General features: G+C 60.8%; 57 protein-coding genes (2 of these 57 only partly in view). 31 read left to right on the top strand and 26 right to left on the bottom strand.

The window, feature by feature from the left end:
* The 3 genes from FDP28_RS03640 to FDP28_RS03630 form a co-directional block, all read right to left on the bottom strand.
* Positions 1-777, bottom strand: partial view of a tyrosine-protein kinase domain-containing protein gene (locus tag FDP28_RS03640; protein ID WP_144659248.1) — the 5' portion only. Its footprint begins 699 nt before the window's first position; 777 of the gene's 1,476 nt are visible here — the first part of the coding sequence; the start codon lies at positions 775-777; the stop codon falls past the left edge of the window.
* A gap of 1,683 nt (positions 778-2,460) precedes the next feature.
* Positions 2,461-3,402 (bottom strand): glycosyltransferase, encoded by a 942-nt coding sequence (locus tag FDP28_RS03635; RefSeq protein WP_144659247.1) that lies wholly within the window; start codon positions 3,400-3,402, stop codon positions 2,461-2,463.
* Between the two features lie 227 nt (positions 3,403-3,629).
* Positions 3,630-4,463 (bottom strand): glycosyltransferase family 2 protein, encoded by an 834-nt coding sequence (locus FDP28_RS03630; protein WP_144659246.1) that lies wholly within the window; start codon positions 4,461-4,463, stop codon positions 3,630-3,632.
* A gap of 676 nt (positions 4,464-5,139) precedes the next feature.
* Here FDP28_RS03630 and FDP28_RS03620 point away from each other — a divergent pair.
* From FDP28_RS03620 to FDP28_RS03585, 8 genes are all read left to right on the top strand, one after another.
* Positions 5,140-6,417, top strand: a complete 1,278-nt coding sequence (locus FDP28_RS03620) for a glycosyltransferase family 4 protein (protein WP_144659244.1) — start codon at positions 5,140-5,142, stop codon at positions 6,415-6,417.
* 44 nt (positions 6,418-6,461) lie between these two features.
* Positions 6,462-7,490 carry a GDP-mannose 4,6-dehydratase gene (gmd, locus tag FDP28_RS03615; protein WP_144659671.1) on the top strand — a complete coding sequence of 343 codons (1,029 nt, stop codon included), beginning with the start codon at positions 6,462-6,464 and terminating at the stop codon, positions 7,488-7,490.
* The gene (locus FDP28_RS03610; RefSeq protein WP_144659243.1) at positions 7,490-8,464 is read left to right on the top strand and encodes a GDP-L-fucose synthase family protein; all 975 of its coding nucleotides are present in this window, start codon (positions 7,490-7,492) and stop codon (positions 8,462-8,464) included. The genes gmd and FDP28_RS03610 overlap by 1 nt, the downstream gene beginning before the upstream one ends.
* A gap of 44 nt (positions 8,465-8,508) precedes the next feature.
* Entirely contained in the window at positions 8,509-9,945 is a 1,437-nt protein-coding gene (locus FDP28_RS03605; RefSeq protein ID WP_144659242.1) for a sugar transferase, read from the top strand.
* A gap of 37 nt (positions 9,946-9,982) precedes the next feature.
* The gene (locus FDP28_RS03600; protein WP_144659241.1) at positions 9,983-11,296 is read left to right on the top strand and encodes a UDP-glucose dehydrogenase family protein; all 1,314 of its coding nucleotides are present in this window, start codon (positions 9,983-9,985) and stop codon (positions 11,294-11,296) included.
* Between the two features lie 148 nt (positions 11,297-11,444).
* On the top strand, positions 11,445-13,145 hold the full coding sequence (locus FDP28_RS03595) for a DUF4012 domain-containing protein (RefSeq protein ID WP_313955639.1): 1,701 nt from the start codon (positions 11,445-11,447) through the stop codon (positions 13,143-13,145).
* A gap of 174 nt (positions 13,146-13,319) precedes the next feature.
* Entirely contained in the window at positions 13,320-13,940 is a 621-nt protein-coding gene (locus FDP28_RS03590; RefSeq protein WP_144659240.1) for an LPXTG cell wall anchor domain-containing protein, read from the top strand.
* 272 nt (positions 13,941-14,212) lie between these two features.
* Positions 14,213-14,659, top strand: coding sequence for a VanZ family protein (locus FDP28_RS03585; RefSeq protein WP_313955638.1), 447 nt, complete (start codon positions 14,213-14,215; stop codon positions 14,657-14,659).
* A 435-nt stretch (positions 14,660-15,094) separates the two neighbouring features.
* On the opposite strand, the gene FDP28_RS03580 is transcribed toward FDP28_RS03585, so the two are convergent.
* From FDP28_RS03580 to FDP28_RS03565, 4 genes are all read right to left on the bottom strand, one after another.
* Entirely contained in the window at positions 15,095-15,364 is a 270-nt protein-coding gene (locus tag FDP28_RS03580) for a hypothetical protein (RefSeq protein WP_260842318.1), read from the bottom strand.
* Between the two features lie 116 nt (positions 15,365-15,480).
* Positions 15,481-16,293, bottom strand: a complete 813-nt coding sequence (locus FDP28_RS03575; protein WP_186313495.1) for an alpha/beta fold hydrolase — start codon at positions 16,291-16,293, stop codon at positions 15,481-15,483.
* A gap of 44 nt (positions 16,294-16,337) precedes the next feature.
* On the bottom strand, positions 16,338-17,273 hold the full coding sequence (locus FDP28_RS03570; protein ID WP_260842317.1) for an alpha/beta hydrolase: 936 nt from the start codon (positions 17,271-17,273) through the stop codon (positions 16,338-16,340).
* Between the two features lie 222 nt (positions 17,274-17,495).
* Positions 17,496-17,948: an SRPBCC domain-containing protein gene (locus FDP28_RS03565; RefSeq protein ID WP_144659236.1), complete on the bottom strand. Its 453-nt coding sequence runs from the start codon at positions 17,946-17,948 to the stop codon at positions 17,496-17,498.
* Positions 17,949-18,020: 72 nt separating this feature from the next.
* On the opposite strand from FDP28_RS03565, the gene FDP28_RS03560 reads away from it, so the two are divergent.
* Both FDP28_RS03560 and FDP28_RS03555 read left to right on the top strand, forming a co-directional pair.
* Positions 18,021-19,220 (top strand): glycoside hydrolase family 26 protein, encoded by a 1,200-nt coding sequence (locus FDP28_RS03560; RefSeq protein ID WP_144659235.1) that lies wholly within the window; start codon positions 18,021-18,023, stop codon positions 19,218-19,220.
* Positions 19,221-19,295: 75 nt separating this feature from the next.
* Positions 19,296-20,033: a GAF and ANTAR domain-containing protein gene (locus FDP28_RS03555; RefSeq protein WP_144659234.1), complete on the top strand. Its 738-nt coding sequence runs from the start codon at positions 19,296-19,298 to the stop codon at positions 20,031-20,033.
* Here FDP28_RS03555 and FDP28_RS03550 read toward each other — a convergent pair.
* From FDP28_RS03550 to FDP28_RS03540, 3 genes are all read right to left on the bottom strand, one after another.
* A complete protein-coding gene (locus FDP28_RS03550; protein ID WP_144659233.1) occupies positions 20,030-20,410 on the bottom strand; it encodes a DUF7793 family protein in 381 nt (126 codons plus the stop codon). The genes FDP28_RS03555 and FDP28_RS03550 overlap by 4 nt on opposite strands.
* A 151-nt stretch (positions 20,411-20,561) precedes the next feature.
* Positions 20,562-20,939: an ArsR/SmtB family transcription factor gene (locus tag FDP28_RS03545; protein WP_144659232.1), complete on the bottom strand. Its 378-nt coding sequence runs from the start codon at positions 20,937-20,939 to the stop codon at positions 20,562-20,564.
* A complete protein-coding gene (locus FDP28_RS03540; RefSeq protein ID WP_144659666.1) occupies positions 20,899-22,182 on the bottom strand; it encodes an MFS transporter in 1,284 nt (427 codons plus the stop codon). The genes FDP28_RS03545 and FDP28_RS03540 overlap by 41 nt, the downstream gene beginning before the upstream one ends.
* A 302-nt stretch (positions 22,183-22,484) precedes the next feature.
* Here FDP28_RS03540 and FDP28_RS03535 point away from each other — a divergent pair, with 302 nt between their 5' ends.
* Positions 22,485-22,952, top strand: coding sequence for a hypothetical protein (locus FDP28_RS03535; protein WP_144659231.1), 468 nt, complete (start codon positions 22,485-22,487; stop codon positions 22,950-22,952).
* A 16-nt stretch (positions 22,953-22,968) separates the two neighbouring features.
* Here FDP28_RS03535 and FDP28_RS03530 read toward each other — a convergent pair whose 3' ends face one another.
* A complete protein-coding gene (locus FDP28_RS03530; RefSeq protein WP_144659230.1) occupies positions 22,969-23,493 on the bottom strand; it encodes a hypothetical protein in 525 nt (174 codons plus the stop codon).
* 323 nt (positions 23,494-23,816) lie between these two features.
* Between FDP28_RS03530 and FDP28_RS03525 the strand changes: the two genes are divergently transcribed.
* From FDP28_RS03525 to FDP28_RS03495, 7 genes are all read left to right on the top strand, one after another.
* Positions 23,817-24,221 carry a VOC family protein gene (locus tag FDP28_RS03525; protein ID WP_144659229.1) on the top strand — a complete coding sequence of 135 codons (405 nt, stop codon included), beginning with the start codon at positions 23,817-23,819 and terminating at the stop codon, positions 24,219-24,221.
* Positions 24,218-24,496 (top strand): winged helix-turn-helix transcriptional regulator, encoded by a 279-nt coding sequence (locus tag FDP28_RS03520; RefSeq protein WP_144659228.1) that lies wholly within the window; start codon positions 24,218-24,220, stop codon positions 24,494-24,496. Before FDP28_RS03525 ends, FDP28_RS03520 begins: the two co-directional genes overlap by 4 nt.
* Before the next feature lie 383 nt (positions 24,497-24,879).
* Positions 24,880-25,695, top strand: coding sequence for a DUF2382 domain-containing protein (locus FDP28_RS03515; protein WP_144659227.1), 816 nt, complete (start codon positions 24,880-24,882; stop codon positions 25,693-25,695).
* A 92-nt stretch (positions 25,696-25,787) separates the two neighbouring features.
* Positions 25,788-26,408 (top strand): hypothetical protein, encoded by a 621-nt coding sequence (locus tag FDP28_RS03510; RefSeq protein WP_144659226.1) that lies wholly within the window; start codon positions 25,788-25,790, stop codon positions 26,406-26,408.
* A gap of 209 nt (positions 26,409-26,617) precedes the next feature.
* Entirely contained in the window at positions 26,618-27,220 is a 603-nt protein-coding gene (locus FDP28_RS03505; protein WP_144659225.1) for an ABC transporter substrate-binding protein, read from the top strand.
* Between the two features lie 225 nt (positions 27,221-27,445).
* Positions 27,446-27,853, top strand: a complete 408-nt coding sequence (locus FDP28_RS03500; protein ID WP_144659224.1) for a MarR family winged helix-turn-helix transcriptional regulator — start codon at positions 27,446-27,448, stop codon at positions 27,851-27,853.
* A 144-nt stretch (positions 27,854-27,997) separates the two neighbouring features.
* Positions 27,998-28,177 carry a hypothetical protein gene (locus FDP28_RS03495; protein WP_144659223.1) on the top strand — a complete coding sequence of 60 codons (180 nt, stop codon included), beginning with the start codon at positions 27,998-28,000 and terminating at the stop codon, positions 28,175-28,177.
* A 61-nt stretch (positions 28,178-28,238) separates the two neighbouring features.
* Here FDP28_RS03495 and FDP28_RS03490 read toward each other — a convergent pair whose 3' ends face one another.
* Positions 28,239-29,702, bottom strand: coding sequence for a protein adenylyltransferase SelO (locus FDP28_RS03490; protein ID WP_144659222.1), 1,464 nt, complete (start codon positions 29,700-29,702; stop codon positions 28,239-28,241).
* A gap of 121 nt (positions 29,703-29,823) precedes the next feature.
* Between FDP28_RS03490 and FDP28_RS03485 the strand changes: the two genes are divergently transcribed.
* Positions 29,824-30,075, top strand: coding sequence for a hypothetical protein (locus FDP28_RS03485; protein WP_144659221.1), 252 nt, complete (start codon positions 29,824-29,826; stop codon positions 30,073-30,075).
* A gap of 84 nt (positions 30,076-30,159) precedes the next feature.
* Here the strand turns inward: FDP28_RS03485 and FDP28_RS03480 are convergent, their stop codons facing one another.
* Together FDP28_RS03480 and FDP28_RS03475 are read right to left on the bottom strand one after the other, a co-directional pair.
* Positions 30,160-30,726, bottom strand: a complete 567-nt coding sequence (locus FDP28_RS03480; protein WP_144659220.1) for a TetR/AcrR family transcriptional regulator — start codon at positions 30,724-30,726, stop codon at positions 30,160-30,162.
* Positions 30,726-31,193 carry a nuclear transport factor 2 family protein gene (locus FDP28_RS03475; protein ID WP_144659219.1) on the bottom strand — a complete coding sequence of 156 codons (468 nt, stop codon included), beginning with the start codon at positions 31,191-31,193 and terminating at the stop codon, positions 30,726-30,728. Before FDP28_RS03475 ends, FDP28_RS03480 begins: the two co-directional genes overlap by 1 nt.
* Positions 31,194-31,475: 282 nt before the next feature.
* On the opposite strand from FDP28_RS03475, the gene FDP28_RS20475 reads away from it, so the two are divergent.
* Positions 31,476-32,408, top strand: coding sequence for a hypothetical protein (locus tag FDP28_RS20475; protein WP_186313493.1), 933 nt, complete (start codon positions 31,476-31,478; stop codon positions 32,406-32,408).
* 90 nt (positions 32,409-32,498) lie between these two features.
* The gene (locus tag FDP28_RS03465) at positions 32,499-33,086 is read left to right on the top strand and encodes a DinB family protein (RefSeq protein ID WP_186313492.1); all 588 of its coding nucleotides are present in this window, start codon (positions 32,499-32,501) and stop codon (positions 33,084-33,086) included.
* 96 nt (positions 33,087-33,182) lie between these two features.
* On the opposite strand, the gene FDP28_RS03460 is transcribed toward FDP28_RS03465, so the two are convergent.
* Positions 33,183-33,605 (bottom strand): hypothetical protein, encoded by a 423-nt coding sequence (locus FDP28_RS03460; protein WP_144659217.1) that lies wholly within the window; start codon positions 33,603-33,605, stop codon positions 33,183-33,185.
* A gap of 207 nt (positions 33,606-33,812) precedes the next feature.
* Here FDP28_RS03460 and FDP28_RS03455 point away from each other — a divergent pair, with 207 nt between their 5' ends.
* The 6 genes from FDP28_RS03455 (at position 33,813) to FDP28_RS03430 (ending at position 39,636) form a co-directional block, all read left to right on the top strand.
* Complete coding sequence (locus tag FDP28_RS03455) at positions 33,813-35,000, top strand: hypothetical protein (RefSeq protein WP_144659216.1); 1,188 nt, start codon at positions 33,813-33,815, stop codon at positions 34,998-35,000.
* 28 nt (positions 35,001-35,028) lie between these two features.
* Positions 35,029-35,241, top strand: coding sequence for a hypothetical protein (locus FDP28_RS03450; protein ID WP_144659215.1), 213 nt, complete (start codon positions 35,029-35,031; stop codon positions 35,239-35,241).
* Between the two features lie 173 nt (positions 35,242-35,414).
* Positions 35,415-35,921: an RNA polymerase sigma factor gene (locus tag FDP28_RS03445; protein ID WP_144659214.1), complete on the top strand. Its 507-nt coding sequence runs from the start codon at positions 35,415-35,417 to the stop codon at positions 35,919-35,921.
* 2 nt (positions 35,922-35,923) lie between these two features.
* Positions 35,924-36,790: a hypothetical protein gene (locus FDP28_RS03440; RefSeq protein ID WP_144659213.1), complete on the top strand. Its 867-nt coding sequence runs from the start codon at positions 35,924-35,926 to the stop codon at positions 36,788-36,790.
* A 110-nt stretch (positions 36,791-36,900) separates the two neighbouring features.
* Complete coding sequence (locus FDP28_RS03435; RefSeq protein WP_144659664.1) at positions 36,901-37,656, top strand: ZIP family metal transporter; 756 nt, start codon at positions 36,901-36,903, stop codon at positions 37,654-37,656.
* A 189-nt stretch (positions 37,657-37,845) separates the two neighbouring features.
* Positions 37,846-39,636, top strand: a complete 1,791-nt coding sequence (locus tag FDP28_RS03430; protein WP_144659212.1) for an NAD(P)/FAD-dependent oxidoreductase — start codon at positions 37,846-37,848, stop codon at positions 39,634-39,636.
* 25 nt (positions 39,637-39,661) lie between these two features.
* Here the strand turns inward: FDP28_RS03430 and sigK are convergent, their stop codons facing one another.
* Positions 39,662-40,381: an ECF RNA polymerase sigma factor SigK gene (sigK, locus tag FDP28_RS03425; RefSeq protein WP_144659211.1), complete on the bottom strand. Its 720-nt coding sequence runs from the start codon at positions 40,379-40,381 to the stop codon at positions 39,662-39,664.
* Between the two features lie 93 nt (positions 40,382-40,474).
* Complete coding sequence (locus FDP28_RS03420) at positions 40,475-41,761, bottom strand: GAF domain-containing protein (protein WP_144659210.1); 1,287 nt, start codon at positions 41,759-41,761, stop codon at positions 40,475-40,477.
* Between the two features lie 497 nt (positions 41,762-42,258).
* Between FDP28_RS03420 and FDP28_RS03415 the strand changes: the two genes are divergently transcribed.
* Entirely contained in the window at positions 42,259-43,749 is a 1,491-nt protein-coding gene (locus FDP28_RS03415) for a PQQ-binding-like beta-propeller repeat protein (RefSeq protein WP_260842316.1), read from the top strand.
* 34 nt (positions 43,750-43,783) lie between these two features.
* Here FDP28_RS03415 and FDP28_RS03410 read toward each other — a convergent pair whose 3' ends face one another.
* From FDP28_RS03410 to paaA, 7 genes are all read right to left on the bottom strand, one after another.
* Positions 43,784-44,737, bottom strand: a complete 954-nt coding sequence (locus FDP28_RS03410) for a lipid kinase (RefSeq protein WP_397320771.1) — start codon at positions 44,735-44,737, stop codon at positions 43,784-43,786.
* 78 nt (positions 44,738-44,815) lie between these two features.
* A complete protein-coding gene (locus FDP28_RS03405; RefSeq protein WP_144659208.1) occupies positions 44,816-45,595 on the bottom strand; it encodes an enoyl-CoA hydratase/isomerase family protein in 780 nt (259 codons plus the stop codon).
* A gap of 9 nt (positions 45,596-45,604) precedes the next feature.
* On the bottom strand, positions 45,605-46,810 hold the full coding sequence (gene paaE / locus FDP28_RS03400) for a 1,2-phenylacetyl-CoA epoxidase subunit PaaE (protein WP_144659207.1): 1,206 nt from the start codon (positions 46,808-46,810) through the stop codon (positions 45,605-45,607).
* Between the two features lie 8 nt (positions 46,811-46,818).
* Positions 46,819-47,376 (bottom strand): 1,2-phenylacetyl-CoA epoxidase subunit PaaD, encoded by a 558-nt coding sequence (gene paaD / locus FDP28_RS03395; RefSeq protein ID WP_260842315.1) that lies wholly within the window; start codon positions 47,374-47,376, stop codon positions 46,819-46,821.
* Positions 47,377-47,381: 5 nt separating this feature from the next.
* Positions 47,382-48,299 carry a 1,2-phenylacetyl-CoA epoxidase subunit PaaC gene (paaC, locus tag FDP28_RS03390; protein WP_144659205.1) on the bottom strand — a complete coding sequence of 306 codons (918 nt, stop codon included), beginning with the start codon at positions 48,297-48,299 and terminating at the stop codon, positions 47,382-47,384.
* Complete coding sequence (gene paaB, locus FDP28_RS03385; RefSeq protein WP_144659204.1) at positions 48,296-48,724, bottom strand: 1,2-phenylacetyl-CoA epoxidase subunit PaaB; 429 nt, start codon at positions 48,722-48,724, stop codon at positions 48,296-48,298. Before paaB ends, paaC begins: the two co-directional genes overlap by 4 nt.
* Entirely contained in the window at positions 48,724-49,719 is a 996-nt protein-coding gene (gene paaA / locus FDP28_RS03380) for a 1,2-phenylacetyl-CoA epoxidase subunit PaaA (RefSeq protein ID WP_144659203.1), read from the bottom strand. Before paaA ends, paaB begins: the two co-directional genes overlap by 1 nt.
* Before the next feature lie 201 nt (positions 49,720-49,920).
* Here paaA and FDP28_RS03375 point away from each other — a divergent pair, with 201 nt between their 5' ends.
* Complete coding sequence (locus tag FDP28_RS03375; RefSeq protein WP_144659202.1) at positions 49,921-50,517, top strand: arsenate reductase/protein-tyrosine-phosphatase family protein; 597 nt, start codon at positions 49,921-49,923, stop codon at positions 50,515-50,517.
* On the opposite strand, the gene FDP28_RS03370 is transcribed toward FDP28_RS03375, so the two are convergent.
* Entirely contained in the window at positions 50,518-51,525 is a 1,008-nt protein-coding gene (locus FDP28_RS03370) for a LysM peptidoglycan-binding domain-containing protein (RefSeq protein ID WP_144659201.1), read from the bottom strand.
* 740 nt (positions 51,526-52,265) lie between these two features.
* Between FDP28_RS03370 and FDP28_RS03365 the strand changes: the two genes are divergently transcribed.
* Both FDP28_RS03365 and FDP28_RS03360 read left to right on the top strand, forming a co-directional pair.
* Positions 52,266-55,370, top strand: a complete 3,105-nt coding sequence (locus FDP28_RS03365) for a hybrid sensor histidine kinase/response regulator (protein WP_260842314.1) — start codon at positions 52,266-52,268, stop codon at positions 55,368-55,370.
* Positions 55,367-56,278 carry a GGDEF domain-containing response regulator gene (locus FDP28_RS03360; protein WP_144659200.1) on the top strand — a complete coding sequence of 304 codons (912 nt, stop codon included), beginning with the start codon at positions 55,367-55,369 and terminating at the stop codon, positions 56,276-56,278. Before FDP28_RS03365 ends, FDP28_RS03360 begins: the two co-directional genes overlap by 4 nt.
* Before the next feature lie 17 nt (positions 56,279-56,295).
* Here FDP28_RS03360 and FDP28_RS03355 read toward each other — a convergent pair whose 3' ends face one another.
* Positions 56,296-56,782, bottom strand: the end of a protein-coding gene (locus FDP28_RS03355) for a glycosyl hydrolase family 28 protein (protein WP_144659199.1). 608 nt of this gene lie beyond the right edge of the window; only the last 487 of its 1,095 coding nucleotides appear in the window; the start codon falls outside the window, past its right edge; its stop codon occupies positions 56,296-56,298.

Below are 56,782 nucleotides of genomic sequence, written 5' to 3'. Positions count from 1 at the left end.
ACCAGAAACGTTTGCGAATTGCAAGTTCGTTCGAAGCTGACGGAAGGACTCGGCGCGAGGGCTCTGGTGCGGGGCTTGAGTCAGCAGTGGCTTCTTAGTGGCATCAGGTTCAAATGATATTCCGCCGAGAATTGGCGAATCGGTAACCATACGTAGATCCGCCTCCCCACGTACCCGATTATCAAGTGCTGAACGTAACAGGGCCGCGGCGAGTCCAACCATGAAACCGACAAGGAGTCCTAGGACAAGGTTGAGCTTGGAATTCGGCGCGGAGGGTTGGTCAGGAGCCTGCGCCGGCGTAATTATCGACAAGCTAACGGGAGATGCGCCACCACTCTTGGGCTTTTCCAGGTTTTCTACGGCTGACACGAGGCTTGTCGCCACACCCTGGGCAATAGCAGCTGCACGCGAGGGCGAAGTGTCATTCACACTGATATTTATAAGTACGGTACTAGTTTCAGTCGTGACTTTTACTCTGCCAGCGAGTTGATCTGCGGTTTCACCGAGGCCGAGGGAGTCTATGACAGGCTGAAGAACAACAGGTGTAACTGCAGTCTTTACGTACGACTGAACGCGCGACTGGCTGAAAGTATTACCCTGTTGGAGTTCCAGAACGGAACCTGAATTTTGAATTGCTACGAAAAGTTGCGTTTCAGAGGTATACGTTGGTTTGACTAGCACAGACGCCGCACCGCTAACCAACAGACCGCAAAGAGTTGTAGTGACAATCAGAATCCAGTTGCGCCGCGCTATGCGCAGATAGTCGCTAATGTCCAAGACGCGGGTCCCCTCTAACGTCATCCCAGGCGGGCCAAAAGCGCACCGATAGGACGGCAATATTCTTGCGGTCTTAGCAATTATAGCCGGTTTAGGAGTGCGGGATCACACGTGTCCGACGGCAGGGCGCCGAGGTCACCCACCGACGTAGGAATAAGGTTTGGGTGGGAACGGAGAGTACACCAATCCCAGCGGAGACGGCCCTGCCACATGTACCGGTGCGCTCCACCGTCGAGACGACAGTAGCGGTTTGCCGTTTCGGGCTGCCGAGCATGCGCTCTAAACATCGAATAGTTCCGCAAATTTTACGGCTAGTGATTCCGAGAAACCAGCCTACACCTCGTTGGCAGGACGAGGGGGTCTGGCCAACTGATAAATAGAGACCCACCATGTTGTAGTCGCAACGCACGTTGATAACAGGAAGCCCCAACCTGCGCCCACAGCACCCCCAAAGTACGCTCCACCAAGAACAAGAGGAAATCGCACGAAGAGCAACATCACGGTAATCCTAGCCGCTCTTCCGGAAGCCCAAACTGTGCGGTGAGCTGCGATAGGAACTACAGCACAACAGACCGCAAGACCGTCGCAGGCAACCAGAAGCAACAATGGCGCTGACTGATTCCATGCCTGACCGAAAATCTGATGGCCCCAGACCATGCCTGTGAACACGAGTGCAGCTGTCAAAAGCGAATATCCGAGGAGTATCACGCCAGCGGCTTTGACAGCTTGCTTAAAATTTATCGTTCTCGGCTCAGAAGACGTTCGTGCCAGATACCTGATGGCCAAAGGCTGAACAGTAGTGATCAGTAGGTTTGCCGGGCCTACCATAGTCGTGGCACCGCGGATAGAGCCCACCAAGCTCGCGCCGCCAACCGCTGTAAGTAAGAAGGTCAGGATGTGTACCGACCCCGATCCAAGCAGACTCTGCCCCCCAAAGACGATGCTAGTTCTAGATTCGGCACCCCGTCCGCGCCAGGATGGCCACATATGCATCCGCTGGATCCAGCACGTCACATACCCCACTGCCGCCGAGCCTACAGCCCACGTCAAGACCAGAAAGTCCGACGAGGTTAAGCCCATCAAAGTCGTCAGGCCAGCTACGCCAACTATTAGGAACAGCACCGCATCTTGGTACAAAGCGTCCTTGCCATCAGCAATTGTCAGGCTCAGCGTCTTGGAATAATTGAGCAACATCATGCCATTCAGACAAATCGCCACAACAACAACGGCGAAGGAGCCAAGTAGCAAGCCGCAAGCTAGCGCCGGAACGGAAAAGACAAGACCGATCAGAGACGAGCGAGCAGCTTGGCGCTTCATTACTCTGCGAGACGGATGTTCGGCCAGAAGAGGGCTAATACCAGCTTCCCTTGCGCACAGTTGGACAATTATGTATACAGAGTACGCAAGAGCGAATTCACCGAGCGCTTCAGTGCCCCCCTGGCGAGCCACAATTACGGAAAGCCCCATACTGATGATGCTTGCCGAACCGTTCGAGAAGAGCGCCTTTAAGAAGCGTTTCATATTCTTCTCATCTCTCTAAAATCCCCACAGCAAGGCGTTGATTGAATCCGCCGGCTGCATACTGGACACGCTCTTAGTGCTCGGCGCCTCGCGAAATCGACTGACGGTGGAAGGCGCCGGATCGAGTGGCTTTACCTTGGACGTAGGTCTTTACGCCCCAAGCTACTCTATGTGAATGCCAGGCTTGCCCGCCAAATCCCCACGGCCCATAGCTCGCAGCCAAAGATCCGCCGCAGCCTCCCATGAAAAATTCGCCTGCGCGTATAGCCTGGCATGATCCTGCGCATCTTGATAGAAAGAAGGCTCGATGCATTCGCGGATGGCCGAGGCCAAGCTCGCGCCAGCTGGATCGTCAATTAAACGACCGGCGCTCTCTGGCATGCCCACTGCGGCTGCAACATTTGTACTCACGACACAGGGAAGCCCGTACGACGCCGCCTCTGCGAAACCAATTCCGAAGTTTTCATCTTCACTCGGCAATAAGAAGATGTCAGATTCCAAGAAGGTCCGCTCCTTCACCGCCCCAGACAACTGACCGACAAACTTGACCTTATCTTCGATATCAAATGACTTTGCGTGGTCCTTAAGCTTTTCGACTAGCTCATCTGTTCCCGCCCCAGCAACTGTGAGAACAGCATCAACCCCGCTTCGCCGAAGTTCGTACAAAGCATCAATAGACAAGTCGATTCGCTTTTTGCCCGCAATCCTCGACATTGACAGCATCCTAAGAGTGGGGTGCGGCAGGTCACCCTTTTTGTGCTTTGGCGGGATGGGAACCCCTACCCCCGCAACACGCACCTGGGATTTAGGAAACTTTTTCCGAAGTTCATGGCTTTCAATTTCGGATCCAGTTACGAATCCTGTAAGTGCAAGGCGGGTAACACGCCCAAACAGCGAATCAAAAGCACGCTTCTTTGCAACGCTGAACTTCTGCTGTCTAGCAGTCAGTGCGCCATGTGGCATCAGGTGTACCTCAGAGCCAAGCAGCCTGCCAGCAACTGCGAAGAAGGGAACCCAAAGTAGATAATAGCCGTGAATGATTAGGGCATCAGCTTTTCGTATCGCATTTAGAAGATCAGAAAGATTGGCTAATCTTGACTCCACGCTTCTACGGAAAGATACTCTTCTGGGACCAGGTACGGGGACCGGCACAAGGGCTTGTCCGTCCCCTATGATAACGGTTGTCTCTAACTTGCCAGTAAACCAGAACAAATCTGCATGACAATTGGCTTTGGCATTAAGCGCTCGATTGAGCTCGAATGAGTTCCGAGCCGGCCCACCATCCTCGACTGACAAAGTATTAGTGAGTTGGACAATTGCAAATTCTTTGCTCAAATCGAAAACTCCGTAGCAAGCTTGAGTTCCTTTGCCTTAACACCTATCTGCCAGTAGTAGAAAGACAGTGCGAGAGCATAGTTAAGGCCAGCCTCTCCGTCCAAGAATCCACGCCGGAAAATGTACGAGTATAAGAAGAAGACAAGGGGTTTAGCGGGAACTTTCACTGCTAAGCGGCCGAGGCGAGACCGACTCTTCGTAGACACTGTTTCATCTTTATGGAGCATGTGCGCTTCCCAATCGCTGTAACGATTGTGCCTTGCGAAGTAGTCGTAGAGCCCGTCTTCATCTTGATGGCCCATGGGATTTTTCGCTTGAACTATCCGCCCTGTTCTAACCTGAGGTTGGTAATGCCCCTCAACTTCCCACATGTTTTGGACGTCCAAATCGTCTGGCTGTGGCCAATAGCAACGTGACCGTCTCATTCCAATGCGTTTGCTTACCCTGTGCCCGTGCTTGAGTTCACTTCCAAGCCAGAAGTACCGGAGCGGAACTTCTACCGACGACGCCGCGGGTTCTCTAACTGCGGAGCTTAATTCTTGGACGAGGCCGTCTTCGAAGAACTCGTCAGCGTCCAAGTAAAACACCCAGTCGGAAGTGACGTGGTCCAGCGCCCATTCTTTCTTTTTTGGGTACTGCCCGTCCCAACTGAACTGGACCACTTTGGCACCATGGGACACGGCTATCTCAACGGTCCTGTCGGTGCTGCCAGAGTCCACAACTAGTATCTCCCTGAACCCGGCCGCACTTTGAACCGCCCGCGCGATATGCCTCTCCTCGTTCTTCGTGAGAATCACGACAGTGGCATCAATTGGCAATAGATCTTTCATCGAGGTGTCACCTTTAGTGATTGTGTTCGAAGCGTAGGAAGGCGAACGGATTAGAAGCGAACGGCGGTCTTAACGGCTGGGTTCCCCGAGTAGATGGCGCCCGCTTCTATGGTTTGGTTTGGTCCTGCGACTGAGTTCGGCCCTAGCATCGCCGAGCGTTCAATAGTCGTGCCGCCGAGCACCACGGCACGAGCCGTAACCCACACACCTTCCTCAATGACAATGGGACGGGTAACCAGAGCCATGTCCCGTCTATGGGCGTGGCTTCCCGTGGTGAGGAATGCCTCCTGCGAAACGACGCAATTCTCAGCAATTGAAACGCGGTTCTGGTTGTGGATCCAAACGCCCTCGCCGATCCAGGAGTTTGCTCCAATCTCAAGGTTCCAAGGGAAAGACACCCTCGTGCGAGGACGGAAAATAACTTTGGAGCCGATTTTTGCGCCGAACAATTTGAGGACGGCGATACGAAGGCGTGAGCTTATTTGCCAAGAGTTCGTGACTAACAATCGCTCTGCTATGGCCCACAGGTAGATCTTGGACTTGGGTTGGGTCCAAGCCTGCCGTTCGCCAGGAGCGCTAGCCAAGTCGATCACGGGTATACCCGAAGCCGCGTCGGCTTGCGAGGTCTCTGTTGCGTCCATTGCGCCCTCTCGACAAATATGTGCAGCATTTTTACATGTCTGTGACACTGGCAGCATATTCTTTGACTGTGAAGAATCCCAAGCTTCGAGTCACAATCATAGGACTCAACTACTCCCCCGAACCTACGGGCAACGCGCCCTACACGACGAGCTTGGCTGAGGGTCTGTCGTCAGCCGGTCACGATGTCACCGTCATCACGGGATACCCACACTATCCGATGTGGAAGCGAAGCAAGGAATATACCGGGTGGGCTCGCACGGAGTTGATTAACGGTGTCAGGGTCAAGAGGCTCAGGCACTATGTCCCCGCCACGCCCACCATGGTCAACCGAATGCACATGGAGTTGAGTTTTGGTTTGCGGGTGATGTTCACCGGTTGGGGAAAGCCTGATGCGGTTCTAGTCGTGAGCCCGGCACTCTTTTCGAGTGGCATGGCCATTGCACGCGCCAAGTTGAAGCCCAATCGGCCAGCTGTTGGGCTATGGGTGCAGGATATCTACAGTCGGGGCATCGTCGAGACTAGGGCTGGTGGCAGTCTTGTCGCTCAAGCCATGGGAACCTTCGAGTCTCTCGTTCTTAGGGGAGCCGACGGAGTAGCGGCGATCCATGAGCGTTTCAAGCAGTTCATCGTAGATTCCCTTTCTGTAGCCCCAGAGCGAGTCAAAGTCATTAGAAACTGGACTCATCTGCCCGCATCGCCCACCAGCGGCCAGCAAGAGATGCGCGCGCGACTCTGCTGGGAACCAGACGATGTCGTTGTGCTCCACGCAGGGAATATGGGCATGAAGCAGGGACTTGAGAACGTTGTTGACGCGGCGAGGATCGCGGAACAGAACGATAGCCGACTGCGGTTTGTACTCATGGGAGACGGAAACCAGCGCCGGAAGCTCGAGGACATGGCCCACGGATTGCATCGCATCGAGTTCCTGGATCCCCTTCCCGGCGAGGACTTTCAGCTCGCGCTTTCGGCCGCAGACTTCCTCTTGGTCAATGAACTTCCCGGAGTCAAGGACATGGCAGTGCCAAGCAAACTCACCTCATACTTCAATGCCGGCGTTCCCGTGGTCGCCGCGACTGACGACGGGAGTGTGACTGCAGCAGAGATTGCCTCATCCGGGGGTGGTGTGCGCGTTGACGCGGCATGTCCGGAAAAGCTTGTGGAGACAATAGAGCTCCTCTCCCGCGAACCCCAGCGGAAACGCAACATGGCCGCAAGCGGTCTTAGGTTTCGTCAAGTCACATTGTCCGAAGACACCGCAATTGCGCACTATGATGAGTTCCTGTCGAGCATAGTGTCGGCACGGAGCCACTAGGCCCGCCCTAACATCAACGCAAAAATTCTCTAATGGGGGGATCCATGGTAAAGCGCGCGCTAATTACCGGTATCACTGGTCAGGACGGCTCGTACCTGGCCGAACTGCTACTCAAGAAGGGCTACGAGGTCCACGGTCTTATTCGCCGGGCGTCAACCTTCAACACGGCTCGAGTCGATCACCTTTATGTGGACCCCCATGATCCAAGCGCAAAGCTATTCCTGCACTACGGTGATCTAAGCGACGGCGCCCGTCTAGTCACACTGATTGCGGAGATCAATCCTGACGAGGTCTACAACCTTGCGGCCCAGTCTCACGTCAGAGTTTCGTTTGACGAACCGGAGCATACGGGGAACACGACCGGTATCGGTTCGATTCGGCTACTTGAAGCCGTACGGATGTCTGGCGTTGACACCAGGTTCTATCAGGCATCGTCATCCGAGATGTTCGGCGCAACGCCACCCCCGCAAAACGAAGAAACACCTTTCTACCCCCGCTCTCCGTACGGAGCAGCCAAGGTGTATAGCTACTGGGTGACTAAAAATTACCGCGAGGCCTACGGCATGTTCGCCGTGAACGGAATCCTGTTTAATCATGAGTCTCCGCGTCGGGGAGAGACATTTGTAACTCGTAAAATTACCCGTGCTGTCGCGGCGATTAAGGCGGGAAAACAGGACCTGCTCTACATGGGGAATCTGGACGCTGTTCGCGACTGGGGCTACGCGGCCGAATACGTCGAGGGAATGTGGCGGATGCTGCAGGTGGATGAGCCCGACGACTTTGTATTGGCAACCGGCGGAAACTACACCGTCCGCGATTTCCTTCAAATCGCTTTCGAGCACGCGGGTCTGGACTGGGAAGAGCACGTTCGATTCGACGAACGTTACCTTCGCCCCACCGAAGTAGATGCGCTCGTTGGAGACGCTTCGAAGGCCCATGAAAAGCTCGGATGGAAAGCCACAGTCGAAACCCCTGAACTTGCGCGAATTATGGTCGATGCTGACATCGAAGCACAGAAGCACGCGGGGAACCACTGGATCGATACGGTCGACTTGGAGAGTTGGAAAAACTGATGAATAACTCAGTTTCATTCCGGCCAGGACCACTGGATCGCCACGCAGCATTCTACATAGCCGGCCACCGGGGACTCGTTGGATCTGCTATCTGGCGCAAGCTCGAGGCCGAGGGATTTACGGGGCTGATTGGTAAGACATCTGCTGAGCTTGACCTAAAGGACCGTGAGGCGGTGTTCGCTTTCTTCTCAACTCACAAACCCCGTTATGTTGCACTCGCGGCTGCAAAGGTCGGCGGCATACTTGCGAACAGCTCGTACCCCGTGGACTTCCTGAGCGATAACTTGAGAATTCAAGTGAATGTCTTGGATGCCGCAAGACAGCACGGGACCGAGCGTCTGCTCTTCCTAGGATCGTCATGTATATACCCGAAGTTTGCGGAACAACCTATCCGGGAAGACTCGCTGCTTACCGGTCACCTCGAACCGACTAACGACGCATACGCCATAGCCAAGATCGCGGGCATCATGCACGTCCAGGCCATACGACGTCAGTACGGTCTACCCTGGATATCGGCCATGCCGACAAATCTCTACGGCCCGGGGGACAATTTTTCGCCTGCAGGATCGCACGTTCTTCCGGCGCTCATCAGACGTTACGATGAGGCTGTCACGGAAGGCGTAGCAACTGTGACAAATTGGGGCTCAGGATCACCCCGACGAGAATTTCTCCACGTGGACGATATGGCGTCCGCTTGCCTCCACCTCTTAGAGAACTATGACGGACCCGAGCAAGTCAACGTGGGAACTGGCTCAGATGTCACCATCAAAGAACTCGCCGAGTTGGTTGCCGATGCCGTCGGTTTCCAGGGAAGCATCCAATGGGATCTTTCCAAACCGGACGGTACGCCCCAGAAATTGCTCGATGTTTCAAATCTCGCCCGTGCAGGCTGGACGGCTTCCATAGGACTTGAAGAGGGTATCCGCTCGACTGTCGCTTGGTATCGTTCTCAGCACGGCCATGTTCGGAGCTAGTCGCCGCTAAATTTATAGGCCTATGACAGGAAATGGGGGGCTCCTTGAGTCGCGACAAGGCATGGCAGAGGCGAGCGTCAAGAAGGCTCAAAGTTGTTGACGCCTTCGTTATCGTTTGGGCCGTGGTTGGCGCTTATGTCATTCGTTTTGGGTTCGAGCCGGACTTTGTCATATCGGGTCAAGAACCAAATTATCTATGGGTGTCCGTCGCACTTGCAGCCGTTTGGTGGTTCATGCTCGGCGCGTGGAACAGCAGACAGAGCCGTGTCTTAGGCGCGGGACCGGACGAATACAAGCGTGTGGCTGCAGCTTCTTTGTGGCTATTCGGTCTCGTTGCCATTATTTCTTACTCACTGAGAATAGAGACAGCCCGAGGGTATGTGGGGATCGCTTTGCCTGTTGGCTTGGCAGGCCTGCTTTTAGCTCGGTGGCTGCTCCGTCAGCACCTCAATGTTGCACGGCAGAAGGGGCGAAGCATGTCCCGACTCCTGCTGCTTGGTGGTCCGAGCGCTGTGGCTCATCTCGCGTCTTCTCTGCACCGGGCAAAACACTCAGGGTACCTCCCAGTTGCTGCCTACACTCCGGGCGTCGCGGGAACAGCGACCATCGATGACGATTCGGGGCTACCGGTTCTCGGCCATCGTGCTGACACGGAGTCGGTCTTGGCCGCGATCGAAAAGTGCAAAGCAGATGCCGTTGCTGTATCCGCGGGCGTGCAACTCCATCCACAGACCATCCGTCATCTGGGATGGGAACTCGCAGCTCGTAACGTCGGACTCATAATGGCGCCGGCCCTAACGGATATCGCGGGTCCCCGAATCCATACCCAGCAGGTCGCAGGTTTGCCATTGATCCACGTAACAACGCCTACTCTCGAGGGTGGCCAGCGAGTGGCCAAACGGCTCTTCGACATCTTCGTCTCAGGCCTGCTCATCCTGCTTTCAGCACCGCTGATGTTAGTAATAGCCATACTTGTGAAGCTTGATAGCCGCGGACCCGTACTCTTCTTGCAGGATCGAGTGGGCATCGAGGGCAAGCCTTTCCAGATGATCAAATTCCGGTCAATGGTAGCCGACGCAGAGGCCCGCCTGGCTGGCCTTCAGGAGCAAAACGAAGGAAGCGGGCTACTTTTCAAAATCAGAGAAGACCCTCGTGTTACCAACATCGGCAGGGTACTTCGGCGATACAGCTTGGACGAATTGCCCCAACTGTTCAACATCTTCGTCGGCTCAATGAGTTTGGTCGGACCGCGTCCCCCCCTCCCTCGAGAAGTTGAGGCCTACGAGCACGACGTTCGGCGTCGTTTGCTGGTTAAGCCCGGACTCACGGGGCTATGGCAAGTGAGCGGAAGGTCGAATCTTTCCTGGCAGGATTCCGTTCGGTTGGACCTCTATTATGTTGAAAATTGGTCGCTTGCTGGCGATCTGGTGATCATTCTCCGCACAGTTCGTGCCGTGTTCCACAGCACAGGTGCTTACTAGGCAAATAACGGCGCAGCGAAACTGCGGAAGGAACAAAATGCGTATCTCTGTTATTGGTTGTGGTTATCTCGGCGCTGTGCATGCAGCATGTATGGCCAAGCTGGGCCACGAGGTCGTTGGCATCGATGTCGACTCCCGGAAAATTGCGGATTTGGCGGCCGCCAAAGCGCCCTTCTACGAGCCTGGGTTGAAAGAACTACTAGAAGAAGTCCAGGACACCGGCCGGCTCACATTCACGTCAGACTTAGCAGCTGCGGCCGGCAGCGACGTCCACTTTATCTGTGTAGGTACGCCCCAGAAGAAGGGGGAAAACGGTGCAGACCTGACCTATGTCGACGCGGCGGCCCGGAACCTCCTTCCGCATTTGTCGCCGGGTGATGTGGTTGTCGGTAAGTCAACAGTCCCTGTCGGAACAGCGGCGCGTCTCAGCGCATTGATATCGGCACACGAACCGGACGCACACTTGGTCTGGAACCCTGAGTTCCTGCGCGAAGGTCATGCGGTCAAGGACACGCTCTACCCTGATCGATTTGTCTACGGTGTTATTGGCGGGTCTGAGGAGCATCCAGCTGTGGCAGTGCTGGACGAGGTATACACGGTACCCCTTTCAACAGGGACTCCACGCTTGGTCACAGACCTCCCCACAGCAGAACTGGTTAAGACTGCAGCAAACTCCTTCCTAGCAACGAAGATCTCCTTCATAAATGCCATGGCGGAGCTTTGCGAGGCGGCTGGCGCAGACGTCACTCGTCTCGCGGATGCCATAGGTATGGACGAACGGATTGGCCGAAAGTTTTTAAATGCCGGCATCGGTTTTGGAGGCGGTTGTCTTCCAAAGGACATTCGGGCTTTCATGGCGCGCGCTGGCGAGCTAGGCGCCGATCAGGCTCTAACGTTTCTAAGGGAAGTGGATGCCATAAACATGCGGCGGCGAACTCGCATGGTCGAACTCACCAGGGAACTATGCGGTGATAGCCTGCTCGGAAAACGTATCACCGTACTCGGCGCCGCGTTTAAGCCCGAGAGCGACGATGTCCGCGATTCACCAGCGTTGAGTATTGCGGCTCAGTTACAGTTGCAGGGAGCCGTCGTCACAGTCACAGACCCGAAGGCTTTGGACAATGCGGCTTTGAGATTTCCGGAACTGCAGTACGAACCTGACATGGAATCTGCTCTGGAGGGCACCGATGCTGTGCTGCTGTTGACGGAGTGGCAGGAATATCGAGAACTTGATCCTCATTTGCTTAAGGAAATAGTGACAACGCCGAGGATTTTGGACGGGAGAAACATCCTTGATGCCGGCAAGTGGCGGGCCGCCGGATGGCAATATCGAGGACTCGGACGCCCATAACATGCGCAGCGGAAGCAAACTGAGAACTGACAGAATGCCTCAAAGCAATGTCAGCCCTGTCAAGCGACGCATTTGGTTCGCGGCTCTTATCACCGGAGTTCTAACGGCAGTACTCCTTCTGGCAGCCGCATGGCTGGGAGTCAAGGCCGTGACGATCAAGACCGAATTGGAAGCAGCCACAGGTTTACTTCCGACCCTCAAGTCGCAAATTGCCGCAAGTGATCCGCACGCCGCCAAGGCGACTGTAGACGCTCTTGTTCAGCACACGAGCGCATCACGGGAAGCAGCGAACGACCCTATATGGAAGGCAGCGTCTTGGGTGCCGGGGTTAGGAACTAACCTGCAGGCTGCAAGCGAGATAGCCACCTCTGCTGACGACATCGCTCGCTTGGGCGCTGTCCCATTGGTCTCGGCCTTCCAGAGCCTCAATTGGAAAGCCCTGACTCCGAGACCCTCCGGAATGGATCTTAGTCCGTTGAAGGAATCGGCCCCTAGCATCGACGCTGCCGCGCAAGCAGTACGTGAATCCGCTCGCCGCCTGGACAACATCGAGGTGAGTGGCCTTCTCCCGCAGATTGCATCGCCTCTTACGACGGTCCGGAAGGACCTCGAGACTGTCACTGAGCAATTGGACTCGGCTGCTGATGTAGCTAAGTTGGCACCCACAATGTTGGGCTCAGATTCTCCGCGGCGTTATCTGCTTCTCATGCAAAACAATGCAGAGTCCCGGGCGTCTGGCGGCATACCTGGCGCGTTAGCCGTTGTGAGCCTTGACGCCGGCAAATTTAAGCTCGAATCACAGACCAGTGCCAGTTCGCTCGGGGCATTTGTTCCGTCGGTGGCAATCGATGCTGAGCAGTCGGCGATTTTCTCGCCACGTGTAGGAAAGTTCATGCAGGACGTAAATCTTACGCCGGACTTTGCAACCACGGCCGTAACTGCGCACACCATGTGGGAACGGAAGACCGGTGAGCAGTTGGACGGCGTTTTGTCCATAGATCCGATTGCTCTCAGCCTCTTACTGGACGCAACGGGCCCCGTTCGGATGCCAGATTCGATCGCACAGAAGACTGGAACTCAGCTACCAAGCGAGCTGACGGGCGGCAATGTCGTACGGACCCTGCTTTCGGACGTCTATGCGGCGATACCAGACCCTGCTCTCCAGGATGCTTATTTTGCGGCCGCAGCCAACGAAGTCTTTGCGGTGCTTTCGGCCGGGAAGACTGACCCCACAAAGCTGCTTGAAGCTATCACGGAAGGCGTAGCACAACACCGGATTTTGTTGTGGTCCGCGGCGCCGACGGAACAAGCGACCATAGGGAAGTACCCGCTTGCTGGATTAGTGTCTGGTTCGAGCGTAAGTCCAGCCCAATTTGGCGTCTATTTCAACGATGGCACCGGAGCAAAAATGGACTACTGGATCAAGCGGTCCGTGCAAGTAGCAAAGGACTGCACGCGTGACGGCTATCGCCAGGTGACTATCAGGGTCACAAGTACCAACACCGCCCCCAGAGACGCCGCGTCTTCTCTCCCCAAGTATGTGACGGGAAATGGAGCATTCGGAGTCCCCCCTGGGTCTGTGCAGACCAACATAGTCGCCTACGGGCCCGTACAATCCAATATTGACACGGTTGTCAAAGATGGGCAGCAGATTCCCTTTGCCGCGCAGCGTCACAGTCAGCGAGCAGTTGGGACCTCGACCATTCGCCTAGCGCCAGGAGAGAGTACGTCCGTTGAGTTTAACTTCGGGCACATCGTTCAGCATTCGGATCCAAAACTGGTAGTCACACCCACAACTCAACCCATCAAAGACGTGATCCAGGGCACAGTCGAAGGCGCTTGTGAATAAATCGCGACTGACGCGTTAATCCTTTGTAACGAGTCTGGATTTTTCTTTGCCGGTTGCATGTGTGAATGGTAAGTTCTAGTTGGGCAGCAAACTGAGATTTCACTTACGGTCACGTAGGGTCTCGGAAATCTCCAAACACCACGTAGCACCACAAAGGTCTCAGGGGGGACACATATGAGAAAATCTCTCGCAGCACTTACGCTTGCAGGCTCCATCGCACTTCTTGGCGCAGTTCCGGCCGTCGCTAACAATGCCAACTATCCGGCTCCGAACACGAGTGTCGCCGTATCGGACGCCTCGGTCGCTCCGGGTGAAGCTTTTGTCTTCAGTGGCACCGGCTTCACGCCCGGCGAAGGCATTACCATTACGGTCACGCCGACAGGGACTCCAGCCGCCAGCGGTGGCAGCGTTACAGCTGGAAGCCTGTCCGTTGCCGGAAGGATTCCGCTTGCGCCGTCCACCCTGTCGGCTGTTGCCGACGGAAACGGCGCTTTCTCGATTCCCATCGTCATCAACGAGCCGGGCACTTACGCCATCACGGCTACCGGCAACACCTCGGGAGTGACAGTTGGACCTGTAACGGTCGTTGTAGGTGGTGCCGCACTGTCCAACACCGGAGGATCCACAGGTACCGGCGCGAATTTGGCGAACACGGGCGGCGTCCCGCTCGCCAACACGGGCGCTGACTCCAGCCTTATCCTTTGGTCGCTTGTGGGCGCAGGAGCATTGGCTGCTGGTACCGCATCTGTCGTCGTGGCACGTCGCCGCGCAAAGAGCACAGAGGCTTCCGTCTAGCAAGAACTTGAGTAACGGAGGGTGGTTTGCCAACAGGATTATCTTGTTGGCAAACCACCCTCAGTTTTTGGATTCCGCTCATCGAAGCAGACGCATATGGTATCCATAAGGAGTATGGGGCGACATTGGAGAAAACGCAGTTCTTCCTTTAGGCGGCCTGCCCTCAGGCTACGGGCTTCCCAAGTGCGTCAGCGACTCGTTCGTTACACCCTGCTTGGTTTCCTGGCCACGCTATCCTTGGGTGTCAGCATCTGGGCTCTGATTCGAACCTCGTGAAGGTGCGCTTGAAAAACCCACTACCTTGGCGTACAACACTTACCGCAGTCTACCTTTTTGGGCTTGCAGTGGTCGGTTTTTGGCCCTCCCCCGTAGACAAACCAATTCAGGGGACGCTCGACGCAATACTTAGATGTCTCCACAGTCACGGCGTGCCACGATGGTTTGACTACAACTTCGTAGAGGCTTCGGCAAATGTAGTAATGTTCATCCCCTTCGGGCTTCTGATCGCGATTACTCTGCCCTCCAAGAATTGGTGGCAGCTGACCGGTGTCGGATTGATGGCGTCGACGTGCATGGAACTAGGTCAACTTCTGTTCATATCGGCCCGCTTCGCAAGCCTCACGGACCTTGTCACAAATACATCTGGAGCATTCATTGGCATTTCACTTGCACGTCTCGTGGTAGATCGAAATCCATCACGTCGGCGGCGGGCCGCATGAAATTTCAGCGGACGAGGCCCGATGAGCGTAGAGCCGGTAATCAAACTTCTCATCGGGACTTCCAGCTGTCCGGAACACTGTTTGGCTGCCGGGCCGCCCCTCCAGACTGGGCTTAGGCAGTGCTACATTCGCTACATTTGCGCATCGACGAAAGCCCAATTTCGGAGCTCCTGAGCCACTGTCCGTCATCGCAGTCAGCAACAAGAGGGATCTTAATTTATGACCTAGGTCTCAATGAGCATAGGTCATACAAACGCAACATATATTGATATCGGGAAGTAGCCTTATGATAAGGATCGGCGGCACGCCCCGGTGATTTGTTGCCCAAACGGGGGTGTGTCGCTGCCCTGGCCCAACCGGAAGCACTTACAGGCCTTCTCTGCACGCCAGCAGCACAGACGTCATACGTCTTCTTCTTCCGCCCATGACGTGAAACTAAAACCGCCCCCGCCTCCCACGCCGAACCTCTTCGACGATCTCCCCTGCGTGCGTGTGGTGGAGGTAGTGCTCGTCGGGGACGTGCACCACGGTCCCTTCGGCGGCGCTTGAGGCTTGGCGGCGGTGCAGCTCGAGCCATTCAGGGTTCTGCTTGTTCTCCGCCACAACGAACAGCAGCACGGGTAGATCCTTCGCGAAGGTGGTTCCCAGGGCGCGCTGGAAGTTCGCGGAAATGCGGGCCATCGCGTCGAGGTACGTGGGCGACATGGAATTCCGGTTGCTGAGCAGCTGCATCTGCTCACGGGCATAGGGGTGTAGGCAAGGTCGGCCGCGACGCAGTCGATCCCGTAAACGCCGGCACTCGTCGGAGAAGTTACGGGCGCCTAAAACAGCCCTCCGAGGAAACTCCTCAAATCCTCGGCGACTCTCTCCGGGCATTCCCAGAGCACAAGATGCCCGGTCCCCTCGTAGATCTGCAGTCGTGCGCCCTGAATACGGCCCACCAGGGTTTCCTGATGGTGTCGAGGCACAAGGTGATCATGGGCGCCCCAAAGCAGGAGTGCGGGGACCGAAATGTTGCCGGTTTCCGTCGGAGGGTCGGCCTCGTATAATCCCCGCAGAGAAGCCTTCCAAATCGAGGCTGGCATGGCGAGACCGTCCTGCACTCGATCTTCAATGTATGAGGTTGGCACCGTGTGCAGCATTCTGTACCAGGCCAACGATTCACGAACCCAGTTCTCTGAGATCGGATCGATCAGCTGCTCCACCTCGGCCGCAAACGGTGGCCTGCCGCGGAGCGTCAGGGGTGCGCCTACCAACGTCAAGGATGCAACAAGGTCCGGATGCGACACAGCGAGTTGCTGGGCAACGTAACCACCGCTGGAGGAACCCAGGACATGTGCCTGTTCGAGGCCGAGTGCCGCCAGCACGCCCGCGACGTCCTCAACAACTTCGGAAAGCGAGTAGCCGTCTGCCGGCTTATCCGCCGCACCATGACCCCGCAAGTCAGGCGCCATAATCACAAACCTAGGCAACGCCGCAATGAGGCGATCGAAACTCCGCCAGGATTCGCCCCAGGCGTGCAAGAGCAGCAGTGGAGTGCCGCCGTCGTCGACTGTTTGTTCCAGGTTCCCCTGCACAAAACAAGGCACGCTGATCCCGGTTTTCAACCACACGGTCCTGACTTCGGACTCCATGGCCTCAGCGTACGCTCGACCGGCCGCTGGCAGGAAGGCAAGTGCTAACCCCGCCCGACCTCCCACGCCCGCACTCCATCCGCAATCTCCCCCGCGTGCGTGTGGTGGAGGTAATGCTCGCCGGCGATGGGCACCACCGTGCCGTCGGTGACGCTGGCGGCCTGGCGGTTGTGCAGCTCAAGCCACTCCGGGTTCTGTTTGTTCTCCGCAACCGCGAACAGCAGCAGCGGCAGTTCCTTTGGGAAGCCGGTTCCCAAGGCACGCTGGAAGTTCCTGCCTATGTGCTCCATCTCGTTGAGGTAGGTGGGAGCCATCGAATTACGGTTGGTGAGCATCTGCATCTGCTCACGGGCGTAGGGGGTGTAGGCGGGGTTGTCGTTCGCTAAGGTCAAAGCCGTGACTACCCGCAACAGCCCAAGGTTTTTGGCCACCGCCATTAGCCCCGTAGGGAACTCCGTATCCATGCCCGGTTGCCCGGGAACGGAAGTATCGATGCCAACGAATGCGCTCACCTCATCCGGGTAGCGGTTGACGTAGTCGATGCCGTAGATGCCGGCGATCGAATGTCCCATCAGGATGTAGCGGTTGACGTGGAGGGACTGCAGCGCCCCATGGACTTCCTGCACGATGTTCTCAGTAGTCCGCTCACGGTCGGTCCCGTCGCTCAACCCGTAGCCGAAGGGTTCCACCACGATCACCCGATGGTCCGTGGCAAGCTCCCTCACCAAGGGCGCGAAGTCCAGAACAGGCGACGACGTTCCGAACCCAGGCAGGAGGACGACATCTTTGAGCCCGCTGCCGGTCACCAGGACGTTCATCTTGCTGCCGTTCACATCCACCCGCTGGCCGTAAGACTCGATCTTGCCGGCCTCGGCGTTGCTCGCGACCACGTTCACCACGGCGGTAGTCGCCAGACCCGCTGCCAGAACCGCGACGACGACGGCGACTGCCACGAGCAACTTCTTAACTGACCTCTTCAAACATCCCTTTCCAGCACGCGCCATGCGCCCTGTATCCAGCCTCGCGTTTCCCAGCCGGGAGCGCGTCACCCCAGGGTGCTGACTTGAGTAGTCCGTTCGGGGTACGCGGGCAGGATCGTCAGGATGAGAAGGACCGGGCAGATGCTGGTTTCACGCCGCCGAGCAACGCTGGTATCCGAAGCCTGCCTACAAAAGGCGGCGGCAGCACTGCCGTCGTGATTCTTAAGCTTTTTCGGCAGCAGCCTTCAGGTCGGCCGCGAACTGGGTAAAGCTGTCGTCAAATGACGGGATCTTGCTGGCAAAAAGGGGGAAGACAGGGCCGCCGATTTTCTCGGCCATCTCGAAAAGGGAGCGGCCGTCGTTGGTTTCCGTGATGGTGTACGTCCGGGTTCCCAGGGCGTCGCCCCACGCGAGCTTGTTGGGCGCTTGGAATTCCTTGACTTTCAGTTTGAACGTGCGGCTGGGGTCCAGAGTGGAAACCAAGGTGATCTTGGATCCCGGGGCGATATCACCGTCAATGGAGACCACAGTGGAATTCCAGTTGGGGTAGTTCTTGGCGTCCGTCAACAATCCCCACACCGTGGATGGAGATGCGCCGATGACAGCGGCGACGCGCGTTTCCCGGCTGAAAGTCTTGCTGGTGGTGCTGGCAATTCCATCGGATATTTCAGGCATGGCTTCCGGCTCCTCTGCGCGGGAATGCGGTGATAGTGATGATGGTACAGCTGCGCTGCTACATTGAAACCCATGACTTGGGGACCACAAAAGATCGGTGCTGTCATTGCTGCGGGCATTGTGCTGGGAAGCTGCTTGAGTGCTTGCGTTGGGTCACAGCCAGGTGCCACCCCTCCCCCGCTCCCCACCTGCCAGCCCACGCCGCCATCGGCTCCCAAGGACGGCATCCTGGCCGGCGTAAACCTCGACTGGGAACACGAAACTCTGGAGCAATACGCCAAGAACCTCGGCGAGCGCCCGGCAGTCACCGTGACCTTTACGGACTTCCCCATGGCGGATACCGACAAACGGAACGTCGACGCAGCATACGAACAGATCCGGGCCAACGGCGGAACAATGCTGCTCACCCTTGAACCCAAGCTTGGACTGGCCTCTGTCACTCCAGAGGTCTCGGAAGAACTGGCGTCCACGCTGGCGCGCTTCAACAACGCGGGCGTGCCTGTGATCGTCAGGTTCGCTCACGAAATGAACGGCTCTTGGTATGCCTGGGGCCAGCAACCCACCGCCTACGTGGCCGCCTATCAGCGGGTGGCCACAGCAATCCACGCAAAGGCTCCGGGCAGTGCCATGATGTGGGCACCGAACTACGGCGGCGGTTACCCCTTCAGCGGCGGCAAATACGAAGCAGTGGCCGGAACCCCGGATTACGCGCTGCTGGACACCGACAATGATGGCGAAGTCACCGGGGCTGACGATCCGTACGCCCCCTACTACCCCGGCGACGCAGCGGTCGACTGGGTCGGCATGTCCCTCTACCACTGGGGCAATACCTATCCCTGGGGTGCCAACGTCATTCCCGAGCCGGGGAAGTTCATACAACAGCTCACCGGCAACTACAACGGAGCCGGCGGAAACGACCTCGCAGTCCCCGACTTCTACACGGAGTACGGAGCCAAGCGAAACAAGCCCGTCGCTATCCCCGAAACAGCTGCCCTCACCACGGCGTCCGGCGAAGGCGCCAACCCCTTGGCCATCAAGGAAGCATGGTGGGGCCAGCTCTTCGACCCCGCAATTCCGCGGGACTACCCGGAACTGAAAATGATCAACTGGTTCGAGTGGGACAAGAACGAGGTAGAGGTCAAGGGCGTGGTGGACTGGACCTCCACAAAGGATCCCGAGGTTCGGGAGGCCTACACCTCAGCCCTGCCGGACTGGTTCAAGTTCGCCCCCGCACCCGAGGCCTGCACACCCGCCCAAGATGGGGGCTCCTAAGCCCGCGGACAGCCCTTCCGCGTAACCAAGCAAAAGCAGGTCCAGTCTTGTCGGGAGTGGCCTACCATTGGCCCCATGGAGACCTTTGATCATGGCGAACACATCCGCGGGCTGCACGAACTGGTAGCCGGCTCCGCCGACATCAAAGGGACCCTCGACGGCCTGACCAGATTTGCCGCAACTGCCATCAGCCAAGGCAGCGGGGCTCCCATCGACTGCGCGGTGACACTCCGCCGTCGTAAGCGCACAGCCACCGTTGCGGGCAGCAGCGAGAAGGCGATTGAGCTGGACAATCTTGAGCAGACGCTCCAACAAGGCCCTTGTCTGGATGCCTTGGACAAGGGCCGTACGGTTCTCCTTGCCGACGTCGAGACTGACACGAACTGGCCCGAATACAGCAAGCTCTTGGCCAAACACGGCTCGCAAAGCGCCTTGGGCGTGCCCCTGCTGCTGGGTGAAACGTCGGAGGCCGTTCTGAACTTCTTCGCCCCGGCACCTGGGCTTTTTACAGACGAAGTCATCAAGGAAGCAGAAGCCTTCGCCGAGGTCGCCGGCAGCACCCTGCGCCTGGCCATCCGGATCGAGGCCATGGAACAGCTCAATGCCGACCTGAAAGCTGCGATGGCCAGCAGAACGGCCATCGACCTGGCTTGTGGTGTGATCATGGCCCAAAGCCGTATCAGCCAGGACGAAGCATTCCGGCTGTTGACTCAGGCCTCCAGCCACCGCAACCAAAAACTCCGCATCGTGGCCGAAGAGATCGTGGAAAAAGTGACCGGCAGCGCCGACGCCAAACTGAACTTCGAAGACTAGCCCGGGATCGCCTGCACTGCCTCCGCGAGCCAGGCCAAGGCCTCAGGCCGCGACGTGAAGAACCTGGTGGGGCACGGGACGTGGCTTGTTTGGAGTTGGAACTGGACCACGGTTCGGTCCACTGGGCTCTCGCCGAGCAGCGCGATCCTCGAAGCTGCGCACGGTTTTTCGAAGATCTCGCGCGCCTGATGACTCAGGAATCCGGTCTGGGCCATGTCCACCAACAGGGGCAAGGACCGGCCGTTGGCCAGCTTATTGACAGCGTCCACGGCTGCCTGGGCGTTGCCCGCGTCGATGTGCACACCGTGGTTCCACACCAAGTGCAGGAGTCCGTTTTCGAGACTAAGGACGCTGTCGTCCAGTTCAATCCGGTCCATCCTGCACCTCCTTGTGTCCGACTATTGGTTGAATCCGCTGGACTCAGTAAAGGTCAATTATCCGCCCGGCGCACGGGTAGCCTGTACTCACCTTTTGCCTATGACAACGAGCGAACTACCTGCCCGATTCCGGGGTCCGAAGTGGTGTGGGTTAGTCGTGAGTGGGTTCGCCGGTGATCTGGTGGTCGGCGTGGTTGATGGTTTCCTGGATCAAACGGACGAGGTGCCCATCATGCAGGGAATAGATGACGTGCCGGCCGTCCTTGCGGGTGTCGACCAGGCCTGAGAGGCGGAGCTTGGCCAGGTGTTGGCTGACCACGGTGCGGGGCATGGAGGACGAGTCGACGAGTTCCCCGACGGTCTTCGGTCCTTGGGCAAGTTGCCACAGCAGGTGCAGGCGGGTCGGTTCGGCCAGCATCCGCAGCGTTCCCGCGGCGTTCTCCAGCAGCTCCGCATCCGGCGTGACCGGGTGGAACAGCGAGGGTGTTTCAGATGCGGGGCGAAACGGGCGCTCCGGTTGGCTGCTCACCGCTGTCCTCCTTGCTTACGGAATCCCCGGCAATAGCAACATCGCGGCGGGGCCAGGAGAAGAATGCTCCTGCAGTACCCAGTATCGCAAGAACTGTCAGTGCAATGGCAGCAGGGCCCAGGCCCGCGAACGCACCAAGCCACCCAGCCAACGGATAGGCAAGGATGTAGCAGGCGTGCGAGAGGGAAAACTGCGCAGTGAAAACATACGAACGGGTGTGCTCGTCCGAGGCGTCCCGCAGCAGCCTCGAGGACGGGGTAAGGATCGTGGAATTGCCCGCACCAAGCAAGAACCACAACACCAGCAGCACCGGCCAGCCCCACCCGGCCGGTCCGGCTAATGTCATCACGGTAACCCCTGCCAGCGCGGCCGGGATCAGGACGGCGCCGGTCAGCATCACCGTGCGTTCCCCAAAACGCTCCAGAACACGCGATGCGGACAGGGCAACGATCATCGAGCCGATACCGAAACACGCCAACGCCAGGGCAAGATCCGTATCCGGTCGTCCCAGGACGGTGCGGACGTAGACCACGGAATTGACCAGCACCAACGCCGTCGGAGCCGCGACCACCAGATTGAGAGCCAACAAGGACCGCAGCCGACGGTTCCGCCAGAATAGCCGCACGCCGAGCGTGGTCCGGTGCCACAACGAGCCCGCCGCCGACCCGGAAGCCACCTTGGGCAACGCGGTGAAAACCACCATGCCGGCCGAGAACAGGAACCCGGCCACCGTGCCCAGGAACAGGTTGTTGTAACTGACCACCGTCAGCAACAACGCCGCCAACGCCGGGCTGACCAACGCTTCCATGTCATAAGCCAGGCGTGACAGCGACAGCGCATGGGTGTAATCGCGCTCCTCGCGCAGCACCGTCGGGATCAACGACTGGAACGCCGGAGTGAACGTCGCCGAGGCGGATTGCAGCAGGAAAATCACCACGTAGATCTGCCACGCCTCCGTGATGAACGGCAGACACAACGCCATCGCGGCCCGGACCAAATCCGCGCCGATCAGCACCGGCTTCTTCGGCAACCGCGCCACCAAAGCATTGATCACCGGCGCGAAACCCACATACGCGCCCATCTTGATCAACAACGCCGTGCCCAGCACCGCTCCGGCATTGCTGCCCGCCAGATCAAACGCCAGCAACCCCAACGCCACTGTCAACAGTCCCGTGCCCACCAGCGCGATGACCTGTGCCAGGAACAACCGGCGGTACGTCCCGTTCCGCAACACCGAGAGCATCAGTAAACCCATCCCATCATTTAAGTACATATGTGCATGCATGTGCACTTAAAGATACTACTGTTCCGATACCAACGCACGCCAAACTCTCGAGGTGAACGGGAGGGTGGCGATCACGGCGTGGCGAGGCGGGTGATGATCGACTTGCGGGGTGGGGACTTCATGAGATTATGGAGACTTCCGCAGCAAGCCGTCGACGGCGGTTGCGAACCCAGTCGGCTCCGTAACAGTCCTATGGGGGGCACATAACGGTGGAAGATACTGCAAGTCTTTGGCGTACTGACCCTTCGACATTCCGCGACGTGGTGATCAACCGCGCCGCACTCGAAGCTGCACTGGAAGGCGACTGTCCCCCCGTGGAGCGCGTAAGGTACCTGGGCTTGCTTCGACGTGACAGCCAAGCCCTGGAAGAAGGACTCAAGCTTCTGTCCGACTCCGACTCATCCGATCGCCGTGAGCTGCTCCTGATCCTGGCCCAGATACACCAACGGCAGTACCACTGGCACGACGCCGCAGTGCTGCACGAAAAGGCACTCCGGACAGTCCGTACGCCCGAAGAGGAAGCGTACGTCCGCCACCACATTGGACGCCGCCTCTTTGACGAAGCCCGCTTCCGGTCTGCAGCCGACGAGTTCCAATGGGCCGCCGACCTCTACCGTGTTGCCGGCCAACCGGAAGCAGTGGAAGAAAACCGCCAGGCCATGCGCCGCGCACTGCAGGTGCATGGCGACGAGCGAAATGGCGGACGGCCAGCGTACGAGCTGTCCTGAGACTGGCTCCTGCGCTTTAGGCCCCTGCCCAACGGCGGATGGTCGAGTTGACCAGGCCGATCAACACCGCGGTCCACCAGCAGGTTTGGGAGACGGTAAGGGCGATTAGCAACCTCATGCGGAGGCGCCGGCCCAGTTCACCGAAACGCGTTTGCGGCGGGAGGGCCAGCAGTTGGTGCATGGCAGGGGCTATGCCCAGCCCGTTGAGCATCAACACGAGAACGCACACCAGCTTAATAACCGTGACCGGATTGCCCAGGTCCGGATCAATCAGGGCACCTGAAGCCAGCAGCAGCGCGAGACCACCCCAGATCAGGGGCTTGGCTGCAGCTTCCAGCCTCCCGGATTCATGCATCTGGACCTTGCCCAGCAGCCACAGCAAGCCAAGCCAATCGACTACCAGGATGGTGCCGAAAGACAGGACCAAGGCCAGAATGTGGACCGCCAGCCCGATGCGGTGCAGTTCCGGGCCGCAGTCCACAAAGTGACCGACCAGCAGTGAAGCAATCCATCCACCGGTGCATAAGAGCCCGAGCAACATCGGCCTCCAGCGTGGCCCTATCCCGTTTCGCCCTGCAGTGCCGAGTTCCTTCGGCGGAGTGGCGTCAGAAGGGGGTGGGGCTACCAGGACGGGGGCAGGGGGCAGTAAGGACATGAAGAGCCTCTCAAAGGGCGGGTGCCGTGGCGGTCCTTGGGGAGGCGGCACTCGATGCGGTCATGCGTTGCGAATTTAGGTGAACCTAGGTGGGGAGATTACAGCCCTCTCGCGAAATTAGGCAAGCTTTGCGTGGCCTAATTACTCCAACGAATCTTTGATCACAGCAAACCCTTGACGGCGCACTTGCATTTTGCAAGTATGGCCGCATGAGCCTCTTTATCACCTGCCCCGTTGAGAGCGTCGAGCGCTCCACTGCCTTCTATAACGCCCTTGGCTGGACCCTCAATGCCAAGATGTCGGACCACAACGTCTCATGCTTCGAGATCGCGCCCGAGCAATACGTCATGCTCGGCAGCCGCGAGATGTACGCGAGCGTAGGTGGTTTCGAGGAACTGGTCGGCGGACCCGACACGCCGTCGAAAGTCACCGTGTCCTTCGACCTCGGCAGCCGCGAGGCGGTCGACGAACTCACCGAACGCGCCGGCGCCGCAGGCGGCCGGATCGGCGACACCGACGACTACCCGTTCATGTACCAGCGCCAATTCGACGACCCCGACGGCTACCACTACTCACCCTTCTGGATGAAGCCGGACACCGAACCGACCGCGTGAGCGACCTCGCCGCGGCCCTCGACAAAGTCGGCGCACGATGGGCCTTGCTCATCGTGGAACGGCTGCTCGAAGGGCCACAGCGGTATGGCGATCTGCAGCGCGACCTTGGCGTGCCCACCAACATCCTCGCAACACGCCTGCGCGAGCTCGAAACCGCCGGAGTATTGTTTCGCCTGCCACTCAAGCACAACACACGGGCCTACGCACTGACCGATCGGGGGCTCGCCTTACGCGAGCCGATCGAGGCGCTGGCACGGTGGGTCGACGAGAAGTGATCCTCGGGGCATTTCAACCTGGGCAGGCGAAGGGCCGGACAGGCTTCTGGGTACCGCTGTCCGACCCCGCCGGCGGTGGGCTCCTGGCGGCAACTTGGGGGGTATTGCCGCCGGCCACAATCCCGCTGAATCAATTGAAACTCACAACGCGGCCAAAGGCACGAGTAGTCGGTACTCGTTTTTCCGCCTACCGCTCCGAGTACTCGCAGGACGCGCGTGATGACCAATTCCCAGCCTCCCTCTGGTCGCGGAACAGGCCATGGCGAGCGGCGGAACAATATTAGTAAGTAGCCTTGCTTTCTTGGTGAAGCGTCGTGTTACATGGATTTCGAGGGTGTGGGGACCCTACCCGTCAACACGACAAAACCATCAAGGAGAGCATCATGACCCACCATGAGGACTTCATCGCCCTGAGCAACGCCGGCGGCAACGTCATCGATTCAGAGGGCGCCAAGATCGGGAGCATCGGGCAGGTCTACGTCGATGACGACACCTCGCGCCCGTCGTGGGTAACGGTCAAGACCGGGCTGTTCGGGACCTCCGAATCGTTCGTGCCGCTGGAGGGAGCCCGGACCGATGGCAGCGACATCGTTGTCCCTTACACCAAGGACAAGGTAAAGGACGCCCCAAGGGTCGAGCCGGACGGGCATCTGGAAATCGAGGAAGAAGACCGTCTCTACAGCTACTACGAGCTCGCCGGGGGTAACAGGGGCGGCGTCGATACCGGTCGGACCTACAGCGGAACTGACACCACGGATGCCAACATCGACCGGCGCGATACCGACCGGAGCACCGTGGGGCACGACACTTCAGGTCCAACCACCGATGACGCGATGACACGTTCAGAGGAACAACTGAATGTCGGCACCCGGAAGGAAGAGACCGGCCGGGCAAGGCTGCGCAAATACATCACCACGGAGAACGTCACTACAACGGTGCCGGTGCAGCGCGAAGAAGTGCGCATCGAACGGGAACCCATCAATGACTCCAACTTCGGTGACGCCATGGACGGGCCCGAACTGAGTGAGGAAGAACACGAAGTCACCCTCCACGAGGAACGTCCCGTCGTGGAGAAGGAAACAGTGCCCGTTGAAAGGGTCCGCCTGGATAAGGACACCGTCACCGAAGAGCACACGGTGAACGAAGAGGTCCGCAAGGAAAACATCGACGTCGACGGCGACGGAACCAGCCGCCGCTGACACTCAGGACCGCCGTTAGTCGTAAGACACAGGGCCGTGTCCGGAGGCACCTCCGTTCACGGCCCTTGGTGGCCAGAAAGAGGGAGAGTCACATGGCAGAGCACAACATTTCCGGATCAAGCACCCCCAGAGCGCGCCGAAACGACCTCGTGGCAGCAGAGAGGGAGCGCTTCGGCGGCATCAAGTGGGGTTCGGCATTTTTTGGATGGCTGACTGCCATCGGCATGACCGTTCTCCTCAGCGCACTGGCCACCGCAATCGGCGCAGGCGTGGGCACCGCTAACACCAACAACCCCCAGGACGCAGCAAACAAAGCAACGGAGAATGTCCAGACCCTGGGCATCATCAGCGGGATCGTTCTGGTGGCAATACTCCTGATCGCCTATTACTGCGGCGGCTACGTGGCCGGACGCATGGCCCGCTTCGACGGTACCAAACAAGGCATTGCTGTCTGGCTCTGGGGCATCATTGTCGCGGTCCTGGTCGCCATCCTCGCAGCCGTCGCCGGCAGTCAGTTCAACGTCCTCAGCAACCTCGGTGGGGCACCCCGCATTCCCGTTGACGGCAGCCTGCTGACTGCCAGTGGACTCATCGGCCTGGCCATCGCCGTCATCATCCCCTTGGTTGGTGCCATCCTCGGCGGCAAAGCCGGCATGCGCTTCCACCGAAAAGTCGACCAAGCGGGACTCGACTACCGGACGGGCGCCGAATAGTGGCGGAATGCTGGATGCCGCAAGGAGCCGCAAGCCTGATCTTGACTAATCAGCATACTTACCAATAGCGTAGATATGTGGCTTAGGTCACATACTCGGGCTCTGGAGAGCCAACAACCAGCAATCAAATAGTTCCGCCGGAGTTCTGAATGGGGGCGGAGCGACCGGGGGTTCACGCGCCTAATCACGCGCTGAAAGGAACACCTGAGATGCGAACACGAGTTCTTGCTTCAATAACTACCGTAGCCCTCTCCGGGGCCATATTCTTCGGAGTCGCGGCTCCTGCAGCATCGGCAGCGCCGCCCACAGCCGCACCCACCGCAACAGCAGCCGCCCAAGCAAAGAAGCAGTTGGCGACCTTCACCGCGCACTACAACGTTCCCATGAAGGACGCCACGACCGGACAGACCGTCAAGACCTTGGACGCCACCTTCACAGCCACAAGGTTCCTGAACGATAACGGTGTCCTAAAAGTGACCGGCGACTTGGTGGGCACGGCGACGAACAGCGCCGGCGTATCCGAGCCGGTCAACGTCCAGAATCTGACGATGACTGTCGGCAGCGCTGGAAGCAACACCGTCACAGCGTTGGCAGCCCCAGCCTGCGACGTTCTCAACCTGGTCCTTGGGCCACTGCACCTGGACCTCTTGGGCTTGGTAGTAGACCTGAACCAAGTGGTCCTGAACATTACTGCACAGCCCGGCGCCGGTAATCTGCTCGGCAACCTGCTCTGCGCCATTACAGGGCTGCTGGATGGCCAGAACGGTTTGAACGGCCTCGTGGCTCTGCTCAACCGAATCCTGGGCATATAGGCACCAGATCCAGCAGCCGGCTTTGACTCCCCGACCGCCGACCGGGCGGGTGGCCCTGAACGGGCCACCCGCCCGCGGCGTCTTCTGCGTAAGGCTGCGACATAGCGCAACCCTGGCCCACCAGCGCAGACGCTGTGTGAGCAACTTCCCCCGGGCAGCATTTCATGTAAGGTAATAAGCAACCTGATCATTAGCGACAAGGCCGGGGGTGCCTGAATGCCTGATATGGAACGTTGGCCAACCAGCCGGTTGCTGTCCACTGCGGCACGACTGGTGGAACTTGCCTGGAATGAGAAACTCCGCCCGCTGGGTCTGACCTACCCGGCGGTCCTGACGCTCGACGCCGTTGCGGCCGCCGGCCCCATCGCCCCGGGGAAACTGGCCCAAAACATCCGCGTGCAAGCCCAGACCATCGGACCGCTCCTTGCGAGGCTCGAGTCACGCGGCTTCATAGTCCGTGAAGCCAACCGCTTCGACCGCCGCGGCCAACTGGTCTCCATCACCGCCCTGGGCAAGGAGCTGCTGGAACAGTCCCACGGCCTGGAAAATGCGGCACTCGAGAACGTAGACCTGGACTCCGAGAGCCTGCGCAAGGAGCTGATCGCCATCGTGAGGGAAACCGAAATCGGCTAGGCCAACCTATGGCCACGTGGACGTTAGCCATCCAACAAGGCAGTATGGAGTTATCGCTGATGAAGTCCGGCGCGCACAGGAGAAGTCTCTCCAAAATCCCGGGCTAGCGAAACAGAGCGATGCCCGGACAAACAAAAGGGCATCATGACTGAACTTCACATAGGCGACAGCCTCCCAGTAGACCTTCTGAGCTTCCAAGCCGCTGAATGCTTGGTATCCACCGGGCCGCCCGAGGCCGAGGACGTATGCGTCCTCGATGCAGGACACACAGGCAACCATCTTGCTGCGGGCGCAGACATGGTGGTCAGGGCCGTCTGGAGCTAAAGGCTAAAGACACGCAAAGGGCAAGCGATTCCCTCTGGGACGCTTGCCCTTGGCATTTAACTCAGGTGCCGCAGAACGTACGGTAGGGGCCAAAGCTCTCAGGTGCCGGAGTAGCGAACTTCTCCAAACCAGGGCGTTCAACGAAAGGTGAAGCGAGCGCCTCAAGCAGTTCCGCCGTCGGGCCCATATCCCCGGCCGTTGCAGCCGCAAGGGCCTCTTCCACCAGATGGTTGCGCGGAATGTAGATCGGGTTCACCCGGTCCATGGCATCAGCATCCGGCCCCGCGGCCCGCCAGCGCTCCAGCCAGTCATCGAACGCGGGAAGGTCAAGGACCGCGCCGCGGACGGGTTCGGCGTCGCCGCGGGCGGCCTTGCTGAGGTTACGGAAGAACGATGTGTAATCGGCCCGCGCCTCCTTGACCAACTCAAGGAGGTCATCCACCAGGGGCGAGGCCCCGGCGTCGTCCATTCCCTCAGGCAGACCAAGCTTCGCCTGCATCCCGCCGAACCATGCCGCGCTGTACTGCTGCCGGAACCCGCCCAACGCCTCCACCGCAAGCGCCACCGCCTGCTCCTCATCCTCGTGGATCAGGGGCACCAGCGACTCAGCGAAGCGGGCCAGGTTCCACTCGGCCACCACCGGCTGGTTGCGGTAGGCGTACCGGCCCTGCTCATCGATGGAGCTGTACACCGCACCGGGATCGAACCCGTCGATGAACGCGCACGGACCGTAGTCGATGGTTTCGCCGGACACCGTCATGTTGTCCGTGTTCATCACGCCGTGGACGAAGCCCACCAGCATCCACTGGGCCACGAGCCGCGCCTGGACCGCTATGACGCCCTTGAGCAGGGCGAGGTGCGGGTTGTCCTCAGTGCTCGACGACGGGTGGTGGCGTTCGATTGCATGGTCGGCAAGGCGGCGCAACAGTTCGATGTCGTTGCTGGCCCTCGCGTACTGGAAGCTGCCGACACGGATATGGCTGCTCGCCACGCGGGTAAGGACCGCGCCGGGCAGGACCGTCTCGCGTGCAACCGAGCGACCGGTCGCGACGACCGCCAGGGACCTGGTAGTCGGGATATTCAGGGCGTGCATCGCTTCACTGACGATGTACTCACGCAGCATGGGCCCGACGACGGCCCGGCCATCACCGTTCCGGGCGAACGGCGTCCGGCCCGACCCCTTCAGGTGGATGTCGAGGAGCCTCCCATCAGCGTCGGCAATTTCGCCCAAAAGGAGTGCACGCCCATCGCCCAACCGCGGCGAATACCAGCCGAACTGGTGTCCCGCGTAGCCCTGCGCAACAGGGGTAGCGGCCTCCGGGACGGCATTGCCCACCAGCAGCCGCACGCCCTCCGGGCTCCGCAGGAACCCAGGATCAAAACCAAGTTCGACGGCGAGTGGCTGGTTGAGCAGCAGAAGCTGCGGATCCGGGGCCTCCTCTGCACGCCACGGGATGGCCAACTCGGGGAAGTCGCGGGCGAACTGGCCCTCGAAGGCGATAGTGGATTCGGCGGAGTGGCTCATCAATTAAGGATAGGGCGGTTTCCGGCATGGGTGGTAAGGATGCTTAGGGCTGGCGGTTGCGTGACTTGGGGCGTCAACGGGTTATCCTTCAACTCGAATGCCAACAAAATAGGGGGAAACCATGACGACCACTGCCGACGCCACTGAGATTGAGATTCAAAGAAGACTCGGTCTGTCATACAAGAAGACATCGATCGTCCTGGGCGTCATTGGCATGTTCATCCTGGGAATTCCTTTGGGCATCGCGGCCTTTATCTTTGCCCGCAAGGCCGAGGTGCAGGGCGTCAAAGCCACCCCTGGGATCGTGTTGGCGGTGCTCGATATCGTGCTCGCGATCGTGATCATGGTGGTCATGAGGCCGTTCAACATTTAGTCCTGGATTGAGTTCTCGGACGATGGCGCATACGGCATCTATTTCAGCCACACCCACGCTTCCGCTCTGGCTAACGTCCGGGGGTCAGTTGAGCTGCGCGAGGAGGCGACGTTCGACGCGCCCCATGATCCCCAGGAACGTAGTTTCGTCGCTGTAGGCCCGGGTAAGGATGAGCCCACCCTGGATCACCGCAACGGCGTCCACTGCGTTCCCATGAGCATCCCCGGGGCTGAGTCCGCCGCGTTGAAGCAGTGCGGTCAACGCGTCGACCCAATCCGCGAAGTATCTCTTGACTTCGCCGGCGAACGTCTCTTTCTCCTCGCCGAGTGTCATCGCGGCGAACAGGCACACGTTTTCCCGGGTAACGAAGTAGTCAGAGACCGCTTCCGTCATCGCGGAGACGGCTTCAGCGGCGTCAGTTGACGAGCGAAGCGGTCCGAAAACCTCTTCCTCGAACCAATCACTCACCTGGTCAAGAACCGCTCTGGCCATGTCTGTTTTCCCATCCGGGAAGAAGTGGTACAGGCTGCCCCGACCGATGCCGGCCTCCTGCTGGATTACAGACAAGGAACTGCTCTCAAACCCTCGCCGGCGAAAAACACCGGCGAGGGCGCGGACGGCGTCCGAGCGTTCGAGAAGGGTACGTGGCATTACAGTCCGAGTTCGCTCAGGCCAGGGTGATCTGCGGGACGGGGTCCGGAGGTGTCCCAGAAGAACTTACGCTCGGCCTCGTCTATGGCCAGGTCGTTGATGCTCGCGTGCCGGTGCGTCATGAGTCCATCCTTATCGAAGAGCCAGTTCTCGTTGCCGTAAGCCCGGAACCACTGGCCTGTGGAGTCATGGTACTCGTACGCGAAGCGGACGGCGATGACGTCATCTGTGTAGGCCCACAGCTCCTTGATCAGCCGATAGTCGAGCTCGCGCTCCCACTTGTCGGCAAGGAACTCGACGATAGCCGCCCGGCCCTGCACAAACGTCGAGCGATTACGCCACCAGCTGTCCTCGCTGTACGCGAGGGAAATGCGCTCAGGGTCCCGGGTGTTCCAGCCGTCCTCGGCTGCACGGACCTTCTGAATAGCGGTCTCTTCGGTGTACGGAGGGAAAGGGGGGCGGGACATGACGGACTCCTTCGGAAGATGCAAGTTGTACCAATTGGTACAACTTGTACTAAACAGTACAACCTTAGGAAATTGCCGTCAATCTTTTTAGGACTGTGAGTCGCACCGTGAGTCCTTTTGATGGTGCGCTGCTTGATCGCTATTGGGCCGTTGAAGGTCCGGTTTGGGATCGTCTATTGCGTGCCTCCCCTGGGCTGTCGCCGGGTCCGAGTCGCCGCCTAACGCCTCGGGCATTAGGCCTTTACTGTGGTTCTTGTATGTCGACTTGTTGGAGGATGAGCTGTGAATGCGCATGACCGGGTTCAGTTCGACCTCGATGAGGATGAGCGGGAGGTCCTGCGTCGAGGACTCACGGAATGGGCGGGGCCGGCGGCCCCCACGGAAGCAATGGCCTTGGCTATGGGCTTTCGCGACGTTGATGATTTGTTTGCCGAAGGCGAGCGAATTGCCGCGTTCATCCAGGCCGGAAGATCCTTGACCAAGGTTGACTGGTGCCGTGCTCTGCTAGCCACCGAGATTGTTTTCGCGAGCAACACTGTAGGCGCTGGGCTGGACTGGTCTATCGTCACCGGCTATCAAGACGACGAAACAATAAGGATTCTCAGGGCCATTCAACGCAAGCTGGGTGGCAGTCGAGCCTGGCCCGGGAACGAGATTTCCACGACCGAGGCTCCGGAACCTGATACGTCGTGGAAGAAGCCGCTGTTTCCTCCCCCGGCCAGTTGGACGATGTCGCTAAACCCGCAGCTTGAGCCGACCGCGGCGCGCACCGAGACAGGGCTGGCGGGCAGGCATGTCGCTGGTGTGGGATCAATGGCAAAGCGTCAACAGACCAGGCGGATAGCTGAAGGCTTGGCGCTGGGTGTCCTTGCTTACGGCGTAGAACGAGTGCCCAACGAAAGGACAGCCCTTGAAGCGGCTTTGAACGATGCCTGGAAGTCTTGGCGGAGAGCGGCGGATTTCGTGAACGTGCGGGGTCCAGAGGCCGCGCAAGACATCTGGGCTGGCATGGAAGAGTCGGGGAAACGCCACGGCATCATCGCAGCCTGGGAGAACCACTCCGTTCCTCACTTATTGCCAACATATGAGGACGTGCCGATTCCGGAGTGTCTGAATCGCATTGCCGACGACAAAGCATCAGCCGACGATTGGATCTACCTCGGGTATCTGTTCCTGAAAGCCCTGTACGAATCAACCGCCACCGAACCCAACTGACCGCAATAGCCTGTGATCCTTGCCTAGCGCGCGGTATGGGCAGCCAAGCCGTCAGGGATGCGAGGCGAAGTACCGTGTAGCGTTCAGTCCATGCCGATTGCTGAAGATGACCGAGGGGCGCAGCTTCGTGAGTATCTGAATGATGCCCGGGAAGCAATCTTGTGGAAATGCGAGGGTTTGAGTGATGCCCAGGCGCGTACTCCCCTGACTCCGACAGGCACCCATGTCATGGGCCTACTGCTCCACCTGGCTGTCACCGAATCCCAGTACTTTATTTCATGTCTTGGACGGGAAATTGAGAACGCAGTTATACGGCACGTTATCGAAGCCGAGGACGCTCAGGCAGACTTCCTCCCGCCGCCGGGTATGACGCTCGAAGATGCGGTAAGAATCTATCGCCAGACAATCGTCGCGGTCGATGCAGTGCTCGACGAAGTTGAGCTAAATTCACCGGCCGTAGTGGAGTGGTGGATAAAACATCGGCACACTACGGTGGAACGCCTTTTGGTGCACATGATCGCCGAGTCTCACCGTCATGCCGGACATTTGGACATCGTGCGCGAGCAACTGGACGGTTTCGTCGGCCTACGACCGTCCGCGCCGAATATTCCAGACCTCACCCCCGATCAGTGGGAAGAGCAGAATCTCCGGCTGAAAGAGCTCGCCGACGGGCATTAGTTATCGTCGGACATTCCAGGATTGGCAGGGTTTCCAACTAAGTCATTGCCCGCGGTTCAAGACCACTCTTGCTGCGCCGCCCGAAAAGATCCCATCTCAAGGAACGGTGACCTGCTCGTCGACCCGCTCTGTAAACGGTGGCTCGTCCGGACAGGCTACCGATTCCATGACCGGCCCTCCGGGTTTTTCCGTGTACCGCACACAGGCACTGACTGTTCGCTGCTCAGCCCACAATCCCCCACTGGTCGTCAGGTGTTCGCGGTAGTACCGGTCAGCATAGAAATTTCCGTCGGGGTCCCAGCCGTACGTGTATGCGATGTTGGTTCCCTGCAACCTTGATCGCACCGCGTCCCGATCGGAAGCATCACCGGCTGAGGTGAAGCCGGTGAACCAGTCCATGCCTTCCTCAGCGCGGTCCCGGATTGCGCTTCGTCCCAATTCTTCGATGCCAGGTCCGGCACATGAGGACAAAGCCAGCAGGACGGCCCCTGCGCAGCCAATCTTCCAGCCACGTTTCATTCATTCCCCCAAACATGTGAAGCCCCAGCCTAACCTCGGGCAAGCACAAGCGAATGGCGACGCGACCGCCGTCGGACCCTACCGGCGTCGACCGTTCCGCAGGCAAAAAATGTTGGTGCCGCGTGTAATTATTCGCCCCACCCCGGAAACAACATGTACGAGCAGGCCATTCTGCTTAGTCACTCCTTGGGGGAAGGACCCAGCCCAATGAATTACCACCGATCCGGCTTTTCAAAGTCCGTCACTCTCGCATCTCTTGCGCTGGTACTGACACTCAGTGCATGCGTTCCTGCAGCCGGGCAACCAGGTACCGCATCTGCTCGTGCAGTATCAGAAATCCTGCCGTCACCAGAAACCAGCGCGACCGATGGATTGGAGAATTCGGTCCTGCTCGAGGTGCCATTATCGGGCGATGTCCCCTCGACCATCGCTGCACCAGCCTTGGTACAGTCCGGTCCCGCGCCAGGAGCGACACCCGATCCTGCTGCCGTAACGCCACCAGCTTCTTCCGCCCCGCAAACGGCCACCTCGCCGGCCGCGCTACCGGCGATCACTCCACCGGTAACCGCACCCGTCGGCCCAGCCGCGGGCGCGTGCACCCGGGACAATATCGACATCCAGCGGAACGACACGATCCGGGCCATCCAACCCATCCCGGCCAATGAGCAGCAGTACTACACCGTCCTTGGCTGCGCCGAAGGCTGGCTCGCATACGCCATCTCGGACGAGGGGATCAGGGCGATCGGTCTCGACGGCGGCAACGCCTGGTACAGGATGGCCACACTCCAAAGCAACGGACGATACCTGGATGAGTACGGGCAGGTGTATTCCAGCGTCCGCAACTGGGAATTCCAAGCCATTGAAGCTCAGATCCGCGGCTACGCCACCGCCCAGGAAGCCATGGACCACGAGTTCGAAACCAATGGCATCCCCGTCCGGCTGAGGGAGCAGCTCGTCGGCGCAGGACCGGACGCCCCTTCACCCGGCACCCCCGCAGGCGAATGCACCCCGGCCAACATCGATATCCAACGCCACGACCTGGTCCGGGCTATCAAGCCCATCCCCGCCGAGCAGCAGCAGTTCTACACCGTCCTGGGATGCGCCGAGGGCTGGCTTGCATACGCCATCTCAGATGACGGCGTCAGAGCTGCCGGGCTGGACGGCGGCAACGTCAACTACAGCCTGGCCCGACTCCAAAGGAATGGCCGTTTCCTGACCGACTTCGCACAGCTGTGGTCCACCGTCCGCGACTGGGAATTCCTCGCCTTTGACGTTCGGGACGGTATCTTCGCCACCGTTCAAGAGGCCATGGACGATCAATTCGCCACCTACGGCATACCCGTCCGGCTTCGTGAACAGCTTGTTGGTCCCGGCCCCGCGACCGGCACTCCGTAACCTCCACACCAAGTACAAGAAATCAACCATGGAACTTATCGACACCCACTCAGTAGTGATCTTCGGGGTACTGCTGGTTCATCTCATCGGCGTAATAGTCGTCGCCGTTTCGGCCGTTGTTTTAGTGGCCGCGTTTTTTGTCGTCGTCCTGGCAGTGCACGCCTACCGAACCACGTGGTTGGCCCGTCGCCCAGGCAAGCAACGACGTAGAGGAGGAGGTTTGGCCGCGCAGCGGGCCTAAAAGCGAATACCCGGCACGCTCATTGGGGGAGCTTGCCGGGTATCGCTGTGTTCCCAGGGTTACCGGAACAGAAAGCTGAAACTTTTTCTCCGGTTATGTAAGAAACGCCGCTTCCCGGGACACTAAAGGGTTGACTCATCACATCGCACTAGCCCCGGGGGATCAGAACAAGGATGTTGGCTACCAGAGAGCAGGAACTGATTGCTCTTCACGCTGAACACTTCAGCCGCATCTACCAGTACATCGCGTACCGGATCAACGACCGCGAACGTGCCGAGGAATTGGCAAACGACGTGTTCCGTATCGTGTGGGAGAAGCAACCGCCGGAGCCGCCCGGTCTCGGCTGGCTGATCGCTACTGCCAGGAATGTGCTCGGCAACGAGTACAAAGGCCGGAACCGTCGCGAGCAACTCATGCAGCGTCTGGCAGAAGAAGCCCGGGTCCAGGCCGCTGCCACCAACGACGATGAACAGCAGGCGAGCGTGGCGGAGATCCTGTCCAAGCTCAAGGACCGCGACCGGGAAATCCTGATGCTTTCCTACTGGGATGACCTGACCACCGCAGAACTGGCCGAAAGCCTTGGATGCACGCCGTCCGCTGCCGCGGTCAGGCTCCACCGGGCCCGTAAAGCCTTTGCGAAAGCCGCACCACAACACCTCATGACAGAACGGGAAGTCTAACCATGGACCGCATCGAACAACTCATGAAAAATGCCAAACCAAACGTGCCCGAACCCGGCACCATCCCCGGTGTCCTGCCGGGCCAGTCGCATGTCTTCTCCGATGACCCCAACGTTGTTCCCCTCGCCCGCCGCACCTCCCGCCGGACCGGCTGGGCGGCGACAGCCGGCGTCGTCCTGGCCGCTGCCGCCGTCGTCGGTGCAGTCGTTGTAGCAGACAACCTTGTCCCGCAATCGGCCCCGGCACCGGCCACCACCGACACCCCGAGCATCACCGCCACCCCCACGCCGACCCCCTCTCCGACGGTCACCCCTTCAGCGACACCCAGCCCCACACCCACTTCCACCCCGACGGAAACCCCGGCGTGGACCGCTGAGCCAACCCCGACGACGGTCATCACACCACCCCCGCCACCGGCCACGGCACCGCCAACCACCGCGCCTGCCGGACCCGCCGCAGGAGCATGCGTACCGGCCAACATCGACATCCGACGGAACGACACCGTCCAGGCCATCAAACCCATCCCGGCCAACGAGCAGCAGTACTACACCGTCCTGGGATGTGCTGAAGGCTGGCTCGCATACGCCATCTCCGACGACGGGATCAGAGCGATCGGCCTCGACGGCGGCAACGTCTACTACAACATCGCCAGACTGCAGGACAACGGCCGGTACCTAACCGACTTCACTCAGTTGTGGAGCAGCGTCTACAACTGGGAATTCCTCGCTTTCGACGTCCGGGACGGGAAGTACGCCACTGTTCAAGAGGGCATGGACGCCGAGTTCGCCAACTACGGCATCCCCGTCCGGCTCAGGACACAGCTCGTCGGCCCCGGCCCCGCGGCTCCAACGGGAACCAGCACCCAGTAAACGGCCCTTCTCACAAAGGGATTTTGGCCCCACATCCAAATAGCAAGTAACCTTACGACCTATTGATGTCTGCCGCTTCGGGCGGTGGAGGTAGGCAGGAGGAGAACGCGTTGCCGATGTGGTTGCAGGCCCTGATGTGGGGAACGATCGCCGGAGGCGCCTTGGTGCTCGGTGCGGCGTTGTCGTGGAAGTGGACGATCCCGCCAAAGATAGTGTCTTCGGTGATGTCTTTCGGCGCCGGTGTCTTAATCTCCGCCTTGGCCTTTGACCTCGTGGATGAAGCGGCCAGCGCTGGTGGGCTCTGGCCGACGGTCACCGGTTTTCTGGCTGGCGCCGTGGTCTATGTTGGCGCGAACTTCTTGCTGGCCCGGCGGGGAGCGAAACATCGGAAGCGCTCCGGTGACCGGCAACCAAGCGAGGCCGAGTCCCCAGGCAGCGGGACAGCAATCGCTGTCGGCGCACTCCTGGACGGCATTCCCGAGTCGGTTGTCCTGGGCCTCGGCCTGATCACCGGTGGCGCAGTCAGCCCTGCGATGCTTGCCGCGGTGTTTATCTCCAATGTCCCGGAAGGGCTCTCCAGTACCGCGGGGATGAAGAAATCCGGACGCAGCGCTGCGTACGTGTTCGGCGTATGGGGCGGAATCGCAGTGCTGTGCGGCATCTCTTCCCTGATCGGGTTCACAGCGCTGGAGAACGCCCCGGCCGGGGTGGTCGCTTTCATCACCGCCACGGCGGCAGGGGCAATTCTGGCCATGCTTGCGGACACCATGATTCCCGAAGCCTTTGAAGAGCACCACTTGCTGAGCGGACTCATCGCGTCAGTCGGTTTCCTGACGGCCTTTACCGTCAGCGAGATGGGCGGCTGACCACCGTGCGCCGACAGTCCAGCGGACGGTGACGCGACCGCCGTCGACCACTGTCGCCGTCGACCGTCGACGCCCACCCGCCGTGTAACCCTCTTGTAACCCCCTCCGCCCTTTACTTGTGACGTGGGCCACTTTCCAGCCAGTGACGTGCCGGATAGTGTCCCCTCGCCAGCAACGGAAAGAGGAATCATGCCTGACACAGCCAACGGTGCCGTGGAAGCTTGGTTGACGCAGTTCGACGACGCTCTGCGCAGCCAGGACATCAACGCCGCATTGGAACTCTTTGAAGACGAGTCGTATTGGCGCGACTTCGTCTCCTTCACCTGGAATCTCAAAACCCTCGAGGGCAAGGCCGCCATCAAGGACATGCTGGAAGCAGTTCTTGCAGACGTCCAGCCTGCCCAGTGGACCTTGGCCGAAGACGCCACGGGCGACCCCGCCGCCCCCGAAGCCTGGGTTAATTTCGAAACACTGCAAGGAAGGGGCTATGCACACCTGCGGCTCCGCAACGGCAAATGCTGGACCCTCCTGACCACCATGCAGGAACTCAAGGGATTCGAAGAAAAGAGGGGACCCAACCGCGAACAAGGGGTCACCCACAGCATCGAAAAGGGCCGGAAATCGTGGCTGGAACGCAAAGAGGTGGAGGCTGCCCGCCTCGGCTATGAGGACCAGCCGTACGCGGTGGTCATCGGCGGCGGCCAGGGTGGCATCGGCCTTGGCGCGAGGCTTCGCCGGCTGGGCGTCCCCACCATCATCGTGGACAAGAACGCCCGTCCCGGCGACGCCTGGCGGAACCGCTACAAGTCCCTTCACCTGCACGACCCCGTCTGGTACGACCACCTGCCGTACCTGAATTTCCCCGACGACTGGCCCGTGTTTGCCGCCAAGGACAAGATCGGCGACTGGCTGGAGCACTACACCTCCATCATGGAGCTCAATTACTGGTCCAACACCGAATGCACCAAGGCGCGTTGGGACGAGGAAAGCGGCACCTGGGAGGTCAATGTCATCCGCGACGGCGAACGGGTCACCTTGCGTCCCCGGCAACTCGTCTTCGCGCTCGGCGTTTCCGGCTACCCGAACGTCCCTGTTTTCGACGGCGCGGAGACCTTCCTCGGCGAGCAATACCACTCCTCCAAGCACCCCGGCGGCGGAGACTGGACCGGCAAGAAAGCGGTGGTCATCGGCTCCAACAACTCGGCCCACGACATTTGCGCCGATCTTTGGGAGCACGGCGCCGTGGTCACCATGGTCCAACGCTCCTCCACCCACATCGCCCGCAGCGAATCGCTGATGGACCTTGCCCTCGGGGATCTCTACTCCGAGAGGGCCCTGGCCAACGGCGTAACCACCGAAAAGGCCGACCTCCTGTTCGCCTCGCTCCCCTACCGCATCCTTCCGGACGCACAGGTTCCGGTGTACCAAGAGATGGCAAAGCGCGACGCCGGGTTCTACTCCCAGCTCGAAGCCGCCGGATTTGAGCTGGACTTCGGCGTTGACGGTTCAGGGCTGTTCCTCAAGTACCTGCGACGCGGCTCCGGCTACTACATCGACGTCGGCGCTTCGCAGCTGATCATCGACGGCCGCGTGAAACTTGCCAACGGCCAGGTCAGCAAAATCACCGGGAACGCCGTGATCATGGACAACGGCGACGAGCTCGAAGCCGACGTCATCATCTACGCCACCGGCTATGGCTCCATGAACGGCTGGCTCGCGGACCTCGTCTCCCCCGAAGTGGCCGACCAGGTGGGTAAGTGCTGGGGTTACGGCTCCGACACTCCCAAAGACCCGGGCCCGTGGGAGGGCGAACTGCGCAACATGTGGAAGCCCACCAACGTCGAGAACCTCTGGATCCACGGCGGCAACCTCCACCAGAGCCGGCACTACTCCAAGTACCTCGCCCTGCAGCTCAAGGCCCGCATGGAGGGACTCCCCACCCCCGTGTACAGCCTGCAGCCATCCCACCACACCCGCTAAGGAGCATTACTGGCGGTTCCCACCGTCAGGCGGGCTTGAGTTGTTCGCGGAGTTGATTCAGGCCATCCCGGATCCGGGACTTGACGGTGGGTAGTGGTTTTGAAAGGGTCACCGCGACTTCCCGGTAGGTGAGGGCGCCGAAGTATGCGAGCATAATCGCCTCGCGTTGCAGCGGTGACAGTGCGTCCACGGAATCCATGAGCTGCAGGGACTCCATGCGATCCACAAGGGACGTTGCGACCTCGTCGTAGGGGCGGGTATAGGAAGCGGTCGCCCATCGTGCGTTGCGATCGGCACTGCTTTGCTGCGAACGCACCCTGTCCACAGCCTTGCGGTGGGCGATTGTCAGCAGCCAGGTCATTGGGCTTCCCCGCGCAGGATCGTATGCCGCCGCGTCCCGCCACACCACGATGAAGACTTCCTGGGTCACCTCCTCGCTGAGGCCGGGGTCGATTAGTACACTACGCACCAGCCCGAACACGCGGGGCGAGCTGCGCCGATAGAACTCCGTGAAAGCCTCGTGGCTTCCCTGCCCGATTTCACAAAGCAGCTCCCTAAGATCCAGGGTGCTGCAGCCAACCACCCGCCTGCCCTGCGGCGCAGTGGTGCCGTCCAGGGTAGATCGGATGGAATCCGTGGGACTGTCGGTGTGGTCGCCAATTTCATCCGGGACGTTGAAGGGCCCAGGCGGTGGAACTTCGATGAAAGTAACCAAGACACTCACGACTCCGGTGCTAAGCGACATCAGGAACATTCGTAAGCATACATATAACTAGAAGAACTAACTAGTTGTCCTAGTGAAATCCATTTCGTCACCGACGCAAGCCCCGGCCCCGGCCTAGACTCCGAACTCGCGGTCCCTCCGGGCCATCCGGGCCTGCAACAGCCCGATGCGTGGATCGTTGCCTGCGGTTGCCCCGACCGCAGCCCAGGTATCGAAGTCATCGGCCCCCATGTCCGTCGAACACCAACGCAGCATCAGCTCCTGATCCCCGGTTGCCCGCACGGAAGCGCTGACTGCTGCGTTGAGCTCATCGCGGAGGAGTTCAATTGCGAGGTTTCCGGAACGCGCGAGGAGCGGCGCACGGTATGCCTCGAGGGCCTTCGCAACACGCCCCGCGCGCAAATGACCGGTAACCGTGGAGACGTCCGTAAGTACCTCCATACCGGCAGCGAAGCAATACGGATTGGCCTCCACGACCTTCCCCAAGGCCGCACGAATCCGGTGCATCTCCGTGCGAACCGACGCCGCAGCCCCGTCCTCACCGTGCACGTGATACGCCAACTCGTCAGCGCTCCACCCACCCGAACGTGAGGCCAACAACGCCAGGATTTCGGCCCGGCGGAGTGTCAGCGGGAGGCGGGCACCGCCGTCGACCCCTGCTGTCGGCTTGTCCCCCAACAGGTTCAGCGTCAGGGTGGCGGGCGTTCCGTCGGGAACAGCGGCAGCAGGGCGACTGGACCGAAGCAGCTCTTCGGTCAAGCGCACAGCGCAACGCACCATGCGAAGACTGTCCGGGGTGACGGTGTTGATTGGCCCGGAGACATCGAGGATCCCGAGAATCCGGTTGGTGTGTGGGTCGCGGATAGGTGAGGCCGTGCAGGCCCATTCGTGATGGGAACGGACCAGGTGCTCGGCGGACAACAGTTGCGCCGGCGCCCCAGTAATCAGGGCCTCGCTGATGGCGTTGGTGCCGATTCCCGACTCCGACCAGTCGGCACCCTCAACGAATTCCAACGAATCGGCCTGCCTGAGGGCATGGCTGCTCCCCACGCGCCACAGCACCTCGCCTTGATGGTCGGTGACGATCAGGAGGTGCCTCCCGTCCGGGGTTTCGTCGGCCAGAAGTTGCGTGAGCGCCGGAATCACGGGTGCCAACGGATGACCTGCGCCGAGCGTCCGGGCCTCCTCCACCTCGTGCCGACGCAAAGGGCTGTGCCGCTCGGGGTTGATTCCAAGCGCCAGGGAACGCTGCCAGGACTCCAACAACGACGCCGGAATGTGGGGATCCGGACGGCCGGAGATGGTGGCTTCATGGGCCTTGCGGAGGATGCGCGCGTACTCAGACGGTGCGGATAGCCTCAGGCCGTCAATGCGCGCTGCGTCAACAGTGACACTTGGCATGCAGATTCCTCCAACTCACCATCGAATTGCCGGACCACGATCCGTGCGCCGCCTCTCCAGTGTAGCCGGGCCCGCGCCACAATGTGTTGCGGATCACAAACGCCGTGACTGCGGAATCTCCCCAAAATTGCGACACGATTCCGCCGCGACAAGCACTTCTTTAATGTGAGGCTGTCCGATTTATGGGGGACGGGGGACGGCCGCAGTTGGGAGGCTGGAGCCTCACCAACCAATCACGGAGCACCGCCTGGCCTTTGGACGACGAAGCCGGCGGCGCCTTTGGCTGCTTTCCCCCCTTCCCCAGCAGCAGCCAGTGTGGCCGGCCCTGACGTAAGACGCCCTCAGGTCCGGCCACACAGCCAATGGCTGTGACTTGACTCCAGTGGCTGTATTCTCTATGTGAGCCACGTCTCGATGGCCATTTTTCTGGGGGAACTTTGACTCATTCTCGACCCGCGATGCTCCGCGCCCGCTTCACATCGTTCAGACTCGGTGCGTTGGCCATCGGCACAGCCGTCCTGCTTTCTGCGTGCACCATGCTTCCGTTGCCTCGCCCGGCCGAATCCAGCGCAACCACACCACCAGCTACCGCAGACGTGCCGGACCGCAACAAGGAAACCGCGACGGCGACCTGGGAGGTTGCGCTCGAACCCATCGGTCAGCCGGTGGTAACCGACGGCGTGGCACTGGTCTACACCCGTGTTTCCGGCGGCGTCGAAGCGCACGCCTTCTCCGTGGCCACTGGCAAGGAATTGTGGAAGCAGCCCGTTCACCCGGGTTTGGACACCCCCGGAACTCCCTTGGAACCCGTTGTTACCAAGACCTATTCAGGGAAGAGCGCAGCCATTTTCCTCCAGGCAGCCACCCCGCCGGCCGACAACGGCGGCTTCACCTGGTGGACCTCCCCAGTGGCCTTTGACCTGACGACGGGCAAGGAACTCTACCGAGGCAAAACAGAACTGGTCACCACCCGCCCCTATGCCTGCGAAGACGTGGATGACATGTGCTTCATCACCTTCGACCCGGAATACGGGTCGTTCGAGCACTGGGTGGATCTGGACCTGGGTGAGGACGAGCCGGACATTACCCCACTTTCGGGATTCTTCCGGCCGGTCGGCAAGGAGCTGTACTCCATGGGGTCCGGGGGTGTGGAATCACTTGCCCATGTCCGCCAGGGCAAGGTCGTCTGGGAAGTGGAGCTGGAAAAGATCTTCGGGAAGGGAGCCAGCACGGATCTGGGTGCGCACTTCGTTTACTCCGAAAAACTGGACCTCTACGTGGGCTCCGTCGGCATCAACCCAACTCCTTACGCACGCGACAAAGTGACCAAGGAAACCCACTCGATGAACCTGCGGGACACTACAAAAACAGTAGGGTTCCGTGCATCCAGCGGTCGGGTTCTGTGGACAGCGGACGGTTCGCAGGTTGAGTGTTCTGACGCCATGGGCACTCAGGCCACCAAGCTGGAGGGTGGCGACGCCTTCCCTGTTCGCTGCGAGTATGTAGACGGCTTCATCGAATTTCCCGCCGGCACCTACCGGGGAGGACATTCGAAGGTAGTTGGCTACGATCCCCTCACGGGAAGTGCCGCCTGGGAGAGCAAGCCCGTAGAGGTACACAGCTGGGGAGTTACTGGCCTCATACCTTCGGCGAGTCACGGCGAGTTCTTGATCGCAGGCACCTACTGGGCCTCAAATCTGGTGGATACCCGCACTGGAAAATACCGCGGAGCCAGCTTCGAGGACGCTTTCGTGTGCTGGGAGTACGGCTCTTATGAAGTGCCGACGACCCACACCGAGAAGGATTACTCCGGCGACGGCACTGCCGCCGGAGAATACATCGCCTTCCCGTGCCTCAAGAGCGGCTCCCCTGCCCCGGCCTTCACCTACGGCGCCCTGACCGACGTGAGCACCACAGACCACGACATGGCCGTCATCTCCCTGAAAGACAAAGTGGCCGGGTACAAACTCCTCAAGGAATTCGTCTAGCCCTTTTTGCTTGGCCGTCTTGAATAACTCCCGCTCAGCCCGCTGCCGGACCATCGAATGTCGCGCTCGTGGTCCCCTGCGCCACGACCACATGCACCGCGTTCCGCTGTACCGTGAAGTCCGTCGGCGTTTCGGTGGCGATCTCGCCGTCGAGGTTCACCGACATCGGACGCCCGGTGACCAGACGCACCCGCCGCGTCGCCAGATGGAACACGCGATCGTGGTCAATGAAGCTTCCGTCCTTGAGCAACCGCGCGATCTTCACGTGCTCACGGAGTGGTGCCGCAAGGATCGCGTAGATGTCGAGCATGTGGTCATCAATTCCAGCCATCGGGGACACCGTGTTGCCCCCGCCGTAGTGCCGGCCGTTTCCCACCGCCACCTGCAGCAAGTCCTCGAGCTCCAGGGTGGAATGGTCCCCGTCAGGGAACTCCAGCCTGGCGCGGAACGGTTTATGCCGCGCGTAGGCCTTGACTGTGGCAACCCCATAAGCCAACGGACCGATGCGCTTCTTCAGTTGGGGGCTCAGGGCCTCGGTCACACCTACGGAGAGACCTACGGAAGCGACATTCAGGAACGGTTGGTCGTTCGCCCTGCCAAGGTCTATGTCGACGACTTTACCGTCAGCGATCACGGCACAGGCATCAGCGAGTACGCCAGGTATCTCGAGCGTACGGGCAAGGTCATTGGCGGTGCCCAGCGGGAGGACACCCAAGGCGGTCCCGGTTCCGGCCAACAACCCGGCCGCATAGCTCACCGTGCCGTCCCCGCCACCGACCACCACCAGGTCATGCTGCTCGGCAACGACCCGTTCAAGGGTCGGTCCCAATTCCGCGCCCGAGGAAACGGCATGCGCCGAAGCAATGGGCAGTCCTGCCTGACGGAGCATGTCCACCGCCGGCCCACTGGCCGCGGCACCTCGACGCGAGGCTGCGTTGATCACGACGGCGGCGGAGCGCACCTCACGGACGGACTTCATGGGGACCATCGTAGGCGGACGCACCTTGGAGAAACCTCCAAGCGTAGTTGGGCCGCCCCGGATGGAGTGCCGTCCGGGCTGGGTGCGCTACCCCTTGAAAGCTGGCGCCCGCTTCTCCTGGAACGCCCGGAAACCTTCGGCATAGTCGTCGGTCTTGCAGAGGCGGGCCTGTTCGGTGTTCTCCTCGGCCATGGACTCCCACAGGCCCAGCCGCTGATCACGGATATGCGCCACCAGCTCTTTGGACGCAACAAAGGCCTGGGTAGCGCCGGAAGCCACCCGCTCCACAATGGAGCGGGTCATGGCCAGGAGCGCGTCATCCGGCATGGCCCTGCTGAAGAGTCCCTGGGCCACGGCCTCGGTTCCTGAGATGAGGTCCGCTGTGTAGATCAGGTCAAGCGTACGGTGCATTCCCAAGCGCTCGGTGAAGTACCAGTGCCCGCCTGAGTCCAGCGTCGCCCCGAGCTTGGCAAAAGGCGAGCCGAACTTGGCATTCTCCGCCACATAGACCACGTCCGTCGCGAGCAGGAGACCGAGGCCAACACCCAGGCACGCCCCATGCGCAGCAGCGAAGGTGGGTGCTGGGAAGGCCGCCATCTTCTTTAACAGCGGCTCAACCAAACCGCCGAGGTAGGCCTGCGCGTCGTCGGTTTCCGGCGTGACCCCGGCGATATCGCGGCCTGCGCAGAAGGCACGCCCCTCTCCGCGAAGCAGCAGCGCCCGCACCTCGCCACGTGAGGCGGCGTCAGCGGCGTCGTCGTACGCCTTGCCCAACTCAAGCAGCGCGTCCTCGTTGAGCGAGTTCAGTTTTTCCGGAGCGTTGAGGACAATTTCGGCAATGCCGTTGGCAATGGAGAGCTCGATCATGGGGACTCCTTAGACGTCGAAGTCGACGGTCACTTCTTCGCTGGTGGGGTGGGACTGGCAGGTGAGGACGTAGCCCTTGTCCAGTTCGTCCTGCTCCAGGGCGTAGTTCTCGTCCATGGTCACGGTACCGGTGATCAGCTTGGCGCGGCAGGTGCCGCACACGCCGCCAGCACACGCGAACGGAACATCCGGACGGACACGCAGCGCGGCGTTGAGGATGGACTCGCGGGCATGGGTGGGGCTGGCGACGTCGCCGGTGAGGCCGTCCAGCTTGAACGTGATTTTGTACGTCTCCTGCGACTCGTCCTCCACAACCGGGCGGCCGGCATGGCCCTCGGGGCGGTCCGGGCGGCCGGTGGTGAACAGCTCGAACCGAATGTGCTCCGGCTCAACACCGCGGGCTGCGAGGGTGTCGCGGCACAACTGGACCAGCTCGAACGGACCGCACAGGAACCATTCGTCAACGTCGTCGGAGTGGATCGCGGAGGACAGCAGGGCCTGCAGCTTCTCAGCGTCGATGCGGCCGGTCATCAGCGGCGCGATCCGCTGCTCCCGGGACAGCACGTGGTGCAGTGCCAGGCGGGACGGGTACTTGTCCTTCAGGTCCGCCAGCTCCTCCAGGAACATGACGTCCATGGCGGCCTTGTTGGCGTACACGAGGTCGAACGTGGTTTCGGGGTTGGCGGCGAGCAGCGTCCGGGCGATGGCAATCACCGGAGTGATGCCCGACCCCGCCGCGATCGCCACGAAGTTGCCTGGCTCCCCCGCCAGCTCCTCCGGATGGTTCATGGAGTTCATGACGTTGTGCTGGACAGCGGAGCCGTCCTTGCCGTGCCGCGAGATGAACGCGCCCTGCGGGCTCATGACGTCCAGGACGTCGCCGGCCTTCAATTCAGCGTTGGCCCATGTCGAAAAGAGGCCACCGAGGTCCTTCTTGATGGCCACCCGGATCTCGCTGCTGCCGTCCTCGAAGCTGCGCGGCTCTGCACAGATCGAGTAGCTGCGGCGGACCTCATGCGGCTCACCGTTCTCATCGGGCAACGTGGTGCGCAAGGCGACGTACTGGCCGGGAAGGTAGTCGTACTGGCCGGCCAGTTCGGCCGGAACACCGAACGTGACTTCGATGGCATCGTCCGTCAGTCGCCGGACTTCCGCGACGGTCAGGTTATGGAAAGACGCACGACGGCGGCTGGCCGTCTGTGTTTCGGTGGTCATGGATTTCCTTAGAGGACTTTGAAGTAGTCGAACGGTTCCTTGCAGTCCTGGCAGACAAAGAGCGCCTTGCAGGACGTGGAACCGAAGCGGGTGAGTTCCTTGGTGTTCAGCGATGAACACTGCGGGCACTTGACCGCCAGGCTCAAGCGGACGGGACCAGAGTGGCCACCAGCGGCCGCACGGCCACTCGGCGGCGCGATGCCGTACTCCTCCAGCTTGGCCTTGCCGGACTCGGTCATCCAGTCCGTGGTCCACGCCGGGGACAGCACCAGGTTGATGGCCACGCTGGCATAACCGGCGTTGGTGAAGGCCGTACGCAGGTCATCGCCGATGGCGTCCATCGCCGGGCAACCCGAGTACGTGGGCGTGATGGTGACCTCGACGGCGGTACCTGCGGGGCCGCCGTCGTGCGCGCCTTCAGCGGTTGCCGCCTCGGGCGAGTCAACAACCCGCACGCCGCGCAGGATCCCCAGGTCCTCAATGGTGAGGACCGGGATCTCCGGATCGCAGACCGTGGAGGCGATCTCCCAGGCCTGCTGCTCGGCGGTCTTTGCGATGGTAGCCATCACCATCACCAGCTCGCGCCCGGGTGTTCGCGGGCCAGGACCTGCATTTCGGCCAGGATGAAGCCCAGGTGTTCGGAGTGCTTGCCGCGCCGGCCGCCACCCAAGGACTGGGGAACGTTGGGGAGCTCCAGCTCTGCTTCGGCGAAGATCTCACCAGTCAGGCGGTCGAAGGCCTCGCGGAGGCTGGACGGCTGCACGGTGACGCCGGCTTCGCTGAGGCGCGTGGTGAGCTCGTCGTCCTCGAAGATTTCCTCCACGTATGGCCACACCAGCTTGAAGCCCTGGATGATCCGCTTCCGGGATTCGTCCGTGCCGCCGGCCAGTCGCAGGACCCACTGTGCACTGTGGTCGCGGTGGTAATCCACTTCCTTCACGGCCTTCGCTGAGATGGCGGCGATGGTGGGGTCCGTGGACGCCGCCAGGGCAGTGTAAAGCTCGAATTGGTAGAAGCTCACAATGAACTGGCGGGCAATGGTCACCGCAAAGTCGCCGTTGGGCTGCTCAAACAGGTGGGCCGAGCGGAATTCGTGCTCCCGGCGGAAGTAGGCGAGGTCGTCCTCGGACTTTCCCCAAGCGGCGCCGGCGTAGGTCAGGAAGGAGCGCGCGTGGCCCAACTGGTCCAGCGCGATGTTGCCCAGGGCGATGTCTTCCTCAAGCTCGGGAGCACGGGAAATCCAGTGGCCCAGGCGCTGGGCGAGGATCAGTCCGTCGTCGCCCAGGCGAAGGGCGAACTCTGCCACGTCCTCACTGGGCTTGACCTGGCCGCGGCTGATTTCCAGGGCAATGTCCTCCGGGCGCAGCGCGTTCCCCGGAGTGATGCGGGTGGCGCTGGCGGAACCATCGCCGGAGGCACCTGCGCCGTGGACGCCGACGGAGATGTCGCCGTGGCCTTCGATGGCGAAGTCGGTCTCGTTGGTACTCACAGGTGCTTCACGCCTTCGCTCTTGGTGTAGTACGTCGCGTGGCGGTAATCCTTGCCCTGCGGCGACTCGAAGAAGGAACCCTTGGAATCGGGATCACTGGAGGAAATCGCCTCGGCCGGGACAACCCAGATGGACACGCCCTCGTTGCGGCGCGTGTACAGATCGCGGGCGTTGCGAAGGGCCATTGCAGCGTCCGGAGCGTGCAGCGAACCAGCGTGAACGTGGGACAGGCCGCGGCTGGAGCGCACGAAGACCTCCCAAAGGGACCAGGGGTGCTCTTCCTTGGCGCCGCTCGAGGCGACCGAGGCCGCAGAGGCGGGTGCCGCCGTCGTGCTTTCCGCTGTGGCGGCAGCAACCTTGGGGGCTTCGCGCTTGATCTCGCCGGCAGCGCTTGCCGGTTCTTCAGGGTTACCGTGGGGAGCCATTATGCTGCGTTCACTTTCTCTGCTTGCTTGCGGGCGTACGCCACTGCTGCTTCCCGAACCCAGGCACCGTTCTCGTGTGCCTCGCGGCGGCGCTCGATGCGCTGCGAGTTGCAGGGGCCGCGGCCTGCCAAGACTTCCTTGAACTCGTTCCAGTCCAGGGGTCCGTGCTCCCACTTCTTGGTTTCTTCGTTGAAACGGATGTCCTTGTCGGGCAGCGTCAGGCCGAGGACCTTGACCTGCTCCACCATCATGCCGACGAACCGGCTGCGCAGCTCGTCATTGCTGAACCGCTTGATGTTCCAGGCCATGGACTGCTTGGAGTTGGGTGAATCGTCATCCGGAGGGCCGAACATCATCAGCGACGGCGCGTACCAGCGGTTCACTGCGTCCTGGGCCATCTGCTTCTGCGCGGGCGTGCCGTTGGAGAGCTCCAGCAGGATCTCGAAACCCTGGCGCTGGTGGAAGGACTCTTCCTTGCAGATGCGCACCATTGCGCGTCCGTAAGGACCGTACGAGGCACGGCACAGGGGCACCTGGTTGCAGATGGCCGCGCCATCGACCAGCCAGCCAATGGCTCCCATGTCTGCCCAGGAAATCGTGGGGTAGTTGAAGATGGACGAGTACCGGGCCTTGCCGGCGATGAGGTCTTCCATCATCTGGTCCCGGGACTGTCCCAGCGTCTCTGCTGCGGAGTAGAGGTACAGGCCGTGGCCCGCCTCATCCTGAACCTTGGCCATGAGGATGGACTTGCGCTTGAGGCTCGGCGCCCTGGTGATCCAGTTGGCTTCCGGCTGCATGCCGATGATTTCCGAGTGCGCGTGCTGCGAGATCTGGCGCAGCAAAGTCTTGCGGTAAGCCGCCGGCATCCAGTCGCGCGGTTCGATGCGCGAGTCTTCCGAGATGATGCGATCAAAGTACGCCTGACCGGCTGCCTCCCGCTCCTGTTCCTCCGGGGACAGCTCAGCGGGCACTGACTGCAGATTCTGCGATGCCATGGTTGCTCCTAATAAATTACCGACCGTTCGTTCAGAATATGCGGAGCGGGTGATTGCCGTCAAGCGTTCGGCGCATGGCGCTGTGGATGATTTCAGCCTCTTTCGGCACTCTGGCGTTGTTGACAAGGCTCCTGAGAATCCCCGTGTTAACTTGGGGTGGGGCCTCAACCGCCCCGCGCCATCGCAAGGAAAGAGCTCTACGTGGAATCGCCCCAGCCCTTCAGGATCCTCACCGTCTGCACCGGAAACATCTGCCGCTCGCCCGTGGCCGAACGACTCCTGCAGGCCGGGCTCAACCAAGTAAGCCCTGGATCATTCCAGGTCCGCAGCGCCGGCACCCGGGCCTTGGTGGGCGAGCCCATCCAGCCGCTGTCCGCCAAGATCATCAGCACCTTCCACGGAACACCGGACGACTTTGCCGCCCGGCAGCTGAACCAGAAGATCCTCCGCGAAACCGATTTAGTGCTGGCCATGACCTCCAAACACCGGGGCGAGGTCCTCCAGCTGGACGCGTCGCTGCTGAAGCGCACCTTCACCGTCCGGGAATTCGCCCGCATGCTTGCCGTCCTGGAAACGCGCGACGACGCCCCCTCCACCGGGAACATCGTTGACTTCTGGCGCGCCCTCCCCGCCCGGGCCGCCTCGGTGCGGCACCTGGCCCTGCCGTCCGATCCTTCAGACAACGACGTGGTAGACCCCTACCGACGAGCGGAAGAGGTCTACCACCAGATGGAGGATCAGTTGGCCCCGGCCATCCTGGGTATCCTCCGGTTCGCGCGCCTGACGGCGCCGGCCTGACTAGTTAAGGGCGATCACCAGCATCTGGTTGGTGCCCGGGATGCAGGTCTGCAGGACGACGGCGGGGAAGCCGCCGAACACTGCTGCCACATCATTGGTGGTCCCAGGGTTGGGGACCTGTCCCCTGCCCGTGGCGGTGAACGTTCCGTAGCCCGGAATGGACACCGTCTCCCCTACACCGATTCCCGAGAAGCGGGCCCACCCTCCGCAGAAGTCGTGTTCGGTGATGAACAAGGCATAGGCGTTGGTTGGGGTGTAGTTGATCGGCCCGATGCAGGCATCCACCAGGGACTGGCCGCCGGCGCCTGCGACATAGATGGTCCTGACGGCCGGCGCTGGAGCAGGGGCCGGGGCGGCGACCACGGCGGGAGCTGCGGATGCTGCCGCCACGGGAGCTTGAGCAACTGGAACCTGTACTGGCGCCGCAGCTGCAACGGGGGCGACGGGTGGGCCCGTGAGCTTCAGGACCTGTCCCGGGACGATCACCGAATAGGCGCTCAAGCCGTTGGCAGCCAACATGGCGTTGACATCCACCCCGAACCTGCCCGCTATGCTGCCAACCGTGTCACCGGACACCACCGTGTACAGGTTGGGATCCCCCGCCGGGGCCGCAGGGGCTGCCGGCTCGGCAACCGGTGCTGCTTCAACGACCGGGGCTGGCGCTGCGGCAGGTTCAGCCGCGGGAGCCGCGGCCGGTACGTCAGCCGCGGGGGCCGCCGCCGGAGCCACCTGGGTGCCCGCATCCTGGGCCGGCGCAGTTGCTGCCGCGCTGCTCGCCGGTGCTGATGGCACCGCCTCGGGTGCGGCCGCTTGTTGGTTCGACACCGTCTGATCGGTGCCCGTGGGATTGGCAGCCCAGTTGACCACCCCGAAAATTACGGGAATCAACGCCAGAATTGCCAGAACCGCGCCGGCAATCATGAGCTTGGATTTGCTGAACGGTGGTTGGCGGCCGACGCTGCTGTTCTTGTTCAGTGAGGTTTGCAGCTCTACATCATTCATGTTCATGGGAACTCCGGGACTCCATGGCTGGGACCGCGCGTCGGAGCCGTTATGGCCCTGGTACAGAAAGCGCAGCTATGTATTGGGAGGTGCACCGCCGCACAAGGACGGGGTGCGATCCACCGCTGAGCCGGAGGAACGGAATTGCAATAAACCCCTGCAAATTCAAATATAGGAATTGGGTATTGCCGCCTGCACGAGTAGGAGCTACTCGACTTTCCCCTTGGCGCGGACGCACGGCCATCAGGTATTACGCAGTTTGGGGAAATGGGCTACTTGGCAGTACTCAGGCCCCGGGCACCGGAGTACGTGTTGTCAAGCGTTCTTAACAGGACATTTATTGTGCCCTGAAGGGGTGTTTTCAGCGTATGCTCTCCTCAGCGCAGCTAAGACGGCGTTGTTCGCTTTTGGTGGGGCCACTTTTGAAGGCAGGGGTTCAGTGGCGGGAGTGAAGCACGAGGTTCTGTCCAAGCGCTCGTGGTCCGGACGCGGTTTGCCGTTTTTCCTGATCGCGGCCGGCTTTTGCGCAGTGCTGCTGGCTGTTGGGCTGGCCAGCGGAATCGGTACACCCACAGCACAGCTTGCAGGTGACCTGGCGATCCTGACAGCAGTCCTTACTGCACTGGCAACCCACACCCGGGCGGCCCTCAAACAGCCTCACTCAACGGCCGGACGCTGGTTCGTCGTGGCCGGGCTGGCCCTCTGGGGCGCCGGACAAGCCATCTGGACTTTCAACGGGATCATCCTTGATCACGACTACCCTTTTCCGTCGTTGGCTGACGTCGGTTTTGTTTGGTACGCGCTGGGGGCAGGGCCTCCGGCTGCCGCTGCGTCGGACCATCCTGGATGCAGGCGTGGTGGCAAGTTCCACCTTCTTCATCGCCTGGAGTTCCGTGTTGGGTCCTTTGGCGGGCGCCAGGAACAGCGACCCGTTTGCCCGTGCCACCCAGATGGCCTACCCCATCGCGGATGTCTTCATGGTTTCCGTGGTCATCGTCCTCACCATGCGCGCAGCCCGCGGGCGCAGGCTGCCCTGGCTGAGCCTGGGCGTCGGCTTCTGGGTCCTTGCCTTGACGGACCTCGCGTACATGCGGCTCACGCTGGAAGGCATCTCAGGCGTGACAGGCTCGCCCCTGGCCCTGGGCTGGGTGTCCGCCTTCCTGCTGGTCGCGTTGAGCCCGCTCATTCCTGAAGCAGACAGCAGCCGCAAAGATGGCCGCGGCTACGCAGTGGCACTGGAGCTGCTCCCCTATCTCCCCGTCTTCAGCGCGGTGTTCTTCTCCCGGACCGGCCCCATCGGCGCCGACCCCATCCTGTTGGTCACCGGGCTGATAGTCCTGGCGTTCGTCGTCGTTCGCCAAGTGCTCATCGTCGTCGAAAATGTCACGCTGACCCGCGACCTCGAGTCCAAGGTGGCCGAACGCACGGCCGAGCTTGAGGGGCTCGGCGCGATCGTCAATTCCTCCGGCGATGCCATTGTTGGCGAAACCCTGGATGGCGTCATCACCAGTTGGAACCCCGGCGCCGAGAAGATCTTCGGCTACCCGGCAGCTGCGGTGATTGGCACAAAGGGCGACTTCTTCATCCCCGAGGGGGTGCGGGAGAAAGAGCGGCAGGTGCTGGAAACCACGGCGCGCAACGGCGATATCCAGAATTACGAAACGCAGCGTCAACGCGGTGACGGTGTGACCATCCCCGTGTCGGTCACCCTGTCCCCGGTTCGGAGCGGCACCGGGATCCGTGGCGTCGCCTTCATTTCGCGGGACATCACCGAACGCAAAGCCGCAGAGGCAGAGCTGCTAGCCGCCCGGGAAGCCGCCCTGGAAGCGAGCAGGCTCAAGTCGGAGTTCCTGGCCACCATGAGCCACGAGATCCGGACACCCCTGAACGCCGTCATCGGACTGACGTCGCTCATGATGGACACGCCGCTCACTGACGGACAACGGCAGTACGCCCAAGGCGTGAAGGGCGCCGGGGAGGTCCTCCTCACCCTGATCAACGACATCCTGGACTTCTCCAAACTCGAAGCCGGAAAAGTGGACCTGGAGGTCACGGCCTTCGATCCGCGGGCTTTGGTGGAAGAAGTGGCCGGCCTGGTTGCCGAAGCCGCGCAAGGCAAAAACCTGGAACTCATTTCGTACTGCCACCCGGATGTCCCCGGACGGCTCATGGGCGATTCCGGCCGGATCCGGCAGATCCTGGTGAATCTCTCCTCCAACGCCGTGAAATTCACGCCATCGGGAGAAGTCGAGATCAAGGTCTCCCTGCTGGCCTCCGAAGCCGACAACGCCTCGCTGCGCTTTGAAGTCCGGGACACAGGAATCGGCATCAGCGCCGAGGACCACCACCGCCTGTTCGAATCCTTCGCCCAGGCTGACGCGTCCACCACCCGCCGCTATGGAGGCACAGGGCTGGGACTGGCCATTTCCCGGCGGCTCACCGAAGTGATGGGCGGACGGATTGGCCTGGACAGCGAGCTGGGCGAGGGCAGCACCTTCTGGTTTGAACTGTCGCTGCCCATCGGGCCCCCTGCAGCGGACACCCTCACGTTGCCGGCCACCCTTGCGGGCCGCCGCGTGTTGGTGGTGGACGATAACGCCACCAACCGACTCGTGTTGGAGACACAGCTGGACAGCTGGGGAATGGCACCCGTTGCAGTTGCCGATGCAACCGCAGCGATGATCGAGTACCGCAACGCCGTCCAGGAGGGCCACCCATACGACATCGCCGTGGTGGACATGTGCATGCCCGACACTGATGGCCTCGAACTCGCACGTCAGATCAACAGCGAAAGCTCCCATCCCGGGCAGCCAGGGATCATTCTCCTGACCTCAACCATGATGGTCGACAAGGTTGACCTGGCGACGGCCGGAATCCGGGAGTACCTCACAAAGCCCGTGCGCAGTTCCGAGTTCTACAACCGGCTCCTACGCCTCATGGCCACCAGGACCACCGGTGCCCCGGCTACACCGTCCCCGGTACCTTCGCTTCCGGCCGAAGAGCCGGACGGCCGGCTGGGCACATTGCTGGTGGCAGAGGACAACGAAGTCAACCAGCTTGTGGCCCGTGGCATGGCCAACCGGCTCGGTTACGCCGTGGACATCGTTGACGACGGCGCCCAGGCAGTCACGGCTGCGCTGACTGGGCGCTACGCAGCGGTGCTTATGGACTGCCATATGCCGGTCATGGACGGATTCGACGCCACCCGCGCCATCCGCGCCCGCAACGGACACTCAGCCCGCATCCCCATCATCGCCATGACCGCCGGAGCCCTGAACGAGGACCGCGAGCGTTGCTTCGCGGCCGGCATGGACGACTACATCAGCAAGCCTGTGGATCTGGCAACGCTGCGGGCAGTTCTGGCGCGTTGGGTTCCGCAGCTTGAAGAACCGACGACGGCGGGAGCCGGGACCGCCGGCACGCCGCCTTTTGGTGGGGAGGCCGCCGGGGAGCCGTCGCAGGTGGCGGAAGCACCGCCGTCGGACGCTGTTGTTCTTGACACCGGGCGGCTGCAGATCCTGCGCGAACTCGGTCCCGACGACGGCGTGGGACTGCTGCCGGCGGCCATCGAGGCCTTCCGGCAGGATGCCGCGGGCACCGTGGCGGCGCTGCGTTCCGCACTCGACGCCGGTCAGGCTGCCGGAGTGCAGGCGGCGGCACATAAGCTGGCCGGCGCAGCGTCCAACATCGGAGCTGTCGGAGCGGCGGCCTTGTGCAAGGAACTGGAGATGCTGGGACGGGAGGCAGCCCCTGGGCTGGAGATCGAAGGACTCCGGCTGTTGGAACGGCTGACGTCGGAACTGGCCGGGGTGGACCACGCCCTCGAGCGCATACTGTTGGGGGCCCTGTGAAGATCCTGATTGCGGACGATGATCAAATTTCGCGGATGATCACCAAGGCAGCCGTGGAGCAATCCGGGCATGAATGCATCGTGGCCGTGGATGGCGACTCGGCGTGGCAGCTCTTCAAAGAGCACAGCCCCGAAGCGGTTGTGACCGACTTGATGATGCCGGGCCTCAACGGACTGGACCTGTGCCGTGCGATCCGGGCCGCGGAAGAGGACCGGTACACATACGTCATTCTGGTGACCTCCCATGGCTCGCGTCAGGACGTCCTCGCCGGGATGGAAGCCGGAGCCGACGACTACGTCACCAAACCACTGGACCCGTTCAACCTGCACATCAGGCTGCTGGCCGCCCAGCGCATCACGTCCTTGCACGCGGACCTTGCCCGCTACCGGTCGGCATTGACGGAGCAGGCACGCACGGATCCCCTGACCAAGGTGCACAACCGGCTCAAGTTGTCGGAGGATCTGGGCGACCTTCAGGAAGGGGGCCGCGGCTACTGCCTGGCCATGGTGGACGTGGATAACTTCAAGAGCTACAACGACATCTACGGGCATCAAGCAGGGGACGCCGCGCTGGTGGCCATCGCGGCCACCCTGACCGGCGAGATCCGGACGTCCGACGCCGTCTACCGCTTTGGCGGAGAAGAGTTCCTCTTGCTGCTGCGGGAACAGACGGCCGCTACCGCGGAGAAGGTCATGGAACGCGTACGCTCAGCCGTTCACGATCTGCGGATCGAACACTCCGGCGACCCCGACGGCGTCCTGACCATCAGCGCAGGAATCTCCGCGTTCAAGGACGGGCGGCGGGCCGGAACCGAACAACTTTTGCGGGAAGCCGACCTTGCCCTGTACGCGGCCAAAGCTGCGGGCCGGAACAGGGTGGCATTGGCTGATTCCTTCCACGCGGAGTGACAGCTGGGTGTCAGCGGTCAGCAGGTTGCCGTCTGAACGGTGTTGCTCTGGTTGAGGTTGCCGGTGCCGGATGCGACATAGATCTTCCCGGCTGCGCACGCCTTGTTGTTGGTGGCGACAACGCCCGTGATCGGGCCACGGGCACCGAAGTCGCCTATGTGGATGGCGTCATAGCTATCTTGGGTGACTATGTGGCCGGCTTTCAAATCGTGGATGTAGTTGCCGGTCAGGCTCACCCCGGTGACCGCTCCGGTGCCGTTGTCGTAGTAGCCGGTACGGATACCGTACGGCGCCCCGTAGAACTCGTTGTCGGCAATTGTCAGGTTGTAGATGGAGTAGTTGCCGACCGCCAGTTGCATGCTGCTGCCCCGGTGTCCACCCCGAACCGTGTTCCCGATGTAGTTGACGTCGTGCGTGGGTCCGTTAATGCTGTGGGCTACCAGGCCATCGTCTCCGTCCGTTCCCGCGCGCTGGTCGACGGTGTTGCCGGTGACGTCACCAAAC

Origin of the sequence: Paenarthrobacter nicotinovorans (genome assembly GCF_007670255.1) — a bacterium.
Taxonomy (GTDB): Bacteria; Actinomycetota; Actinomycetes; order Actinomycetales; family Micrococcaceae; genus Arthrobacter; species Arthrobacter nicotinovorans_B.
Note: the sequence above shows the minus strand (reverse complement) of the source record. Positions and strands in the feature narration are given on the sequence as shown.

Bases quoted from the DNA above. Each gene is read 5' to 3' on its own strand.
- FDP28_RS03600 (WP_144659241.1), top strand. From the start codon at position 9,983: ATGCGTATCTCTGTTATTGGTTGTGGTTATCTCGGCGCTGTGCATGCA.
- sigK (WP_144659211.1), bottom strand. From the start codon at position 40,381: ATGTCGCTTAGCACCGGAGTCGTGAGTGTCTTGGTTACTTTCATCGAA.
- FDP28_RS03630 (WP_144659246.1), bottom strand. From the start codon at position 4,463: ATGAAAGATCTATTGCCAATTGATGCCACTGTCGTGATTCTCACGAAG.
- FDP28_RS03460 (WP_144659217.1), bottom strand. From the start codon at position 33,605: ATGAAACGTGGCTGGAAGATTGGCTGCGCAGGGGCCGTCCTGCTGGCT.
- FDP28_RS03525 (WP_144659229.1), top strand. From the start codon at position 23,817: ATGAGCCTCTTTATCACCTGCCCCGTTGAGAGCGTCGAGCGCTCCACT.
- FDP28_RS03450 (WP_144659215.1), top strand. From the start codon at position 35,029: ATGGAACTTATCGACACCCACTCAGTAGTGATCTTCGGGGTACTGCTG.
- paaD (WP_260842315.1), bottom strand. From the start codon at position 47,376: ATGGCTACCATCGCAAAGACCGCCGAGCAGCAGGCCTGGGAGATCGCC.
- FDP28_RS03590 (WP_144659240.1), top strand. From the start codon at position 13,320: ATGAGAAAATCTCTCGCAGCACTTACGCTTGCAGGCTCCATCGCACTT.
- FDP28_RS03510 (WP_144659226.1), top strand. From the start codon at position 25,788: ATGGCAGAGCACAACATTTCCGGATCAAGCACCCCCAGAGCGCGCCGA.
- paaB (WP_144659204.1), bottom strand. From the start codon at position 48,724: ATGGCTCCCCACGGTAACCCTGAAGAACCGGCAAGCGCTGCCGGCGAG.
- FDP28_RS03515 (WP_144659227.1), top strand. From the start codon at position 24,880: ATGACCCACCATGAGGACTTCATCGCCCTGAGCAACGCCGGCGGCAAC.
- FDP28_RS03480 (WP_144659220.1), bottom strand. From the start codon at position 30,726: ATGCCACGTACCCTTCTCGAACGCTCGGACGCCGTCCGCGCCCTCGCC.
- FDP28_RS03440 (WP_144659213.1), top strand. From the start codon at position 35,924: ATGGACCGCATCGAACAACTCATGAAAAATGCCAAACCAAACGTGCCC.
- FDP28_RS03445 (WP_144659214.1), top strand. From the start codon at position 35,415: ATGTTGGCTACCAGAGAGCAGGAACTGATTGCTCTTCACGCTGAACAC.
- gmd (WP_144659671.1), top strand. From the start codon at position 6,462: ATGGTAAAGCGCGCGCTAATTACCGGTATCACTGGTCAGGACGGCTCG.
- FDP28_RS03560 (WP_144659235.1), top strand. From the start codon at position 18,021: ATGACTTGGGGACCACAAAAGATCGGTGCTGTCATTGCTGCGGGCATT.
- FDP28_RS03410 (WP_397320771.1), bottom strand. From the start codon at position 44,737: ATGGTCCCCATGAAGTCCGTCCGTGAGGTGCGCTCCGCCGCCGTCGTG.
- FDP28_RS03555 (WP_144659234.1), top strand. From the start codon at position 19,296: ATGGAGACCTTTGATCATGGCGAACACATCCGCGGGCTGCACGAACTG.
- paaA (WP_144659203.1), bottom strand. From the start codon at position 49,719: ATGGCATCGCAGAATCTGCAGTCAGTGCCCGCTGAGCTGTCCCCGGAG.
- FDP28_RS03465 (WP_186313492.1), top strand. From the start codon at position 32,499: ATGCCGATTGCTGAAGATGACCGAGGGGCGCAGCTTCGTGAGTATCTG.
- FDP28_RS03580 (WP_260842318.1), bottom strand. From the start codon at position 15,364: ATGTCGCCCACGTACCTCGACGCGATGGCCCGCATTTCCGCGAACTTC.
- FDP28_RS03455 (WP_144659216.1), top strand. From the start codon at position 33,813: ATGAATTACCACCGATCCGGCTTTTCAAAGTCCGTCACTCTCGCATCT.
- FDP28_RS03490 (WP_144659222.1), bottom strand. From the start codon at position 29,702: ATGAGCCACTCCGCCGAATCCACTATCGCCTTCGAGGGCCAGTTCGCC.
- FDP28_RS03505 (WP_144659225.1), top strand. From the start codon at position 26,618: ATGCGAACACGAGTTCTTGCTTCAATAACTACCGTAGCCCTCTCCGGG.
- FDP28_RS03500 (WP_144659224.1), top strand. From the start codon at position 27,446: ATGGAACGTTGGCCAACCAGCCGGTTGCTGTCCACTGCGGCACGACTG.
- FDP28_RS03575 (WP_186313495.1), bottom strand. From the start codon at position 16,293: ATGGAGTCCGAAGTCAGGACCGTGTGGTTGAAAACCGGGATCAGCGTG.
- FDP28_RS03565 (WP_144659236.1), bottom strand. From the start codon at position 17,948: ATGCCTGAAATATCCGATGGAATTGCCAGCACCACCAGCAAGACTTTC.
- FDP28_RS03405 (WP_144659208.1), bottom strand. From the start codon at position 45,595: ATGATCGAGCTCTCCATTGCCAACGGCATTGCCGAAATTGTCCTCAAC.
- FDP28_RS03485 (WP_144659221.1), top strand. From the start codon at position 29,824: ATGACGACCACTGCCGACGCCACTGAGATTGAGATTCAAAGAAGACTC.
- FDP28_RS03550 (WP_144659233.1), bottom strand. From the start codon at position 20,410: ATGGACCGGATTGAACTGGACGACAGCGTCCTTAGTCTCGAAAACGGA.
- FDP28_RS03530 (WP_144659230.1), bottom strand. From the start codon at position 23,493: ATGTTGCTCGGGCTCTTATGCACCGGTGGATGGATTGCTTCACTGCTG.
- paaE (WP_144659207.1), bottom strand. From the start codon at position 46,810: ATGACCACCGAAACACAGACGGCCAGCCGCCGTCGTGCGTCTTTCCAT.
- FDP28_RS03540 (WP_144659666.1), bottom strand. From the start codon at position 22,182: ATGCTCTCGGTGTTGCGGAACGGGACGTACCGCCGGTTGTTCCTGGCA.
- FDP28_RS03370 (WP_144659201.1), bottom strand. From the start codon at position 51,525: ATGAACATGAATGATGTAGAGCTGCAAACCTCACTGAACAAGAACAGC.
- FDP28_RS03620 (WP_144659244.1), top strand. From the start codon at position 5,140: ATGTCTGTGACACTGGCAGCATATTCTTTGACTGTGAAGAATCCCAAG.
- FDP28_RS03430 (WP_144659212.1), top strand. From the start codon at position 37,846: ATGCCTGACACAGCCAACGGTGCCGTGGAAGCTTGGTTGACGCAGTTC.
- FDP28_RS03475 (WP_144659219.1), bottom strand. From the start codon at position 31,193: ATGTCCCGCCCCCCTTTCCCTCCGTACACCGAAGAGACCGCTATTCAG.
- FDP28_RS03495 (WP_144659223.1), top strand. From the start codon at position 27,998: ATGACTGAACTTCACATAGGCGACAGCCTCCCAGTAGACCTTCTGAGC.
- FDP28_RS03610 (WP_144659243.1), top strand. From the start codon at position 7,490: ATGAATAACTCAGTTTCATTCCGGCCAGGACCACTGGATCGCCACGCA.
- FDP28_RS03420 (WP_144659210.1), bottom strand. From the start codon at position 41,761: ATGCCAAGTGTCACTGTTGACGCAGCGCGCATTGACGGCCTGAGGCTA.